This is a genomic window from Gluconacetobacter johannae, assembly GCF_014174305.1.
Lineage (GTDB): Bacteria > Pseudomonadota > Alphaproteobacteria > Acetobacterales > Acetobacteraceae > Gluconacetobacter > Gluconacetobacter johannae.
In genome coordinates, this window is sequence record NZ_JABEQH010000021.1 from 1 (window position 1) to 56,255 (window position 56,255).

Here is a 56,255-nt window from a genome sequence, read left to right on the forward strand (position 1 = left end):
GCCCGCCGGACGCCGCGCCGCGCCCGCCGGAGCGAGCGTCGGCGCCGCTCCCCCGTCGCCCACCCTTTTGGCGCCGGAGCGCCGCCGCGCCGGCGGGGGCGTCGGGCCGGCCCGGGAATCGCGCGCCCGGAAGGCCAGCGTGCCGGGAAAGGTCACCATGTCGAGGAATCCGCCACAATCCGCGACCGGGTCGGAATGGCCCAGCAGCAGCCATCCGCGCGGCGACAGCCGGTCGGCCAGTTGGTGGATCAGGTCCTGCGCCTGGGCCGTCTCGAAATAGATCAGCACGTTACGGCACAGGATCAGGTCGAACGGCCCCGCCGGTCCGCCGCCATGCGGCAGGTCCATGATGTTCCCGTATTCGAAACGCACCATCCGCCGGTATTCGGGGCGCAGGGTCCAGTGCCGGTCGGTCGCCGTGGGCTGGAACCACAGGCTTCGTTCCGCCTGCCCGATATCGCGCAGGGACCACGCCCCGTATTCCGCCCCCCGCGCGCGCTCCAGCGCCTGGGTGCTGATATCGGTGCCCAGGATCTCGATCGTCCAGTCCTGTTCCCCGCGTTCCGCCAGCAGGCGGCTCAGCAGGATCGCCAGCGAATAGGGCTCGGCCCCGTTGGCGCAGCCGACGCTCCAGATCCGCAGGGTCCGCAGCGGGCGCAGGCGGCGCAGCAGATCGGGCAGGATCGTCGTTTCCAGCGCATGGAACTGCTCGGCATAGCGGAAGAAGAACGTCTCGCCGATCGTCACCGCCGATTCCAGCGCCCGCCATTCCGCCACCCCTTCGCACGGGTCGGACAGCAGCGACAGATAATCCGACGGACGGACGCACGAGCAGGCCTCCATCCGCCGCGCCAGGATCATGTCCAGCAGATCCATCTTGTCGGCATAGTAATACAGCCCGGTCCGCGCGACGATTCGCGCCGCCAGCCGCTCGAGGGCGCGCCGCCGTTCAGGCATCCGTCCCCTCCCACAGCGCGTCGCGTTCCTGCAGGGCCGACAGCAGATGGTCGATCCGCTGGCGTTCGCGCGCCATCAGCAGGCGGTCCGGATCCATCAGTTGCGCCGTGCATCCCCCGCCCAGGTCGAGTTCCCCCACCAGCCAGTCGCCCGCCGTCGCGCTATCGCACGGCGCGGCGACCGGTCCGGAGACGTGGCGCACGTCCAGCACGCCGTCCACCATGTAGGCCACGCGCGCGCCCTCCCCTTCCGGGCCGAGCAGCAGCGGACGGTACAGGGTTTCGGCTCCCGCCTGGTCCACGGCCCGCCACGGGCGCAGGCCCAGCAGCACGGCCAGGTCGATCGCCACCACCCGTTCGGCCCCCAGCCGGAAATAGCCCAGCACCGGCGCGGGCGTTCCCGGCGGGCGGAACAGCGCGGGCATCGGCACGCATTCGCGCACCGCCGGCAGCGGCAGCGCGTAGCGGACGTCCGCAAGCTGGAAAATGACGACGGCCCCAGGCACGAAGAACAATTCTCCCGACAGTTTGCCGAACCGGCGGCCCGCCACGGGCGGCCGACGTTCCCGATACTGTGTCTGCCGAAGATTGCATTTAATACAAGTGACGGCTACCTCGGGCAGGGATGCGTTCCCGACAGGCCGGGCACGCCCAGCATCCGTTGCCGGAGACCATCGCCATGGACAGCTTCAACGGGGACCGGGCCGCAAACCGGTTCCTCCCGCCCGAGGGGGGCCCGTCGTCCCGCTTTTCCGTTGCCCGCCTGGTGCGCGTGGCCGCCTGCGCCGTGTTCTATTTCCTGTTCTATTTCGTCCAGCAGGTCACCGAACTGCTGGCCCCGCTGCTGCTGATCCTGGGGGTGGGATGGGGCGTCCTGCCGCATCTGATCGGCGCCATCAGCACGACGGCGGCATCGGCCGACCCCCAGACCCGCGATATCGTCAGCCACGTCGCCAGCACCATTCCGCAACAGGTCGCAATCGGGTCCCACGTCTTCACCGCCGGATCGCTGGTCATGGACGGCCTGCTGATGATGGCGGCGGCGGCGCTGTGCGCCACCCTGGCCGCCATCGCCGCGCGCGAGATGTAACCCGGCCCCATGATCCGCCTGCACGACGTCAGCTTCCGCCATGAAGGCGTCCGGGACGATGTGCGGGAGGACGGCGCCGCCCTGCGCCGGCTGTCGTTCGATGTGCCGCAGGGCGGCTTTCGCTGGTTGCTCGGCCCGTCAGGGGCCGGGAAATCCAGCCTGTTGCGGCTGCTGCACCTGGCCGCCCGGCCGACCTCGGGCCGGATGGAGATCCTGGGCATGGACATGGACCGGACCCGGCGCGCGGCCCTGGCCCGCCTGCGCCGGCGCATCGGCGTCGTCCATCAGGATTTCCGCCTGCTTCCCGACCTGCCGGTCTTCGACAACATCGCCCTGCCGCTGCGCCTGCAGCACCGGCCGGAGGACGAGGTCCGCGACGAAGTGCTGTCCATCCTCGACTGGGTGGGGCTGCGCGCCCGCGCGACGGCCCATCCGCCGCACCTGTCGGGCGGCGAGCAGCAACGCGTCGCCATCGCCCGCGCCGTCATCCACCGCCCCGCCCTGGTGCTGGCCGACGAACCCACCAACGCGCTGGACGACCAGCAGGCCAGCCGGCTGATGGAACTGTTCCAGGACCTAGCGGGGCTGGGCACCACCATCGTCGTCGCGACGCATAACGACGGGCTGGTCCGCCGCTATCCGGCGCATGAACTGGAACTGGCGCATGGACGGCTGGTGCGCGATGGCTGACCGGCCGGTCCCGGCGCGCCGGGGCGCAAGCTGGTCGCAGGCACGCCGCGCCGACGGCCTGGCCCTGCGCCGCGCCATCCCGGACCGGCTGCTGCCGGTGCTGGTGGCCGCCATGGCGGTGCTGGCGGCAATGGCCCTGGCCGGGGCCACCGGCGCGCGCGTCCTGTCGGCCCGCTGGACCACCGGAGCGGCGTCCATCGTCACGGTGCAGGTCCCCCGGCCCGACGACCCCGCCCGGCCGGGCAACGGGACACCGCCGCCCCTGTCGCGCGCCGACGCCGTGCTGGCGGCGCTGGCCGACGTGCCGGGCGCGTCGCGCGTCCACCGGCTGGACAAGGCGGAACTGGAAGCCCTGCTGTCGCCCTGGCTGGGCCACGACGGAGACTTCGCCCTGGCGCTGCCCGCCGTGATCGAACTGCACCTCGATCGCGCCGGCACGGTGGATGCCGACACCCTCGCCGCCCGGCTGAATGCCCGCGCGCCGGACACGCTGGTGGAACGCAACAGCCTGTGGAGCGACCGGCTGGGCGACCTGGCGCGCAGCCTGCAGACCTGCGCCATCCTGGCCGTGCTGATCGTCGTCGCGGTGGCCGCCGCCACCATCGCCGCGACGACGCACGCCGGCCTGGGCGCGCGGCGGCAGGCCATCGAGCTGATCCACTCCCTGGGCGCGACCGACGGCTACATCGCCGGGCGCTTCGCCCGGCGCACGGCCATGCTGGCCTTCACCGGCGGGCTGATCGGCAGCCTGCTGGCGCTGCCATTGCTGGTGCTGCTGTCGCGCCTGGCCGCCCCCTTCGCCGGCGCCACGCCCCCCGCCATGGCGACACTTCCCGACGCATCCCGCTGGGCCAGCCTGCTGGACGCGCTGCCGGTACCGCTGGCGGTGACGCTGCTGTCGCTTGCCCCGGCGGCGGCGCTGATCGGCTGGCTGACCACGCAGGTCACCGTCCGGACATGGCTGCGCCGCCTGCCATGAGGCGCGCCGCGCGGGGGGCGCCGTCGGCCCCGGCGATTTTCCTGCGCGGCCTGCTGTGCGGCCTGCTGGTCTGCGGCGCGGCCTGGGGCATCGGCTTCGCGTGGTTCTTCCATGACGCCCTGCGGCCGGCCGGCCCGCTCCCCACGGCCGACGGGATCGTCGCGCTGACCGGCGGCCAGGGACGGATCGAGGCCTCGCTGGAGCTGCTGATGCAGGGGCACGGGCGGCAATTGCTGATTTCGGGCGTCGACGCGCACGCCACGGTCGCCGCCGTGGCCGCCCGGATGCAGGCCCCCCTGCCCCAGGACATCCGGGCCCGCGTCACGCTGGGGCGGCGCGCGACCTCGACCATCGGCAACGCGGACGAAACCGCGGACTGGGCGCGCGCGCATGCCATCCGGTCGCTGATCGTCGTGACGGCGGGCTATCATATCCGGCGGGCGATGATGGAAATCGGCCGGACCCTGCCGGATGTCACCCTGTATCCCTGCCCCATCCTGCCCCCGGCGCTGCGCCACCCCTGGCGCGCGGCCTCCCTCCGGCTGATGGCGACGGAATATGACAAATGGCTCATGGCCAGCCTGGGCCTGGCCCGCGACATGGGCAGGCAGACACAGACAAAGGCGTGACCCGACGGCCTTTCTGGTGTAGGGCGGCGCGTCGCGCGCCACTGGCGCCTGTTCTGTCCGGGATGGTCCTGCCTGCCATGACGCTGATCCGCGCATGCCTGTTCAATGTCTACTTCGTGGTGCTGACGATCGTGCTCGGGGTCGCGGCCCTGCCGATCCGCCTGTTCGCCCGGCCGCTGGCGCTGCCCTACGCCAAGCTGTGGACACGGCTGTCCATCGCGGGCCTGCGCGCGATCTGCGGGATCGACATCATCGTCACGGGGCGCGAGCATCTGCCGGCGGGGCCCTGCCTGCTGGCGTCGCAGCACCAGTCGGCGTTCGACACGCTGGTGTGGATGAATCTGGTGGACCGGCCGTCCTATGTTATGAAGGAGGAACTGACCCGCCTCCCGCTGGTCGGGCCGATGCTGCTGCTGGCGGGAATGATCCCGGTCCGCCGCGCCGACGGGGCGAAGGCGCTGCGCGCCCTGCTGGCCGCAACGCAGCACGCCGCCGACGACGGGCGACAGATCATCATCTTCCCCGAGGGCACGCGCACCCGACCGGGCGAAACGGTCCGCCTGCAACCGGGGATTGCAGCGATGGCGGCCCATACCGGCCTGCCGGTTATTCCGGTGGCGACCGATTCCGGCCTGCGCTGGTCGCGCAACGCCTTCGTCAAGCATCCCGGCCCGATCCATATCGCCATCGGCCCCGCCCTGCCGCCGGGCCTGGGCCGGGCGAGGATTCTACCCGCGATTTCAGGAACATGGGAGAGCCTGACGCGTGATTTCGGAAGCGCGGCGCCGGGGGACGGATCTGTGGATAACTCTGTGGGCGTCCCTGTAGAAACGGGACACGCGCATTGAGGTCCCATTCCGCCACGGCGCACGCCGTACCCTCACATGGGCCGGCGGCGAAATAGGGCGAAACTGGGGCATACCTCAAAACGCCTGATAAAATCTTCATTTTTTCGGTTTTCTCTATCGAGCCGGCAGGCCACCCCGGTCGCCGCGCCCCCGCGCGCGCCTGGCCTCCGGGGCCTTGCCGCGCGCCGCGCATCCAGCCTGTGGACAAGTTGCGCTTTCCCGATTTTGTCCCCTGGAGACGGCCTGTGTGAAAGATTTATGAATCAGCGCCTTCGCCGCCATCCGCAAAGTGTTTTATCAAGGCCGCATGCCCCTCCTTCCGCTCCTGTCCGGCCCCTTGCGCCACGCGCGGCGAACGCGCGCCCTGGGGCTGGCGCTGCTGTGCCTGGCGGCGGCGGACGGGGTGGCGTGGCTGGCCGCGCAACGCCTGCTCGATGACGCGCTGCGGGGCTGGACGCAGGGCCTGGCAGCGCAGGGCTGGACCGTCCAGCCCGGCCCGCGGCGGCGCGGCGGCTCGATCCTGACGGCCCGGATCACACTGACCTCCCCCCGTCTGTTCGGCCGGATCGGGACGCCGGCGGGCGGGTCGAGGACCGTTTTGTGGGGCGGGGACAGGCTGACCCTGTCGCTGTCGGCGCTGCATCCCCTGTCCCTGCGCCTCGGCCTGGAAGGCCCGCAGGCCCTGCACCTGTCCGACCCGTCCCGTCCGGGGCAGGACATGGCCGTGCGCTGGCAGGGCCGGGATGTGCTGGGCTGGTTTCCGCTCGGCATGGTCCCGGCGGGGCAATCGGGCCGCGCCATCTGGTCCGCCGCCCTGCTGGATCTTCAGATCCTGGGCCCCGGCGGGCAGGACGCCGCCTTCCGCCTGCGGGACGTGGCCGGACATGGGCTGTGGAACGGCGCCGCCGGTCCGCAGGGCAGCCGCCTGGCCCTGGCGATGACCTGCGCGCGGATCGACCTGCCGCTGTCCTGGCCGATGCCGCCGGGGCTGCCGGACGCGCGATCCCTCCGCGATGCCGGCCTTGTCGTGGCGATCCCCGGCCGGGCGGACACACACACGGCGGCCGCGCCGACGACGGTGCTGGTGCAGGACGCCCGGACCAGATGGTCGACGCTGGCGCTGCATGCCGTGGGACGCGCCGACCTGCCCCCTGACGGCGCACCCGTCGGGGAGGCCACGCTGTCGGTCGAAGGGGTGGGCGACACGATCCGCACCCTGGCGCAGGCCGGATCGCTATCGCCGGATATCGGGCGGGTGGCGGCCGCCATCGACCACTGGGCCGCGATCGTGGCCGGCCCGCCGGGCCGCCCCGACGCCCCGGCCCTGACCGACCGGCGCATCACCCTGCCGCTGCGGCTGCGCGCCGGCGCGCTGTTCATCGGGGCGGTGCCCGTCGCCACCCTGTCGACGGGCGGGCCGTGACCCCGGCCTACCGCTGCTTCGACGCCTCCGGCGCCACCTGCGCGTCGCGCAGTTCCGCAAGTTCGCGCCGCAGGCGGGCCAGTTCCTGTTCCATCGTCTCGCCGTCCGTCGCGGCGCCCGGCGTCTCGGGGGCCGCAGCCTCCTCCGGCGCGATGTGACCGTTCCCACCTGCCGGGGCATCGCCCCGTGAAACGTCATCGGGCGGGGCATCCTCGGGCATCGGCTGGTACATCGACGAGAACATGGACATCGCCCTGTCCATCATCGCCATGTTCTGCCGCCCGACCTCCTCCATGCCGGGCGGAAGGAAGGTTTCCATGGTCCGCTGCATGGTGGCGCGGATCTGCTTCTGGCTGGCGGCGAACTGCTCCATCATCTGGTCCAGATAGTCGGGCACCAGCCCCTGCATGCTGTCGCCGTAGAAGCGGATCAACTGGCGCAGGAACGTCGCGGGCAGCATGGCGCGGCCCTTCGTCTCCTCCTCCATGATGATCTGGGTCAGGACGGACCGCGTGATGTCGTCGCCCGTACGCGCGTCGAAGATCACGAACTCCTTGCCACGACGCACCATATCGGCCAGCGTGTCGAGGGTGATGTAGATCGAGCTTTCGGTATCGTACAGACGCCGGTTCGCGTATTTCTTGATGACGATCGGGGTGACCGGGCTGTTGGCATCCGGCAAGATACCCTCCATCAGCGTGGCTAGGACCGACGAGGATAGCATGACCCGAAGGCCGATGCACAGATTGCCGTTTTCCAGCCCCCTGCCCCCGCCATGACCGCGACCGATCCCCCCGATCCGGCGACGCTGATGCGCGACTGGATGGCCATCTGGCAGAGCGAGGCCGCCGCCCTGCGCCTGGACCGTGAAATGGCCGACGCCGCGCGCCGCATGACCGACCTGTGGGCCGCCGGCTTCGCCGCCGCCGCGCGCGCCACTCCCAGCGCGACCCAGGGCGCGACCCAGGACGCCCCCCCGGCCGGAACAGACCATGGAACGCAGGATGGGGACCATATCGCAACCGCCGCCTCGCCCGACCTCCCGCCCGGACGCGCCGGGGCCGATGCTGCGCCGGGGGCCGCGCCCGCTGGCGATGCATCTGCTCTGCGCGCCGACATCGCCGCCCTCGGCCGGCAGCTCGACCGCATCGAACGACGCCTCGCCCGGCTGGAATCCCGGATCGGCGACGCCCCCCCTTCCGCCGGGGATTGATCCCGCCTTCATCGCCGGGGTGGCGGCCTACCGCCGGCACCCGTACCGGCGGGCCGACCCCGGCCCGACGCCGGTGCTGTGGTCGTGCGGCGAAATGCGGGTCCTCGATTACGGGCGGCCGGGGGACAGGCCCGTCCTGTTCGTGCCCAGCCTGATAAATCGCGGCTATATCCTGGACCTGATGCCGGGACGCTCGATGCTGCGCCACCTGGCGGCGCAGGGCCTGCGGCCGCTGCTGCTGGAATGGGGCTGGCCGGGCGAGGACGAACGCGCGCTGGATGTCGGCGGCTATGTCCAGGCACGGCTGGAACCGGCGCTGGCCGACATCGCAGGCCAGTGCGGGCAGGCCGTCACCCTGGCCGGATACTGCATGGGCGGCCTGCTGGCCCTGGCGGCGGCGCAGCGCCGTCCCGACCTGGTCCGGGCGCTGGCGCTGCTGGCGACACCGTGGGATTTCGGCGCCGCGTCGCCCGAGGCCCTCCGGGCCCTGTCGCGCCTGCTGGCGCCGCATGCCGCGATGATGGCGCTGACCGGCACCCTGCCGGTCGATGCGTTGCAGACCGCCTTCGCCGCCGTCGATCCGGCCTCGATCATCCGGAAATTCCGCGATTTCGGGGCCATGCCGCAGGATGACCCGCGCACGGCTCTGTATGTCGCCATGGAAGACTGGCTGAGCGACGGCGTGCCGCTGGCCGCCCCGGTCGCCGTGGAATGCGTCCGGGACTGGTACGGCGCCAACCTGCCGATGCAGGGCGCATGGCAGGTGGGTGGGACCCCGATCCACCCGCGGCGCCTCTCCCTGCCCACCCTGGTCGCGGTGCCGGCCCGCGACCGCATCGTGCCGCCCGGCAGCGCGCTGCCGCTGGCCGGCCTGATCCCCGGCGCGACCCTGCTGCAGGTCGCGGGCGGCCATGTCGGGATGGTCGCCGGCCCCCGGGCCGAGGGGCTGCTGTGGGCGCCGCTGACGGCGTGGCTGCAACGGCACGCCTGACGCGCCCCCCGACAAAGCGGGTGGAAGCGCCGGGCCGATCCTGTAAGATCGCGTCAAAACATACAGGAAACGTCATGATGTCTGCCCTGGCCCAAACATCGCGCGTCGCCCTGGTGACCGGTGGCACGCGAGGGATCGGGGCGGCCGTCAGCCGCGCGCTGCACGCGGCGGGGCACCGGGTCGTCGCCTCCTACGGATCGAACGTGGCCGAGGCGCGCGCCTTCGAAACCGCGACGGGCATCCGCACCATGGCCTTCGACGCCGCGGCGTTCGAGGCCTGCGCCGAGGCGATGGAGCGGATCGCCGGGGCCGAAGGCCCGGTGACCATCCTGGTCAACAATGCCGGCATCACCCGCGATTCGACCGTGGGCCGCATGACCCGCGCGGCGTGGGACGCCGTCATCGACACCAATCTGGGCGCGGCCTTCAACCTGTGCCGCCTGGCCATGCCGGTCATGCGGGCCGAGGGGTTCGGGCGGATCGTGAACATGGCCAGCATCAACGGCCAGACCGGCCAGTTCGGCCAGGCGAACTATGCCGCGTCGAAGGCCGGGTTGCAGGGCCTGACCCGCGCGCTGGCGCTGGAGGGCGCGCGGCACAACATCACCGTCAACACCATCGCCCCCGGCTACATCGACACCGCCATGCTGGAAACCGTGCCGCCCCAGATCATGGCCGACATCGTCGCGCGCATCCCGGTCGGCCGCCTGGGCACGCCCGACGAGGTGGCCCGCGCCGTCACCTTCCTGACGGCGGAGGACGCCGGCTTCATCACCGGCAGCACGCTGTCCATAAACGGCGGCCAGCACATGCCCTGAGCGGATTCGGGATCAGGCTCGGCATGGTCACGGCGCGGACACCGCCGTGCGGGCCAGGCAGTCGTGGCGGCTGGCCGCTTCATACCACGCCGCCAGGGCCGGGCGCTGGTCGCGCCACGGGTCGTCGGCGAAGCGGACGTCGAGATAGCCCAACGCGCAGGCCACCGACAGGATGCCCACATCGACCGGACCGGCCGGCGACACCGCCGCCGGCGGCGCGGCCTCCAGCCGGTCGAGGCTGCGCCGGATGGCGGCGGCCTGCCGCTGGGTCAGCGGATCGTCCCGGTCCAGCCCCGCCCCCGCCAGGCCGCGCCACAGCACGGCCGCGTCCGCAATCCCGTCGCCCAGCGCCTGAAGGCGCAACGCGCGCCAGCGTTCGGGCCCCGCCGCCGGAATCACCCCGCCGCCGGCCAGCGCGTCCAGATATTCGACGATCACCGGGCTGTCGTACATCCCCTCGCCCTCGGCGATCTCCAGCGTCGGAATCTTGCACAGCGGGTTCGCCGCCAGGACATCGGGCGGCGAGGCCGAGATATTCACCACCACCTCCTCGATCCGGTCCTCCAGGCCCAGGGCGATGACGGCGGCCCTGACCTTGCGGGCAAACGGGCTGAGGGGGGCGTGATACAGCTTCACCGAAAGGCATCCTTTTGTTGTCGCAATCTGGCGAACGTCCCGACATCGGGGGCCAGCAGGAACGGGTTGGTCCGCTTTTCCAGGCCCAGCGTCACCGGCACCGTCGGCCGCGCCTCGGCGCGCAGGGTCTCGATTTCGGCGACGCGGGCATGCAGGGCGAAATTGTCGGGCTCGACCTCCAAAGCGAAGCGGGTGTTCGCCAGCGTATATTCATGCCCGCAGCAGATCAGCGTCGAATCCGGCAGCGCCGCGATCCGGCGCAGCGAGTGGAACATCTCCTCCGCCGTGCCCTCGAACAATCGTCCGCATCCCAGGCTGAACAGGGTGTCGCCGCAGAACAGGGCGGGGGTGGCGGAAAAATAGAAGGCGATATGGCCGCGCGTGTGTCCGGGCGTCTCCATCACCGTGCCGATCGCGCCCCCCACGGCGATGGCGTCGCCGTCCACCACCGCGCGGTCCAGCATCGGCAGGCGATAGGCGTCCGCCGCCGCCCCGGTGACGATCGAGCCGTAGCGCTTGCGTAGGGCGTCGGTCGCCACCACGTGATCGGCATGATGATGTGTCAGGAAGATCTGGTCCAGGCGTCCTCCGGCCTCCTCCACCGCCTCGACCAGGGGGGCTTCCTCGGCGGGATCCACCAGCGCCGTCGCGCCGCTTTCGCCGTCGCGGAGGAACCAGGCGTAATTGTCGTTCAGGATGGGAACCGGTCGGATCGAAAGGGCCATGATCTGTCTCCGTCTGCTGCGACGCGCGCCATCGGACCGCGGTCCGCGTGCCTCCCCGATTCGTCCGGCGCCGGGGATACGCCGCTCTCCAACAGTTTGTGCTAATCGGGCATGATGCAAGACGACATCCGCGCCGCGTCCAGATTCTATGCCAGCCGGCCGGGGGAAAACACCGCCCATCTGCTGCGCCAGCGGCTGCATGCGTTCTGGCCCGACACCGGGGCCGACCGGGTGCTGGGGCTGGGCTACACGCTGCCGTACCTGTCGCTGTGGTCCCGCCCGGCGGGGGGCCTGTGCCTCTCGGGCCGCCTCGACACCCATGTGACGCGCGACGCGCCGCGCGATATCGGACCGGCGGCGCGGGACTGCGTGGTGGCGGAAGACCGGCTGCCCTTCCCCGAACTGCATTTCGACCGCGTGGTCCTGATCCACGCACTGGAAACCACCGACCGGCCGGACGACCTGCTGCGGTCGGTGTGGAAGGTCATGAAGGACGACGGGCGTCTGCTGCTGGTGGTGCCGAACCGGGCGGGCCTGTGGGCCCATTCCGACGGCACCCCCTTCGGGCAGGGCGCCCCCTTTTCTCCCCGGCAGATCGCCCGCCGGCTGTCGCACGCCTTCCTGCGCGCCGAACGCCACGACGGCGCGCTGTTCCTGCCGCCCATGGGGGCCGCGCACCGACGCATCGCCGCCACCATCGAGGCCGCCTGCCACATGGTCGTGCCCGGACTGGGCGGCGTCTTCGTCGTCGAGGCGGTCAAGGACGTCTATGCCGGCGTCCCCACCCCGACGCCGGCCCTGATCCGCGCCCCCCGGCGCATCTACGAACCCGGCTGACCAGGCGCGCGATCCGTGCCACACTGGCCCCACGCTTGACCGCCGGACCCGAACCCTCCATGAACCTCGGCCCATGTCTCTGATCCAGTCCCTGAAACTTGTGATGGCCCGGCCGCATCCGGCCGCCCGTCCCTTCCTTCTGGCCTCCGGCGCCGGCGCGCTCGCCGGGCGGGCCCTTCCCTGGCGTCCGGCGAAATGGCTGGGTACGGCCAGCGGCCTGTTCTTCGGGTTCTGCCTGTATTTCTTCCGCGACCCCGAACGCGTCACCCCCGCCGACGCCCATCTGGCGGTCGCCCCGGCCGACGGCCGGGTGGTGTCGGTCGAAAAGGTCGCGCCCCCGGCGGAACTGGACATGGGCGACACGCCGGTCTGGCGCATCGCCACCTTCCTGTCGGTGCTGGACGTCCATGTGAACCGCATGCCGGCCGCCGGCACGGTGACGCGCGTCGCCTACCATCCGGGCCAGTTCCTGAATGCCAGCCTGGACAAGGCGTCGGAGCTGAACGAACGCAACGCGCTGCGCCTGACGCTGCCGGACGGGCGCAACCTGGCGGTCGTGCAGATCGCCGGCCTGATCGCCCGCCGCATCCTGTGCGACGCCGAGGAAGGCATGACCTTCGAGGCCGGCGAACGCTTCGGCCTGATCCGCTTCGGCTCGCGGACCGACCTGTACCTGCCCCCCGGGGTCGAACCGCTGGTATCGGCCGGCCAGACGATGATCGGCGGCGAAACGGTCATGGCGCGCCTCTGACCGCCATGGACGCCACCGACCCGCTGCCTGCCGGCCCGCGCCCGACTGAAACGCCCATCGCCGCCGCACCGCCGCGCCGGCGGCGGCAGGCGCGGCGGCGTCCGCGGGTCCGGGGTCCGTCCTTCAACCGGCTGATCCCCAACATCATGACGATGCTGGGCCTGTGCGCCGGGCTGACGGGCATGCGCCTGGCGCTGGAAAACCGCTTCGGCGACGCGGCGGTGGCGCTGCTGATCGCGGCGTGCATCGACGGGCTGGACGGCCGGATCGCACGGCTGCTGCGCGGCACCAGCCGCTTCGGCGCGGAATTCGACAGCCTGTCCGACTTCCTGTGCTTCGGCGTGGCGCCCGGCTTCGTGCTGTACCTGTGGGCGCTGCGCGACGCCGGGCGCTACGGCTACCTGCCCTGCATCATGTTCACGGTCTGCATGGCCCTGCGGCTGGCGCGCTTCAACGCCAGCCTGGACGATACCGACAAGCCGAAATACGCCAGCAATTTCTTCACGGGCGTGCCCGCCCCGGCCGGCGCGGGCCTGGCGATGTTTCCGCTGTTCCTGGGGCTGGAGGCCCGCAAGCTGGGGTGGGAGGGCATCTATGCCCTGACCCGCCTGCCGCTGCTGCCCGCCCTGACGCTGAGCGGCACCGCCTTCCTGCTGGTGTCCACCCTGCCGGTCTGGTCGTTCAAGAACTTCAAGGTGCCGGCGGTCTATGTCCTGCCCCTGATGCTGGGAACCGGGGCCTATGCCGCCGTCCTGGTGGCCGACCCATGGGGCGCGCTGGCCGCCGCCGGGGTCATCTACATCGCCCTTCTGCCGCTGAGCCGCCGCAGCTTCCGCCGGCTGAAGGCCGAAGCCCAGAACCTCCAGGCCGAGGACGACACGCCCGAGGCCGCCCCCCGGACATAAGGGCCGATCACGGGTTCAACGCCACCGGCATGAGGGTGTGATCGAACCCGGCGAGGCGAACCGCGCTTCTCCCTGGCGCCCTGGCTGCCCTCGTCGTCCACGCGGCGCGCAAAGCCGTTGGCCCCACGATCGCCGGGAGCAGCGCCGATGGACATGAAGCCTCCTCCCGCCCCGGCGTCACCGTCGGCGCACTGGCTCAACCGGACGGTTGCCGGCGCCGGACTGACCAGCGCGCTGGGCGATTTCTGCTACGAAACGACGACGGTCATCCTGCCGGGCTTCCTCGCCGTCCTTGGCGTCCCGGCGGCCGCCCTTGGACTGATCGAGGGGACCGCCGACGCGGTCGCCAGCTTCACCAAAATGGCCGCGGGATATATCGCCGACAGGTTCGGCCACCGGAAAGGCCTGGTCGTCGTCGGATACGGCCTGACCCCCGTGGGGCAGGCCCTGATCGCACTCGCGGGCGGATGGCCGCTGGTGCTGCTCGGGCGTGTCGTGTCCTGGTTCGGCAAGGGCCTTCGCGGCCCGTTGCGCGACGTCATCGTCATCCAGTCCATCACGGCCGGGACACGGGGCCGGGCATTCGGCTTTCATCGGGCGATGGACACGCTGGGCGCGGTCATCGGGCCCCTGCTGGGCGTCATGCTGCTCGGGTGGGCACGGGGTCGTGGTTCCGGGATGCCGGCCGAACCGTTCCGTCTGGTGTTCTGGCTGACCCTGATCCCCGGCATGCTGGCGGTCCTGGCGTTCCTGACCCTCGTCGTCGATCCCGGACACGCGTCCAATCCCGCCCTTCGGTTCCTTTCGACGTTACGCGGCCTGCCCGCGTCGTTCCGGCGCTATCTCGCCGCCGTGGGTGTCTTCGGCCTGGGCGATTTCTCGCACAGCCTGCTGATCCTGGCGGCCACCCAGCTTCTGACGCCTTCGACCGGCGTCATCAGGGCCGCCCAGATCGCGGGGCTGCTCTATGTCGGGCGCAACGTGACCCAGCTTGTCGCCTCCTATCCCGCGGGCGCGCTGGCGGACCGTTTCGGTCACAGGGCCGTCCTGGTCTCGGGCTACGCCTCGGGGGTCATCGCAGCCGGGCTGACGTCGCTTGCATTCGCCGCCCGTGCAAACAGCATTGTCCTGCTGGCCGCCATATTCTTCATCGCCGGAGTATACGTCGCCGTTCAGGAGGCCCTGGAATCGACGGTCGCGGCGGAGATGGTCGGGCAGGATACGCTGGCGACCAGCTATGGCGCCCTGGGCACGACGAACGGCGTTGCGAAATTCATCTCGAGTTCCGCCGTCGGTCTCGTCTGGACGGCCATGTCGCCGGCCTTCGGGTTCGCCCTCGCGGCGCTGACGATGGCCGCTGGCACGCTGCTCCTCCTGCGGCTTCGGCCACAGTGACTCCCTAGCCGCCCAGCAGACCGACCAGCCCCGACAGGATCGCCGCCGGCGAGGGCGGACAGCCGGCAATGGCCAGGTCGATCGGCGCGCGGCCTTCCAGTCCGCCCAGCACCGCGTAATTTTCCGAAAACGGGCCCCCGTCGATCGCGCAGGCCCCGACGGCGACCAGCGCGCGCGGTTCGGGCATGGCGTGCCACGCGGCCTCCAGCACCGGGGCCATCACCCGCGTCAGCGGCCCCGTGACCAGCAGCACCTCGGCCAGGCGGGGGGTGGTGACGAACGCGATCCCGGTGGCCGCCAGGCCGTAGGCCGCCCCGTCCAGCGCCGCCAGTTCCATCGCGCACCCCTCGCACCCGCCGGTCTCGATATGAAAGACCGGCAGCGGCCGCACCGCCGCCACCGGCACGCGCGCGGGGGCATGCCCCCCGGTCGCGGCGGTCAGGATCGCCCGCAGGATCGCCATCGTTTCCCCTCGCTCTCATGACTGGCCGCCCTCTTCCCCAGCGGCCGAGGCGGCCTGTCCCGCTCCGATCCGCGCATACCCGTCACGGATACCCTCATCACTCTCGATTTGAGGAGCACATCGGCCCCTCACGACCCACTCCTATAAATCGGCGGCGGCGGCGGACAGGCCGAACGAGCGGACGATCAGGTCCGCGTCCTCGGGGTCCGCCCCGTCCAGCACATGTTCCAGCGCCGCCACATGCGCCAGGGCGGGATCGCGCGGGAATGCGGCCTGCACCGCGCCGTCGGCCACGCGCACCCAGTACCAGACCGCCCCGCGCGGCCCCTCGGCGCAGCCGATGCCCTCGCCCGCGCGCTCGCGCACGGCGCTACGCGGCGCGCCGTCGGGCACCCAGTCCCGGCGCGCCGCCGCCAGCATCCGGCAACTGCCGCCGATCTCGGCCAGGCGCTGGTCGATCCGGGCGGCGACGTCGCCGTCGCCCCGGACGCCGCTATCCAGCCATTCGCGCCGATAGCCGGGCTCCAGCCGGCGCACGTCGTCCTCGCGCGCCGAGGCCCGCCCCACCACGCCGCCCACGCCCAGCGCGCGGGCCATGGCCTCGGTCAGGGTGCCGCAGCCCCGCACCCGCCCGGCCAGGCCGGGCCAGGCCAGATGACGGCGGATCTCGCGCAGCATGTCGTCCCCCCTGCCGGCAACCTGCCCCGCCACCGCGCCGATCGTCGCGACATCGCCCTCCAGCATGCCGCCCGGCACGACCAGATCCATCAGCATCCGGTGTCCGAACATCCGGCCGCACAGATGCAAGGTCTCCTCGCGCAGGCGTTCGCAGCAGGCCGCCAGCGCCGATGCCCCCGCCGCCCGGCCGATGCGCGACAGATCATGCAGATGGGTGGCGATCCGCTCGATCTCCGCCAGGATCACCCGGCAGCGCACGGCGTCCGCGCCGATCGCGGTGTCGGTCGCGGCCTCGATCGCGCGGCACAGGGCCGCCTGATGCGCGACCGACGCCCCGGCGGCCGCCCGCCCGGCCAGCCGTGCCGCCGCCGCCGGTTCCATCCCGCACAGGCGGGCGACCAGGCCCCGATGGGCATAGCCCAGCCGCCACTCCGCCCCCGCGATCCCACCGCCGGCCAGCCCCAGTCGCAGATGACCGGGCGCCTGCGGCAGGCCGTCGGCGGGGCCGATGCCCTGGACCATCCCGCCCGCGCGGGCCACCGCCGGAACCGGGCGGAATTCGGGGGGATCGGGCGGCCAGGACACCGGCCCCGGCCGCGCGCCCAGCGGCCAGGTGCTGGTCCACACGCCATGATCCAGCCACGGGCGGACGTCGCGGGCGTCCATCGCCGCGATCCCCCACAGGTCATGCAGGCAGCGTTCCGGCAGGGACGCCGCCGGACGGACGGACGACAGGCCGAGATAGCGCCCGGTCTCCGGCGCGACGCTGGCGACCAGCGGATGCGCGCCGCCGTCCAGGAACAGGGCATGGACGTCCCGCCCGTCCGACCACAGGCCGACAAACGGCAGGGGATCGTCCCGCAACGCGTCCACCAGGCCGCGCCAGCCGTCCTCGTCCAGCCGGAAGCGCCACGTCCCGGCCTCGGCCTCGCCCCGGCGGATCAGGGCGGCCGCCGCCCCGTTCGCCCCATTCCTCATCTCCCGGCCCCGTCCGCCATCGCGACGACCGTCAGGACCACCATGCCCGCCAGCAGCAGCGCGACAGCCACCCACGCGGGCCGGTCGCGAACGGCGGAGGCCCCATCGCCCGGCCTGTCCGCCCCAGGTCCGGCCCGCATGCATCCGGGCGCCAGCCCCAGCAACAACGGACCGACCAGAAGCGGGGCCGCGTCACAGACCGCCAGCACCGCCAGCACCAGCCCCCCGAACGGCAGGAACGGCGGGCGAAGCGCCAGCGCGGCCCGCAGCCACCGTACGGCCACGCCACCGGACCCGGAGGCCCCCACCAGCGGCCCCAGCAGCGCCACCGACACCAGCAGCGCAACCGCCCCCGCCGGCCCGGCCCGGCCGCCCGCCCCGGCGGCCACCGCCGCCAGCCCGATGAGCATGCCCAGCGCCAGCCGATCCCGGCGGCGGGCCGGCGCGGCCCGCATCGGCAGGACCACCAGCCATATCGTCGCAATCCCCAGCATCATCGTGTCCCACTGGCTCGCCCCCACCACCGCGAGGTGACGCAGGACCGGGACGGCCGTCATGACCGGCGCCAGCGCGGCGGGCATGGCATACTCCTCGGCCGCCAGCACGACCGGGGCGGCCGGCCCCAGCCCGGCGACCGCCCCCAGCCCCACGGACAGCAACACACCGCCCAGCCCGTCCAGCCGGCCGGCGCCGGCCGGCGCCGCGCTCAGCAGCATCGCCCCCGGCACGGCCAGCAGAATGCCGGAGAGGCCCAGCCGGAACAGGTCCCACCCGGCACGCGCCGCGCCGCGCGCCGTCGCGACGGCCAACGCCGCCAGCACCGCGACACCCCCGATGGCCACCGCGCCGGACAGCGGGTCGGTGCAGGCGGTCGCCACCGTCGCCCCGCCGGCCAGACCATGCGTCAAGGCCCCACCCGCCCGCTGCCCCGGCGTGCCCCCGGCCGGCGACAGGACGCAGGACAGGCACAGCGTCAGCAGCGGCAACGGCAGCAGCGCGCGCAGCACGCCGGGCGGCGCCATCAGGGGCGTGCCGGCCCAGCCGCCGCCCGCGCAGGCCGCCAGCACCGCCAGGCCCAGACCAGTCGCGGACAGGCCGATCCCGGCCGACCGCGCCGAGGCCTGCGGACAGGCCGCCAGCACCGCCATCGACAGGAACGGCCAGCACAGCGCGGCCGGAAGCAGAAACGGCAGGGTCATTCCGCGACGCGCCCCCAGGCCAGGCGCCGCAGGCAGACGAACGCCACCAGCATCGTCGCCCCCAGCAGCATGACCGCCCCGGCCAGCATCGCGCCGCGCCCCGACAGGCCGGCCAGCAGCATCAACCCGTCCAGGGCGCAGGCCAGCCCGGCACACTGCCCCACCACCGACCGCCGCGCGGCGGCGGCCAGCACGCCGCACAGGATCACGGCCAGCGCGGCGATCAGGTCCAGCCGGGCCGCTTCCTCCACCATGCCCTGCGGCACCGCGATCACGGCCAGGACCGTCAGCACCAGCCCGCCGCCCATGCACACCGCCCGTTCCCGCGCGGACGGGGGCACGTCCTCCAGCCGGCCCAGCCCCCAGGCCAGGGGCACGATCGCGGCCACGACCGCCACCGCCGCCAGGCACGGCGGCAGCGGGTCCGCCGCGTCGCGGGCGGCGGCCAGCAAAGCCGCCGCGACCAGCCCGCCATGCCACAGAAGCGGCCAGCCGCGCATGCCCGACAGGATGACCGACAGGAAAATCAGCAGGCCCAGCAGCAGCGACAGCATCATCCGAACTCCCGCCCCGCGAACAGCACCACCACCGCCAGCACCCCGAACAGCATCGCCACCCCCAGGCGCGCCCGCAGCCCCCGGTCCAGCGACAGGACGACGACCCGCGCCGCCACCAGGCCGGCGCACAGCACCGCCGTACGCAGCAGCCACGCCCCCAGTCCGGCCAGCAACGCCGTCGGCGCGGGCGGCAGCGCCCCCTCCGCCATCGCCAGGCCGCCGGGCCAGATCATGTCGCCGGCCAGCGTCATCCAGACCAGCACCGCCAGGTCGCGCGCCAGTTCCAGCGCCGCACGATCGGGGCCGCCCACGTTTGCCAGCATGTCGGCCGCCTGGGCCTCGGCGCCGCCCCAGGCATCGTCCAGCCCGGCGATCAGCAGCGCCATGGCCGCCAGCACCAGCGGCGTCTGCAATCCGGCGACGTCCGCATCGTGCATCCGCGCCAGCAGCCCGTCGATGCCGGTGACGCCGGTCGCCAGCCCGGCCACCGCAATGACCACCGGCATCACCGCCTGCATCATCGCAAGGCCCGTCGCCCCGCTGACCGCCGCCCGCCCCGCCCGCGCCACACCCGGCCCCAGCGCCGTCACCACCAGCCCCAGCCGCACCAGCCCGAGCAACCCCGCGACCACCAGCAGGTCGGACAGGCCCGCCCCCGGCAGGCCGAGTGCCGCGGACGGCACCAGGCAACAGGCCGCAAGGGCCGCGGCCAGCGTCGCGCCGCAGGCCGCGCCGGTCGCCGCCGTCCCGGCCGCGCGCAGCCCGCGCCGGCGCGCCAGCGCCACGATCCACCGCCAGCGCATCAGGACGGAAGGGGCGCCGCGCCCGGCAAGACCCGCCACGCACCAGTCCACCACCCCGCGCACCACCGGGGCCATCGCGACCATCAGCGCCAGATGAAGGCCCAGCAGCGGCAGGCCGAGGACACAGGCCAGGACGTCCCGCATCATCCGGCCCATATCCGGACCAGGGACGCGATGACAATCCAGGCCAGGACCAGCACCATCGCATGCCGCGCCGTCAGCGCCGCCGCGCGATCATTGATCGCCGCCCCCCACCGCCCCGCCCGCCGAACGGCCCCGATCAGCCGGCGCACCGCCCCCCGGAGCAGCCGCGTCAGGCCCAGGACCGCATCCAGCCGGCCGACGAACAGGCCCGGCCCCACCTGGGTCGCCGGGTCGCCGAACGGCATCCAGGGCGGCGACGGGGGCGCGCCCTCGGTCCATGCCGCCGCCGGCCGGGCGGGCAGGCCCCCACCCAGGCGGGACAGGACCAGCACCACGCCCCCACACAGGCCGAACAGCAGCACGATGCCCGACGGAGAGAACGTCCCGGTCCCCCCCGCCGCCGACAGCCACAGCAGGGACGGCCGCGCGCCCTCCGGCGCCGCACCCAGGGCCGCAACCTGCCAGCCCGCCGCCCGCGTCAGCCACAGCCATAGGCCGGGCAGGACCGAGACCACGCCCGCGACGCCGAGGCAGGACAGCACCGCCATCAGGCGCGCCGGCGGCAGGTCGGTCGCGGCGGCGCAGCGCGGCGTGCGCGGCCGCCCCAGCAACAGGATCGCCCCCATCCGGACCCCGGCCAGCAGCAGCAGGCCCGACACCACCCCGCCGCCGCACAGGGCCAGCAGCGACGGGATCTCGCCAGCCAGGCCGTCGGCGCGCGGCAGGGCCAGCAGCGACTGCACCAGAAGCCACAGCACCGCGAAGCCGGCCAGCGGCGGCAGGCCGCAGGCGACGGCCAGCGCCAGCGCCAGGGTCGCGCCCGCGCGCGGCATCAGCGCCGCCAGCCCGCCTGCCCGCGCCAGCACCAGCGGCCCGGCCTCGCGCGCGATGTGGCTGGCCGTCAGGATCGCCGCCAGGACCGCCATCCCGACCCCGGCCGGCAGCAGAAACAGCGTCCGGGCCGCGCCCAGCGCCAGCAGCGGCAGATCGTCGGCCCGGCCGACCACGGCCAGCCCCGCCAGCAGCATGGCCACCCCGCCCCAGGCCGCCAGCATCCCCGCCAGCACGCGCGGCGCGTCGCCCGCCGTCAGCGCCCGCGCCCCCCCCGCCATGGCCAGCAGCAGACCGATGCCCCCGACACCCATGCCCCACGGCGCGCCGATCCGCCCCGCCGGCCAGTCGACCAGCATCCGGACCAGCAGGCAGCAGCCGAGCACGAAGCCGGCCAGATCCCCGGCCCCGGCAGGCCGGACATGCCGCGCGCCCGACAGCGGCCGCGGCGACAGGCCCATCAGGACGGTGGCGAACAGCAGGACAGGCGCCGGCAGGATCGCCAGCCGCCATCCCCCCATGGCGGCCCCGCCACCGTCCGCCAGCAGGGCCGTGGCCACGGCACCGGCCAGCACGCCCAACGCCACGCCCCGGCCGGCGCGGATCATCGGCAGCACCGTCGCGGCCCCCACCCCGAACAGGACCGGATTGCCCGTCGTCGCGGCCAAGGCGGCACAGGCCAGGGCGGCACAGGCCAGGGTCGAGGGGCTTTCCGCCGTGCCCGACGCCAGCCCGACCGCCGCGATCACCACGACGAACGGCACGGACAGCGCATCGACCCGCACGACGGCTGGCAGCGCGTGAAGCGGAACGGACGCCAGCGCCGGCACGCACGCCATCGCCAGCCCCAGGACCAGCACCATGGCCCACCCGGCCCGGATCGCCGGTTCCGGAACCGGTATCAGGGACGCGACAAGAATCCCGGACAGGACAAGCAGAAGAAGAATCGGAAGGATGCGGAGATTCCCTGGATATCTGACCGGACCTGGCCGCGCGACATCAAACCATGCCGGTCAGATCATGGCGAGGGGAACCTTGCGCCGGGGCGGCGGCATCGACCGGTCGATCGCGGCCAGATCCGCCTCGGTCAGCACGATGTCCGCCGCCGCCACGTTCTGGCGCTGATGCGGCAGGCTGGCGGCCTTGGGAATCGCCAGCAGGTTGGGCTGGCGCAGCACCCAGGCCAGCGCGACCTGCGCCGGCGTGGCCGGTCCCAGCGCCGTTTCGTGCCGCGCCGCGATCCGCGCCAGCACCGGCGCGCGCAGCAGTTCCCCGCCCTGGCCCAGCGGCGAATAGGCCATGGTCACCACCGATTGCCTGCGGTCGTCCTCCAGCAGGTCGTATTCCACCCCGCGATAATCGAGGCTGTAGAGAATCTGGTTGGCCAGGCAGCCGTCCGGCGCAATGCGGTACAGATCCGCCATGTCGTCCACATCGAAATTGGACACGCCCCAGGCTCCGATCAGCCCTTCGGCCTTCAGCCGCTCGAACGCCTCGATCGTTTCCTCCAGCGGCACCGCGCCGGGCCAGTGCAGCAGGTACAGGTCGATCCGCTCGGTGCCCAGCCGGCGCAGCGACGCCCGGCAGCTTTCCGCCACCCCCCGGCGGGACGCGTTCGAGGGCAGGATCTTGCTCACCAGGAACACCTCGTCGCGCCGGCCGGCGATCGCCTGCCCGACCAGCGTCTCGGACCGGCCGCCCCCGTACATCTCGGCGGTGTCGATCACCCGCAGCCCCAGGTCCAGCCCGGCGCGCAGGCTTTCGACCTCCTGCGCGCGACGGTCGGCACGGTCGCCGATAGTCCACGTCCCCATGCCCAATGCCGGAACCTGCGTGCCATCGGAAAACGTGACGCTGCCCACCATGCGGATCTGCCCTCCCAGTACGTGTACGTGCTCCGGCCCCGGCCTTTAGGCTTTGCGGGTCCATCCTTTCGCCTGCTGTTGCCAGTAGACAAGGCTATGCCCCGCGTCGCGGCAGGCCGCCCAGCGGCGGCGCGCCCCGGCCACCGCCTCCGGGTCGCCGCCATCGAACAGGTCGAAGATGCGCTCGAACGGTTGCGGATCGGCGCAGGCGGCTCCGTCGACCAGGAACAGGTAGGTCGCGCCATTGGGGGCATCCTCCCCCTCGGTCAGCCAGATGGGCTGGAGCGCCGCATGCCCCAGCGCCGCCGTGCCGTGCGGCAGCCAGACCGGCTCGGCCGCCCGCCACAGCGCGTCGTCCAGCTCTTTCACCCGGCCCGCGTCGGCGCAGCGCACCACCGCGCGCCGTCCGGCGTCCAGCGTGCGCCCCAGCAGGGGCGGCAACGCCTGTTCCAGCGACGATCGCGTCAGATGATAGAACCCGATTTCCGCCATGGTGCCCCAACCGTGTTCCCTGGTTCAGCCTTCGTAATGTTCGCGGACGAACTGGTCCAGCAGGCGCACGCCGAAGCCCGACGCGCCCTTGGGCGTGCAGGGCGCCGCCTTCTTGGCCCAGGCGGTGCCGGCGATGTCCAGATGCGCCCAGGGCACCTGGTTGACGAAATATTCCAGGAATTTCGCCGCCGTGATCGCCCCCGCCGGACGACCGCCGACATTCTTCAGGTCCGCGATGTCCGAGCGCAGCGCCTCGCGATAAGCATCGGCCAGCGGCATGCGCCACAGGCGCTCGCCCGTTTCCTCGCCCGCCGCCGACAGGCGCTGCGCCAGCGCGTCGTCGTTCGCGAACAGGCCCGCGTACTCATGCCCCAGGCCCACGACGATGGCGCCGGTCAGGGTCGCCAGATCGACCATCAGGCGCGGCCGGAAGCGGTCCTGCACGTACCAGAGCACATCCGCCAGGACCAGCCGCCCTTCGGCATCGGTGTTGATGACCTCGATCGTCTGCCCCGAACAGGTCCGCACCACGTCGCCGGGGCGCTGGGCGTTGCCCGCCAGCATGTTTTCGACCAGCCCGACCGCGCCGACGACATTGACGCGCGCCTTGCGGCCCGCCAGGGCCGCCATCAGCCCCACCACGGCGGCGGCGCCGGCCATGTCGGTCTTCATCTCCTCCATCCCGCCGGCCGGCTTGATCGAGATCCCGCCCGAATCGAAGGTCACCCCCTTGCCGATGAAGGCCAGCGGGGCCTCGTCGGTCCCGGCGCCATTCCAGCGCATCAGCACCGTCCGGGGCGGGGCGTCGCTGCCCTGCGCCACGCCCAGCAGCGCGCCGAACCCCAGTTCGGCCATCGCCGCGCCATCCAGCACCTCGACCTCGACCCCCAGTTCGCGCAGGGCCTCGATCCGCTGGGCGAATTCGGGGGGGCGCAGGGCGTTCGCGGGTTCGCTGACCAGGTCGCGGGTCAGGCAGACGCCGCGCGTCACCGCCGACAGCCCCGTCCACGCCGCCGCCGCATGCGCCGCCGCCGGCGTCAGGATGTCCAGCCTGTCCAGCCGCCAGCGGGCATCTTCGGGCGTGCGGGTCTGGTAATGGTCGAACCTGTACGCGGCCAGCGTCCCCCCGTGGGCGACATGGGCCACCAGGGCGCCGGGCACCCCGTCGGCGGCGATGGTCGCGGCCTCGGCCAGCTTGCCCAGCGCCGTCACGGCCGCGCCGGCGGCGGCCTCGACCGTGCGGACGCCGATCTCGGCGCTCTTGCCCAGCCCGACCAGCAGGATGCGGTCGAAACCCCCACCGGGGGCAAGGATCATGCAGGTCCGTCCGCTGCCGAACCCGAACGCCGCCGCCGCGACGGCGCGCGACAGCGCCCCGCCGGTCGCCGCGTCGGCGGCCGCGAACAGGGGCGGGCGCGGCCCGTCCTCGGGCGTCAGAAGGGCCAACACCCCGCCGGCAGGCAGGTCGGCGGCGGAAAACTGTATCTGCAGCATGGGGCGATCGCTCCGCTATCAAGTCTCGGGAGGGAACGGCACGGTCCCCTGAAATATCTGCCCAGAATGGCGCATGCGCGCCCGTCTGTCCAAAATCCAATGCAGAAACACGCATGACGCCGAACGACGAGTGGGTTAAGTCGGATGGCATGAACACACCCTCCCTCCTCCACCCCGGCGACCGGGACCTGCTGGACCTCGCCACCCGCCTGGCCGATGAAGCCGCGGAACTGATCCGCACGATCCGCGCCCGGGGGTTCCAGACCGTCACGAAATCCGACTCCTCCCCGGTGACCGAGGCCGACCACGCGGCGGAGGCCCATATCCTGGCCGGCCTGCGCGCCGCGGCCCCGCACATTCCCGTCATTGCCGAGGAGGAGGCCGCCGCCGGCATCCAGATCGCGCACGAGGGTGTCTTCTGGCTGGTCGACCCGCTGGACGGCACGCGGGAATTCGCCGCCGGCCGTGACGACTTCACGGTGAACATCGGCCTGGTCCGCGACGGCCGCGCCGTGCTGGGCGCGGTGGCGCTGCCGGCCTATCACGAGTTGTATGCGGCCCATGTCGCCGACGGCGCGCGCCGATTCGACCGGGACGGCGAACACGCCATCCAGGCCCGCCCCGCACCGGCCGAGGGCCTGACCGTCCTGGCGTCGCGCCATTACGCCGACGATCCGCGGCTGGCGACGTTCCTGGGCGGGCATCCCATCGCGTCGCTGGGCAACATCGGGTCGGCGGCCAAGTTCATCCGCGTGGCCGAAGGCCGCGCCGACCTGTATCCCCGGCTGGGTCCGACCATGGAATGGGACACCGCCGCCCCCCAGGCGGTCGTCGAAGCCGCCGGCGGAACCGTCACCCTGCTGGATGGTTCTCCCCTGCGCTACGGCAAGCCGCAGTGGCGCAATCCGCAGTTCATCTGCGCGGGAAAGCGGGAGCATTCCTGACGAGGTCAGGCTATGATCCCGCCTGACGTCCGGCATGACCGGGCAGGCCCGGACGCGGGCCGGAGCAGTGACTACAGGGCAAGTGACGGGTAACGGAGACAGGATGACAGAGCGTCTGGACGCAAGCGCCGCCGGGATCGCCCGGGCGGCCGACCTGCTGCGGGCGGGCCGGCTGGTCGCCTTCGGGACCGAGACCGTCTACGGGCTGGGCGCGGACGCGACCGACGACGCCGCCGTCGCGCGCATCTTCGCGGCCAAGGAACGCCCGCGCTTCAACCCGCTCATCAGCCATTTCCCCGACGCCGAGGCCGCGTTCCGCGAAGGCGTGCCCAACGGCCTGGCCCGCCGCCTGGCCGAACGGTTCTGGCCCGGCCCGCTGACGCTGGTGCTGCCGCGCCAGCCCGGCGGCACCGTCTCGGACCTTGCGGCGGCGGGCCTGCCGTCGGTCGCGGTGCGTGTGCCGCGCGGCGCCGTCACCACCGAACTGCTGCGCGCCGTCGGCCGCCCGGTCGCGGCGCCATCGGCCAACCTGTCGGGCAAGGTCAGCCCGTCCGACGCCTATCACGTGCTGCGCGGCCTTGAGGGACGCATCGACGCGGTGCTGGATTCCGGCCCCTGCCCGGTCGGGGTGGAAAGCACGGTCCTGGACCTGACCGGCACGTCGCCGGTGCTGCTGCGGCCCGGCGGCATCACGGTGGAAGCGCTGGAGGAGGTCTGCGGCCCGATCTCCCACCCCGACGATTACGCCCACACCCTGCCCACCTCGCCGGGGCAACTGGCGTCGCATTACGCGCCGGGCCTGCCCGTGCGCCTGGACGCGCAGGATGTCACCCCCGACGAGGCCCTGCTGGCCTTCGGGCCGGAAATCCCAGGGGCGGGCCTGGTCTGGAACCTCAGCCCCGAAGGACGGCTGGACGAGGCCGCGGCCCGCCTGTTCGCCGGCCTGCGCTTCCTGGACAGCGAAGGCGCGCGGCGCGGACTGTCGCGCATCGCGGCGATGCCCATCCCCCGCGTGGGCCTGGGCCGGGCCATCCGCGACCGCCTGCGCCGCGCCGCCTCCCCCCGGCCGATATGACGCCCCCTGTTCCCCTCCCCGCTGACGCATGGCCATGAGCAACGCCTTCGACCCCAAGGAACTGAAGATCCTGTCGGACATCCTGGCCCTGGTCCTGGAGGACCAGCCGGGACAGTCCGCCAACGCGCTGGAGGCCATCCGCAACCGCGCGCGCCGCAACGCCGTAACCGGCGGCGCGCTGAAGAACCTGTTCACGGCGATCGCGCCCAATCCGCCCCCCCGGGCCCAGCCCCGCCCCCGCGCCTCGCGCGCCGGCGCCGGCGCCGGCGCGGCCGAGATGCAGGTCGCCCGCGCCCGTATCGCGCAGTTGACCGAAAGCCTGAACAAGCTCGACCTCGACCTGCGTAGCGCCCGCGCCCGGACCGAGGAGCTACGCTCGCAGCTCTATCTGACGCAGCAGGCCCGCGCGGAAACCCAGGCCGCCCTGTCGGTCATGCAGGCCCGCCCGGCGAAGCGACGACCGGTCATCGTCCTGGCCGTCACCGTCGGCGCCCTTGCCGGGATCGCCGGAACCAGCCTGTATCATGCCTTCGACACGCCCGCGCCGGGCATCGCGGCCCCCCTGCGCTGATCCCGCGTCCACGGGGCGCCGCGCACCGGGCCGCCGCCTTGAAACTGCCACGGAACCGACTGCCATGCCTGCCTTCCCCGCACTGAACGCCCCCTCCGCCGCGCTGCTGTCCCGCCTCGCCGCCCTGCTGGGGCCGGCCGGCCTGCTGACCGAGCGCTCGGACGTCGAGCCGTTCTGCACCGACTGGCGCGCGCTGTATCACGGACACGCGGCGGCGGTGCTGCGCCCGGCGAACACGGCGGAACTGGCCGAGGCGGTGGCGCTGTGCGCCCGCGAGGGCGTCGCCATGGTGCCGCAGGGCGGCAATACCAGCATGGTGGGCGGCGCCACGCCCGATGCCTCGGGCCGGGCGATCGTCATCTGCCTGTCGCGCATGAACCGGGTGCGGCGGATCGACCCGGTCGATCAGACGATGGAGGTCGAGGCCGGGGTGACGCTGAAGGCCGCGCAGGACGCGGCGCGGGACGCCGGGCTGATGCTGCCGCTGTCGATCTCGTCCGAGGGTTCGGCGCAGATCGGCGGCGTGCTGGCGACGAATGCCGGCGGCAACAACACCGTCCGCTACGGCAACGCGCGCGAACTGGTCCTGGGGCTCGAGGCCGTCCTGCCGGACGGTCAGGTGTTCCATGGCCTGCGTCGGCTACGCAAGGACAATACCGGCTACGCCCTGCGGCAGCTTTTCGTGGGGTCGGAAGGCACGCTGGGCATCATCAGCACCGCCATCCTGCAATTGCAGCCGCAGCCCCGCGCCGTCGAGGCCGCGTTGTGCGCGGTGGCCGACGCGGCGGCGGCGCTGGCCCTGTTCGCGGCCTTCCGCGCGCAGGACCCGGCCCTGATCCAGGCGTTCGAATACATGTCGGGCGCGGGCATGGAGCTGGTCACCACCCTGGTGCCGGGCGCCAGCCTGCCCCTGTCCGAACCCGCCCCGGCCTACGTGCTGGTCGAACTCGCCACCCCCCGGCCGAACGCCGACCTGCGCGCGGCGCTGGAGGAGGTCCTGGGGGCCGCGCTGGAAGACGGCACGGTCAGCGACGCCGTCATCGCCGAAAGCGAGGGCCAGCGCCTGGCGCTGTGGAAACTGCGCGAGGAACATGCCGAGGCGCAGCGCCGCGCCGGGGCCAGCGTGAAGAACGACGTGTCGGTCCCCGTCTCGCACGTGCCGGAACTGATCGCACGGGCCTCGGCCGCCTGCGCGGCCCTGGTGCCGGGCATCCGCCCCGCGCCGTTCGGCCACATCGGCGACGGCAACATCCATTTCAACCTCGTGCAGCCCGAAGGCATGGACCCGGCCGCCTTCCTGGCGATGGACCACCGAATCATGGACACGGTGGCCGACATCGTCCGCGACCTCGACGGCTCGTTCTCCGCCGAACACGGGGTGGGCCGGCTGAAGCCCTACATGATGCCGGACTGGCGCGGCGGCGCCGAACTGGCGACCATGCGGCGGATCAAGGCGGCCATCGACCCGCGCGGCGTGATGAATCCGGGCGCCATCTTCCCGCCCGACGATCTGCCGGACAGCCCGGCCCACCCATCTTGAGCAGGCCGGAGGGAAGACGATCCGCCTCCATAACAGTCGCATAGCACCTATGCCGCGGGGCTTTCACCCCGCCCCGTGGAAAGCTACACAGGCATATGTCGTTCGCCCGGTCCGTCACCAGCCTGTCGCCGAGATCGCGCCTGCCGATGCTGGACCGCTATGTCCTGCGGCAATTGCTCCTGGCCCTGGTGGCGACCACGGGCGGCCTGTCGGCGCTGATCTGGCTGACGCAATCGCTTCGCTTCGTCTCGCTGGTGGTCGAGCGGGGCCTGTCGCTGCGGGTCTTCATCGGGCTGACCGGCCTGCTGGTCCCGTCCTTCGTCGCCGTCATCCTGCCGATCACCACCTTCGTGGTGGTGCAGTTCGTCTACCAGCGCCTGGCCGGCGACCGCGAACTGACGGTCATGCGGGCGGCCGGCCTGTCGCCCTTCTTCATCGCCCGGCCGGGGCTGGCCTGTACCGGCCTGTCGGTCGCGGCGTGCTTCCTGCTGAACCTGTGGATCGTCCCGATGTCGTACCACGCCTTCCGGCAGTACGAATTCCAGATCCGCAACCGCATGGCCGCCTTCATGCTGCAGGAAGGCGTCTTCACCCCGGTGTCCGACACCATGACGGTCTATATCCGCTCGCGCGACCGGGACGGCACCCTGCACGGCATCATGGTCGAGGATGACCGCCAGCCCGCCAGCCAGGCCACGATCCTGGCCGAACACGGCACGATGCTGGTGATCGACAACCAGCCGCGCGTCGTCCTGTTCAACGGCTCGCGCGAGGAAATCGACCGCAAGACCGGCCGGCTGAACGTCCTGACGTTCCAGCGCAACACCATCGACCTGACCTCGTCGCGCGGCGACCAGGCCCGCTTTCGCGACGCCACCGAACTGTCCCTGCACGAATTGCTGCACCCCAACCCGCAGGAGGTCCCGGAACGCGATCGCGGAAAGTTCGCCGTCGAGGCCTGGCGGCGGCTGACCTCGCCGTTCACCGCCTTCTCGTTCGCGATGATCGGCCTTCTCAGCGTGCTGCGCGGCGCATTCTCGCGCCATGGCAGCATCCTTCGCCCGGCGGTGGCGATCATGAGCGTCGTGGGCCTGCTGGCCCTCAGCCTGCTGGTGCAGAACCTCGCGAGCCGGACCCCCGGCCTGATCCCGCTGATGTGGGTCGAGGCCATCCTGCCCGGCGTCGTCTGCGCCGCGGTCCTGTTCCTGCCCGAATGGCGCTGTGCCCGGCAGCGGCATGCCGGCCTGCCCGGCGCGATGGGGCCGTCGCGCCCATGACCGTCTCGGTCACGCTGTCGTTCTACATCGCCCGCCAGTTCATGCTGGCGGTCATGGCGATGATCCTGTCGCTGACCGGGCTGGTGTCGCTGTTCGACTTCATCGACCTGCTGCGGCGGGCCGCGACCCGCCCCAACGTGCCGGCCTCGCTGGTCAGCGAAATCGCGGTCCTGCACGTCCCTTATTTCATGATCGAGATCCTGCCGTTCGGGGTCCTCCTGGGGGGCATCGTCTGCTTCTGGCGGCTGACCCGCTCGTCCGAACTGATCGTGGCGCGCGCCGCCGGCATTTCCGCCTGGCAGTTCCTGACCGGCCCCCTGTCCTGCGCCCTGCTGATCGGCGCCCTGGCCACCGGGGCGCTGTCGCCGCTGTCGTCGATGATGTTCCGCCGCGCCGAAACGCTGGACCATGTCTACCTGCGTAACGGCGGCGGGCCGCTCGACCTCGCCGCCGGGGCGCTGTGGATCCGTCAGGCCGACAGCGCCCTCACCCCGCACGGGGTGGCCATCCTGCATGCCCGCTCGGTGCATCTGCAAGGCAAGGTCCTGCAGATCGGCGGCATCAGCCTGTTCCGGCTGGACGAGACCGATCATCTGATCGTCCGCATCGAGGCCCCGCGCGGCCATCTGGCCAAGGGCAGATGGGTCTTCGAGGACGCGCGCAGCGTCCATCCCGACCGCCTGCCGGTCGCGGTGGGCGATTTCGACCTGCCGACCGACCTGACGGTGCCGCGCGTGCAGGACAGCTTCGCCTCGCCCGATACGCTGTCGGTCTGGGCGCTGCCGGGTTTCATCGCGCTGCTGGAGCGTTCGGGATTTTCATCCATCCGCCACCGGCTGCATTTCCAGACCCTGCTGACCCTGCCGATCCTGTCGGGCACCATGGCGCTGGTGGCGGCGGGATTCTCGATGCGCCCGACGCGGCGCGGCGGCGTCGCACGCATGATCGGCAGCGGAATCGCCGCCGGTTTCGCCCTGTTCACCATTTCCAAGGTCGCCGCCCAGTTCGGCGATTCCGGCGCCATGCCACCCGTCCTGGCGGCCTGGGCCCCGACGGGGGCGGGACTCTGCCTTGCAGTTTCTCTGCTGCTTCATCTAGAAGACGGATGATGCCGAATCCACAACCCTGCCGCCTGCTTCGCCCTGTCCGCGGCCTTGTCCGGGGCCGGCACCCACCGGCGCGCGGCACGCTGCTGGCCGCCACGATGCTGGCCGGCACGCTGGTCGGCGCGGCCGTGCAGACCCACCGCGCCCGCGCGCAGGTCCGGCCCCTCCATGTCGATCTGGGCGGCCCGATGTCCGACAAGGACCCGGTGACCTTCCAGTCCGACAGCGTCAACTACGACAATCCCAACGGCATCGTGACCTGGTCGGGCAACGTCCAGATCTGGCAGAACGACCACGTCCTGCGCGCCGACACCGTGACCTACGACCGCAATACCGGCGTCGCCGCCGCGTCGGGCCATGTCGCGATCGTCGAATCCGACGGCACGGTGCTGTTCACCGACTATGCCGAACTGAGCCACGGCATGCGCGACGGCATCAGCACGCGCCTGCATATCCTGATGACCGACAACGCGAAGCTGGCGGCCAACGGCATGCGCCGGGTGGGCGGGCGGGTGAACGACCTGGCCCGCGCGGTCTATACGGCGTGCGAGATCTGCGCGAAACATCCGCAACGCCCGCCCTTCTGGCAGTTGCGCGCCTATGACGCGACCCACGACACCGAACACAAGCGCATAGATTTCCGCGACGCCTATGTGGACATGCTGGGCATCCCCATCATGTATCTGCCTGCGTTCTCGATGTCCGATCCGACCGTCAAGCGGCAGAGCGGGTTCCTCACCCCCGGAATCACGCCGCACGACCGCTATCTGGGCGCCTACTTCACCATTCCCTACTACTGGGTGATCGACCGGCAGTCCGACCTGACGGTCCAGGGCCTGGTGTCGACCCGCACCGGGCCGCAGATCAGCACCCAGTACCGCAACATCATGAATTTCGGCACCCTGAACATCGTGGGCGGCGTCGCCTACGACACCCACCGCCAGGGATCCTACGTCAACACATTCGGCAACACGGCCGAATCGACCAACGACCACGGCATCCAGGGCTATGTCTTCGCGCAGGGCCAGGCCTCGATCTCGCGGAACTGGCGCGTGGGCGCCAACATCAACCTGGCCAGTTCGGCGAACTACATGCGGGACTACCGCATTTCCGGCTACGGCCAGGAAACGCTGTCGTCCAACGTCTATCTCGAAGGGTTCGGCACCGGCGCCTATTCGCGGATCGACGCACAGGCCTACCAGGGCCTGAACCAGGGCGTCATCCGCAACAGCGACCTGCCCTGGGTGCTGCCCCGCTATACCTACAGCTATTTCGGGCAGCCCGACGCGCTGGGCGGGCGCTTCGGCCTCGACACCACCGATTTCTACGTCTACCGCGCCAACGGCGTATCGGACCAGCGCGGACAGCTCGCGCTGAACTGGGACCGCCCCTTCCACAACCGGCTGGGGCAGCTCTGGATGCTGACCCTGCATCTCGACTCTGCAATCCACCGGGCAACGGCCCTGAACGAACAGCCGCTCTATGCCCCCACCATGCGCCAGCAGGTCACCGGGCAGGTCCTGCCGACCGTCGCGCTGAAGATGAACTGGCCCTTCCTGCGTACCTTCAACCGGGGCGCCGGCACGCAGATCCTCGAGCCGATCGCCCAGATCATCGCGGCGCCCAACACCGGAAACGGGCGGAGCAGCTACCTGCCGAACGAAGACAGCCTCAGCTATGAATTCACCGATTCCACGCTGTTCTCGCTGAACCGCTATCCGGGAACGGACCGGCTGGACGGCGGCTTGCGCGGCAATTTCGGCGTCCATGGCAACTGGACCTGGAACGGGCATGAAATCGACACCCTGGTCGGCGAAAGCATCCAGGAACATATCGAGCACGACCGCATTCCCTATTCGGGACTGAACCACCATCTGTCGGACGTCGTCGCCCGCGCGCGCATCGCGCCCAGCCGCTTCATCGACGTCACGGGCCGCATGCGCGTCGATCCCTACGCCGGGCGGATCGACTTCGGCGACGGGCTCATCAGCACCGGGGTCCAGCATTTCCGCGTCACCGGCGGCTATGTCTACGAACCCGTGACGCCCTATTATTACTACGCCACCAACATCCAGACCGGCGCGCCGCCGGCGGCCTACGACGCGCAGATGAACGAACTGACGCTCGGCGCCTCGACCAACTGGCAGAATTACCACCTGTCGGGCTTCGTCCGTCGCAGCCTGGCGCGGCAGCAATTCGTCGCGATGGGCGGTGACGCGGGCTACCAGAATGACTGCTTCGCCTTCGATATCATGTATATCAAGCAGTACACGTCGATCGGCGGCCAGCAGCGCAATTCGACCATCATGTTCACGCTGACCTTCAAGACCATCGGGTCCTTTGGTATCCATGGCTGACCACATGCATAAGAGACCGAACCGCATGCGAGCCCGCTTTTCCAAGACCGCGTTCCCCCCGCACGTCAGCAGGCGCGGCCATCGTGCCCTGTCGTTCGCCCTGACGGCCGGACTTGCGGCCTGCGTCGGCGGCGCGGCGCTGGCCGCCCCGCCGGCGCCGGTTGCGGACGATGCGCCGGTCCATCAGGATTCGATCGTCGCAGTCATCAACGGCACGGTGCTGACCCGCCGCGACGTCGACAATCGCGGCCGCCTGTTCGCCCTGTCATCCGGCCTGAATGTCAGCGACGAGGTCATGGCCCGCCTGCGCCCGCAGATCGTCCGGCAGCTGATCGACGAGCGCCTGCGCCAGCAGGAAATGCTCTCGCGGCACATCAACGTCCCGCCCGAGCAGATCGCAGCCTCGATCGCCGATATCGAGCACCGCAACGGCATGCCCCAGAACGCGTTGCGCGACCGGCTGGCGCAGGACGGCATCTCGCTGACCACGCTGATCGACCAGATCCGCGTGCAACTGGGCTGGACGCAGGTCCTGCGCGAGGAAATGGGGTCGCGCGGGCGCACCACCGCCGCCGAAATCGCCCAGCGCGAAGAAGCGCTGCGGCACGAGGACGGCAAGCCGCAGTACATGATTAGCGAAATCTTCGTCCCGGTCGACGATCCCCGCCATACCGAAAACGAGCTGAAATTCACCGAGACGGTCATCCAGGAACTGCGTAACGGCGCGCCCTTCCCCATCGTCGCCGCCCAGTTCTCGCAAAACCAGTCGGCGCTGGACGGCGGCATGATGGGCTGGGTGCAGGAAGACAGCCTCGATCCGCAGGTCGTGGCGGTGGTCCGGCAGATGCCGATCGGCGCCATCTCCAACCCCATCCGGGTGGCGGGCGGTTTCGTCATCGCAACCCTGGAGGGCCGCCGCACCGTCGGCCATCAGATGGGCACGGTGCTGTCGCTGCGTCAGGCCTTCCTGCCGTTCACGACGCAGTTGAACCCCCAGAACCCGACCGAGCAGCAGCGGGCGACCCTGCAGCAGGCGACGCAGCTCTCGAGCAGCGCGCATTCGTGCGACGACCTGGAGGCCGCCAATCGCAAATACGGCGAAAAGCGCCCGTCCAACCCCGGCGAGCTGGTGCTGGAGCGGATCAATCCGCAGATGCAGCAGGTCCTGGCCGGCCTGTCCGCCGGCAAGGCCAGCCGCCCCCTGGTCTCGACGGAAGGAATCGAGGTCCTGATGGTCTGCGGCCGCCAGCAGAAGAATTTCGCCCAGCAGACCCCCAGCGAGATCGCGGACCAGTTGCTGAACGAACGCGTCGAACAGACGTCGCGGCAGTTGAACCGCGACCTGCATCGCCGCGCCGTCATCGAAATGCGCTCGAAGGCATGAGGACGGGCTCCTGACCGCTCTCGAACCGCTGCGCGAGGTCATCGCCCGGCACGGGCTGGATGCGCGCAAGTCGCTGGGGCAGCATTTCCTGCTGGACCCGGGCATCACCACACGCATCGCCGCCCTGGCCGGCGACCTGGCGGGCCGTCATGTCGTCGAGGTCGGGCCCGGCCCCGGCGGTCTGACCCGCGCCCTGCTGGACAGCCCCGCCGAAACCGTCACGGCAGTGGAGATCGACCCGCGCGCCGTCGCCGTGATCGGCGAACTCGCCGCCCTGTTCCCCCAGCGCCTGCGCCTGGTCGAAGCCGACGCCACCCGCCAGGACCTGGCCATGCTGTGCCCGGCGCCGCGCCAGGTCGTGGCCAACCTGCCCTACAATGTCGGAACGCCGCTGCTGGTCGGCTGGCTGCGGCAGGCGGCCCAGTGGGAACGGCTGACCCTGATGTTCCAGATGGAGGTGGCCGAACGGATCTGCGCCGCCCCGGACACGCCGCATTATGGTCGCCTGGCGGTCCTGGCGCAGTGGACCAGCGTGTGCGCGCTGGTGATGCGGATCCCGCCCGGCGCGTTCTCGCCGCCCCCCAAGGTCTATTCCGCCGTCGTCAGCCTGACCCCCCACGCGACCCAGCCCGACCCCGCCCTGTTTCGCGCCATGGAGCAGGTCACGGCCGCCGCTTTCGGCCAGCGGCGCAAGATGCTGCGCGGGGCCCTGCGCCCGCTGGGCGGCGAAGCCCTGCTGGCGGCCGCCGGCATCGGTGGCGAACGCCGGGCCGAAACGCTGGACATCACCGAATTCGACCGTCTGGCGCGCTGCCACCTTGCGCGGATCGGCGGACGCGCGGACGGCTGATCCCGTTCAGCCCGCCTTCGCCGCCTTCCGGCGTCGGGCGGGCGCCTTGCCGCCGGTCGCCAGGGCCTCCTCGCCGGGCGGGGACGCCGCGCGTTCGGCCTCGAACATGTAGTCGCGCGTCAGCGGCACGGCGTCGATCGACCGGGTGATCTGAAGCTGGAAATTCATGTGCCCCTGCACCCGGAACGACAGTTCCGCGCCGACCAGATAGAATTCGAACATCCGGCAGAACCGTTCGTCATACATGGCGGCGACCCGCGCGCGGTTGGCGGCGAAGCGTTCGCGCCACAGGGCGATGGTCTTCGCATAATGCAGGCGCAGCACCTCGCAGTCCGTGACCCACAGGCCCGATTTCTCGATCGCCGCGAAGGTCTCGCTCAGCGAGGGTGAGTACCCGCCGGGGAAGATGTAGCGGTCGATCCAGGGGTTGGTCGATCCGGGGCCGTCATTGCGCCCGATGGAATGCAGCAGCATCACGCCGTCCTCGGCCAGCACGTCGCGCACGATACCGAAGAACTGCCGGTAATGGCCGATTCCCACATGTTCGAACATGCCCACCGACACGATGCGGTCGTATCGCCGGGTCACCGCGCGATAATCCAGCAGTTCGAAACGAACGCGATCGGCCAGGCCTTCCTCGGCCGCGCGCCGGCGCGCGACGCCCAGCTGTTCCTCCGACAGGGTGATCCCGGTGACCCGCGCGCCATAATCCCGCGCCAGGGTCAGCGCCATGCCACCCCAGCCACAGCCGATATCCAGGACCTCCAGGTCCGGCCGGTCCAGGCGCAGCTTGGCGGCGATGTGTCGCTTCTTGGCCTCCTGGGCCTCCTCCAGCGTCTCGTCCCCGCGCGGGAAATAGGCGCAGGAATATTGGCGGTCCCGGTCGAGGAACAGGTCGTACAGCGCGCCGTTCAGATCGTAATGGTGGGCGACGTTGCGCCGCGACCGCGACGCCGGGTTGAACTGCGTCCAGGTTCGCTTGCCGTAGCGCACCACGGCCGCGACCATCTCGCCGACATGACCTGTCCCCATGCTGTTGGTCATCAGCAGGTCCAGCAGGTCGTACAGCGTGCAGCCGTCGGGTACGACGGCGCCGTCCATGTAGGCTTCGCCGAACGCCAGGCCGGGATTGAAGATCAGCCGGCGCTCGACCGACGGGTGCAGAATCCGCATCGCCGCCACCGGTCCCGGCGCGCCGACATAGGTACGGCGCGTTCCGTCGGCAAAGACGACGTCCAGCCGCCCTCGGGAGATGAAACTGCGAAAGACCCTGTCGATTACGGGCGTCATTGGCGGCTCTCCATGCAGGTCGCGTGGCAAACATGACCGCTGGATGACGATCCGTAAAGAACCGGAATCGGGACTTTCCCCTGCCTTTCCAAAGACAAAGGCCCGGGGGAGCATCCTCCCCCGGGCCTTTGCAACCGTCTGCCGCGCGAAGCGCGCGGCAGAATGTCCGATGGATCAGGCTTCCGCCGCGTCCTCGGCCACCGTCTCCTCGACGAGGGCTTCCTCGACGAAGCCCGACGGCTCGTCGTCCTCGACGCCGATGGCCTCGCCGCGCGCCTGGCGCTCGGCCTCTTCTTCCGAACGGGCCACGTTCACGGTGACGGGGATCGACACTTCCGGATGCAGGGCAACGCGGACCTCATACAGGCCAAGCTGCTTGATCGGATCGGCCAGCACCACCTGCGAACGCGCGACGGTCAGGCCGGCGGCGGTCGTCGCCTCGGCGATGTCGCGGGTCGTGACCGACCCGTACAGGCTGCCGCTGTCGCCGGCCTGGCGGATCAGCACGACGACCAGGCCGTGCATCCGCTCGGACAGGCGCTCGGCCTCCTCGCGACGCTTGATGTTCAGCGCCTCAAGCTGCACGCGCTCGCGCTCGAAGCGCTCGCGGTTCAGGGCGTTGGCGCGAATGGCCTTGCCCTGCGGCAGCAGGTAGTTGCGCGCGTAACCCGGCTTGACCTTCACGATCTCGCCCATCTGGCCCAGCTTCTCGACGCGCTGGAGCAGGATCAGTTCTACTGCGGACATGACCTGTCTCCTCAGCCGACGATATAGGGCAGAAGGGACAGGAAGCGGGCCCGCTTGATCGCCTGGGCCAGCTCACGCTGCTTCTTCGCGGACACCGCGGTGATGCGGCTGGGGACGATCTTGCCACGCTCGGACAGGAAGCGGCTCAGCAGGCGCACGTCCTTGTAGTCGATCTTCGGCGCGTTCGGGCCGGAGAACGGGCAGGACTTGCGACGGCGATAGAACGGCCGGCGGGCGCCCACGGCCACGCGGCGGGCGGCGGGATTGATCTCGGTGGTGTCGGACATGGATTCTTACTCCGCTTCGCCGTCGGTGTCGCGCGCGTCTTCACGCTCGCCGCGCGCCCGGAACTCCTCGCGATCGTCGTAGCTGCGACGGCCACCGCCGCCACCGCTGCCGCCGCGTCCGCTCTCGAACCGGCCAGCGGGCTTCGGACCACGGAAGCCGCGCTCGCGCTCGTCGCCCTTGCGGGACAGGATCACGGACGGCGCCTCGTCGATCTCGTCGACGCGCAGGGTCAGGACGCGCATCACGTCCTCGTTCAGGCTCAGCTGACGCTCGATTTCCTTGATCGTCTCGGACTTCGCATCGAGACCCAGAAGCATGTAATGCCCCTTGCGGTTCTTCTTGATGCGATAGGCCAGGCTGCGCAGGCCCCAATATTCGCGCTTCTTGACGGCGCCGCCTTCGGCTTCCAGCAGGCTGGCGATCCCGTCGGCGACGGCCTCGACCTGCTGCTGCGACACGTCATTACGCGCGATGAACACAGTTTCATATAACGGCATGGGAACTCCCTTCGGATAAAATCAACCCGACCGCGCCGGACACGGTCCGCACGGCGCCCCTCCCGTGGGGCATGGGTATAGCCGGGGCGATGCCGCGCCCCGGCAGGGAAGGAGGGGTGTGAAGCACGAACCCCGCCCCGCCACAAGGAAAAACTATGCCACGGGCCGAAAAATCGGCCTCAGAGGCGCAACGCGGCGGGAACGACCAGCCCCAGCGCGTCGGGAATGTCCCAGATTTCGCGCATGGTGCGGACCTGCCGGAAGCCCGCGCGCACATAGGCGTCCAGCGCACGCGGATGGTCGGCCGAGCAGGTATTCACCCGCACGCTGGCCGGCTGGAACGCCCAGGCGGCGTCGATCGCGGCGCGCAGGAAGGCCCGCCCCACCCCGCGCCCGATCTGGTCGGGCATCAGGCCGAAATAGGCCAGGTTCACCTCCCCGGCCACGCGGCAGTCCAGTTCGAAGAACCCGGCGATCCGCTCGCCCTGCCACAGCACGTTCACCCCGATGGCGGGGTCGCGCAGCAGCGCCCCCAGTTCGGCGTCCGGCATCGTCCGGCGCAGCCACCAGCAGTAATCCTGCCCGACCCCGTCATACAGGCGGCGATAGAACGCGATGTCGGGGGCCGGATGGCGGACGATGCGATACCCGTCCGGCAGCGCCGGCGCCGGGCCGGCGGGCGGACGGTCCATGCACAGGAACGTCACGACCACCGCCGCGCGGGTGGTCGGCCCGGTGGTCCGGTTCAGGGCGCCCATGAGACCGGATCAGTTGTCGTCAAGGAACGAGCGCAGCTTGCGGCTGCGGCTGGGGTGCTTGAGCTTCCGCAGCGCCTTGGCCTCGATCTGGCGGATGCGCTCGCGCGTCACGTTGAACTGCTGGCCGACCTCCTCCAGCGTGTGGTCGGTGTTCATGCCGATGCCGAAGCGCATCCGCAGCACACGTTCCTCACGCGGGGTCAGCGACGACAGCACGCGCGTCGTCGCCTCGCGCAGATTGGTCTGGATCGCGGCGTCCAGCGGGATGACCGCGGTCTTGTCCTCGATGAAATCGCCCAGATGGCTGTCTTCCTCGTCACCGATCGGGGTTTCGAGCGAAATCGGCTCCTTGGCGATCTTCAGGACCTTGCGGACCTTCTCCAGCGGCATGCCCAGCTTCTCGGCCAGCTCCTCGGGCGCCGGCTCGCGCCCGATCTCGTGCAGCATCTGGCGCGAGGTCCGGACCAGCTTGTTGATCGTCTCGATCATATGGACCGGAATGCGGATGGTGCGCGCCTGGTCGGCGATCGAGCGCGTGATCGCCTGGCGGATCCACCATGTGGCGTAGGTCGAGAATTTATAGCCGCGACGATATTCGAATTTATCGACGGCCTTCATCAGGCCGATATTGCCCTCCTGGATCAGGTCCAGGAACTGCAGGCCGCGATTGGTGTATTTCTTGGCGATCGAGATCACGAGGCGCAGGTTGGCCTCGATCATTTCCTTCTTCGCACGCGCCGAATCCCGCTCGCCGCGCGACACGGTGGCGTAGACGCGGCGGAATTCGCCGACCGGCAGGCCGGTTTCCTGCGACAGGGCCGCAACCTGGCCGCGCAGGGTCATGACCGTCGCCGCATGCTTGGCGACGAAATTCTTCCACGCCTTGCCCGGCAGGGCGGACACCATGTCCATCCAGCCCGGATCCAGTTCGCGGCCGCGATATTTAATCAGGAAGTCGTCGCGCGAGACCTTGGTGCTCTCGGCCAGGCGCAGCATCCGCCCCTCCAGGCCGTTCAGCCGCTGGAAGATCTCCTTCAGATGCAGCACCAGCACCTCGATGCGGGTGTTGTGCAGGTGCACCTGCTGGACCTTGCCGACCAGTTCCTCGCGCAGCTTCTCGTACGATTTCTCGGACTTGTCCGACATCTCGGCGCCCGAGGTCAGGGTCTCCAGACGCTTGGACTGCAGCTTCTGCAGCCGCGAATACAGCTCCTCGATCTCCTCGAACTGCGCGAGGATCTCGGGCTTCAGCTTTTCCTCCAGCGCCGACAGCGACAGGCCGGCGCCCTCGCCCTCCTCGCCGTCCTCGTTCTCGGGCGCGGTGTCGAAGCTCGCCTCGTCCTGCGGCTCGGCGCCCTCCTCGGCCCCCTCGACGTCGGGGCCGGCGCCGCCGGACTGCATGGCCTCCAGGTCCACGATGTCGCGCAGCAGCATCTCGCCCGCCTTCAGGCGGTCGTGCCACGAGATGATGGCGCTGAAGGTCAGCGGGCTTTCGCACAGCCCGCCGATCATCTCGTCGCGGCCGGCCTCGATCCGCTTGGCAATGGCGATTTCGCCCTCGCGCGACAGCAGTTCGACCGACCCCATCTCGCGCAGGTACATACGCACCGGGTCGTCGGTGCGGCCCAGGCTTTCGGTATCGACATTGCCCGCCGCGCCGCCGGTTTCCTCGCTTTCGGCATCGGCCTCCTCGGCCTTTTCCTCGCGATTGGCCTCGGTGTCGTCGTTATCCTCGTTCTCGACGACCTGAATGCCCATTTCGGACAGGACCGCCATGACATCCTCGATCTGCTCGGACGACATCTGGTCCTGCGGCAGGACGGCGTTCAGTTCATCGAACGTGATGTAGCCGCGTTCCTTGCCTCGGGCGATCAGCCTCTTGACGGCTCCGGATTGCGTGTCCAGCAGAGTGGTGTCGTTGTCCTGTTCGCCAGAAGTCGCTTCCGAACCCGCGGCTGTCTTTGTCGCCATCGCCTGCCTAATCCCTACCTGCTACGCTGCCGCGGCGTCCGCCCCGCGACGACATGAAGGCCCGTTCCGGCATGCCGGCGCCGCGCCCATGGGACATGGCGCGCGAACGGACACGAAACGGCCATTCTATCGCATCTGACAATTTACAGTGTCGTGCAGGTGGTCGATTCGAGCGGTGAAGTCAAGGGCCGGCGCCCCGCGGCACGAAAAACCTCAGCCTGCGTCCGGGTCGATTTCGCCGCGCCGCAGGGCCTCCCACGCCAGCAGGCGCGTACGCAGGCTGCTCCAGGCCCGTTCGTCCAGCGTGCCGGTGCACAGGCGCTCGGTATCGGCGCGGATGTCCTCGCCGAACTGCCGGACATTCAGCAGCGCGTAGAAATGCCACCATTCCTGGCCGACCTCAACGTCCATCAGGCTGTCCGGCGCGCTCACCGACAGCGGCATCGGCTGGGTGGCCAGCGCGGCCTCGCGTTCGTCGCGCAGGCCGGCCGCGTCCAGGCCGGCGGCCAGCGCGCCCGCATCCGGCAGGTCGCCGGCGGCCGCCAGGTCCATCAGCCCGGCGCGCACCCGCGCCAGCCCCGCCGGCAGGTCCAGCCGGCAATAGGCGTCCTCGACCTCCGGCAGCAGGTTCGGATGGCGCAGCAGGATGGCGGTCAGGATACGCATGCGCTCATGCATCGTCGCCTGCGCGTCCAGCGGCGGGCGTTCCGCGATCCGGACCGGGCGCGGCGCGGCGCCCGCGCCCTTGCCCCCTCGCCCCCCCTGGCCGGGACGACGGCGGAAGGTCTCGAAGAACCGGTCCAGCAGGGTGCTGCGATATTCCGCCGCCAGCCCCTTGTCGCCGATCAGGGCGGCGGCCTCGGTCAGGCGGCGACGCAGCGCCGCGCGCTGTTCCGGCCCCGGATCGCGCACGCCTTCGGTCAGCAGGTCGAACAGCACCTCGCCCACCGGCCGGGCGCCCTCCAGCAGGGTCGCGACCGCCCGCCCGCCCTGGCGGCGCAGCAGGCTGTCCGGGTCCTCGCCCTCCGGCAGGGCGCAGAAGCGCAGCGTCCGGTTCAGGTCCAGCAGCGGCAGCCCGGTTTCCGCCGCCTTCACCGCCGCGCGCCGCCCGGCCGCGTCGCCGTCGAAGCACAGGACCGGCGCGGCCGACACCTGCCACAGGGCCTCCATCTGCTCGGGGGTCAGGGCGGTGCCCAGCGGCGCCACGGCGCCGGGAAAGCCGCCCTGGTGCAGGGCGATGACGTCCATGTACCCCTCGACCACCACCAGCTCGACCGGCGGCGCTCCCCGTGGGCGGGCCGCCCGCACCGCCGTCCGGGCACGATCGAGTCCGAACAGGGTCCGCCGCTTGGAAAACAGCGCGGTCTCGGGGCCGTTCAGATATTTCGGCTGCCCGTCGCCCAGGATCCGCCCGCCGAACGACACCAGCGCGCCGCGCCGGTCGCGAATCGGAAAGGTCACGCGGTTGAAGAACAATTCGCCCTTCGGCCGCCCGTCCTCGTCCAGCCGCATCAGCCCGGCCTCGGCCATCAGGCCGGGCGCGATGCCCTGCGCCTGCAATTCGGCCAGCACCCCGCCCCGCCCGTCGCCCGACCAGCCCAGGCCGAAACCCGCGATCGTCTCGTCGGTCAGCCCCCGGTCGCGCAGATAGGCCAGGCCCGCGCGCCCCTCCGGCGCGTGCAGGCGCCGGGCCCACGCGGCCTGCACGGCCTCCAGCACATCGGACAGGGTCCTGGAGCGTTGCTCGGCCTGGCGCTGGGCGGGGCCGGGGCGCGGCACCTCCAGCCCGGCCTCGCCCGCCAGTTCGGCGACCGCCTCGGGGAACGAACGGCCTTCGCTCTGCATGACGAAGGAAATGACGTCGCCATGCGCGCCGCAGCCGAAGCAGTGGAAATGATCGTCATAGACATAGAAAGAGGGCGTCTTTTCCCCGTGGAAAGGGCAGCACGCCTTCCAGTTCCGTCCCGAACGGGCCAGCTTCGTCCGCCGCCCGATCACCGAGGCGATGGGCGTGCGGGCGCGAAGCTCCTCCAGGAAGGCGGGATCGAGGGCCAAGGCCGCGTCAGGCGGCCAGCAGGGACTTGACCACCGCGCTGGCGCGGCCGGCATCCAGCACCGCGCCGAAACGGGTCTTCAGCTCGGCCATGACGCGGCCCATGTCCTTCATGCCCGTGGCGCCCACGCCGGCGATCGCCTCGCGCGCCGCCGCCTCCAGCGTCGCCGCATCCAGTTCGGCCGGCAGGTAGGCGCGGATCGTCGCGATCTCGGCCTCCTCCTTCTCGGCCAGTTCGGCCCGGCCGCCCTGGCGGTACAGCGTGGCCGATTCGACGCGCGACTTAATCATGCCGCGCAGGGCGGCCACCACCTCGTCATCGTCGATTTTGTCCACACCACGGGGCCGGGCGGCGATGTCGGCATCCTTTATTTTCGCCGAAATCATCCGCAGCGTGCCGACGCGCCCGGCGTCACCCGCCTTCATCGCCGCCTTGAGGTCATCCATGAAACGCGCGCGCAGCGACATGATCCCGTATCTCCTGCAAATCCGGCGGCCGGTGGGACCGCCCGCGCGGAATATTCTTCCCACATCTTCCGTCCGAAACCGGGTGGGAATTTTCTTCCCAGCCCCTCCGGACGCTGGTAGGAGATAATCCCGGAAGGAAAAATTCTCCATGCCGATGACGGTTGAAAACATCATTGAACGCCTGGGCGGCGCGGACAACGCGGCCCGCCTGGCCGGCGTCAGCACCGAAGCCATCCGCAAATGGCGACAGGCCCGTGCGATTCCACCCAAGCACTGGACGGTCATCCTGCGCCAGACCGGCCTGGCCCTTTCCGACCTGCAACCCGACAGCGCGTCCGACCGAGCGGAGACCCAGATGACTGCCTCCCCCCCTTCCGCCCCCAGCGCCGCGCCGCCGGCCGGCGCCACCGCCGCCCTGGTCCTGGCGGACGGCACCGTCCTGTGGGGGCGCGGATTCGGCGCGCACACACCCGCCCAGGGCGCCGCGATCGGCGAGCTGTGCTTTTCCACCGGCATGACGGGGTATCAGGAAACACTGACCGACCCGTCGTTCGCCGGCCAGATCATCACCTTCACCTTCCCCCATATCGGCAATGTCGGCACCAATGACGAGGACGACGAGGCCGCGCGCATCGCCGCCCGGGGCCTGGTGGTCAAGCAGGACCTGACCGAACCCGCAAGTTGGCGCGCCGCCCGGCCGCTCGGCGCCTGGCTGGCCACGCAGGGGGTGCCGGGCATCTGCGGCGTCGATACCCGCGCCCTCACCCTGCGCCTGCGCGCCGGCGGACCGCAGACCGCCATCCTGGCCTATCCCGCCGACGGTCTGTTCGACCTGGACGACCTGCGCGCGCGGGCCGTCGCCTGGCCGGGGCTGGAGGGCATGGACCTGGCGAAGGACGTCACCTGCGCCGCCGCCTATTCCTGGGACCAGGGCACCTGGACCTGGCCGCACGGCACGCAGGCGCCGCCCGCGCGTCGCCGCCGCGTCGTCGCGGTCGATTACGGGGCCAAGCGCAACATCCTGCGCTGCCTGGTCAGCGCCGGATGCGACGTGACCATCGTCCCGGCCACCGCGACGGCAGCGGAAATCCTGTCCCACGACCCCGAGGGCGTGTTCCTGTCGAACGGCCCCGGCGACCCGGCGGCGACCGCCGCATACGCCGTGCCGGCCATCCGGGGCGTGCTGGACGCCGGCAAGCCGGTCTTCGGCATCTGCCTGGGCCACCAGCTTCTGGCCCTGGCGCTGGGCGCACGGACCTACAAGCTGGCGCGCGGCCATCGCGGCGCCAACCAGCCGGTCAAGGACCTGTCCACCGGCCGGGTGGAGATCACCAGCCAGAACCACGGCTTCGCAGTGGACGAGGCCAGCCTGCCCGAAGGCGTGCGCGTGACGCACACCAGCCTGTTCGACGGATCGAACGAAGGCCTCGCCTCGGACCGGCTGCCGGCTTTCTCGGTCCAGTACCACCCCGAGGCCAGCCCCGGCCCGTCGGACAGTTTCTACCTGTTCGAACGCTTCGTCGCCCTGATCGACCGCACCACCCCGACCGCCTGAAAGCCGAGCCCATGCCCAAACGGACAGACATCAGATCCATCCTGATTATCGGCGCCGGCCCGATCGTCATCGGCCAGGCGTGCGAATTCGACTATTCCGGCGCGCAGGCCTGCAAGGCGCTGCGCGAGGAAGGGTACCGGGTCATCCTGGTCAACTCCAACCCGGCGACGATCATGACCGATCCGGGGCTGGCGGACGCCACCTACGTGGAACCGATCACCCCCGAATTCGTCGAGCGGATCATCCTGCGCGAAAAGCCCGACGCCATCCTGCCCACCATGGGCGGCCAGACGGCGCTGAACACCGCCATGGCGCTGGACAAGTCGGGCTTCCTGGCGGCGCAGGGCGTCGAACTGATCGGCGCGAACGCCGAGGTCATCGACCGTGCCGAGGACCGGCAGAAATTCCGCGAGGCGATGGACGCGATCGGCATCGAAAGCCCGCGCAGCCTGATCGCCCATACGCTGGACGAAGCCCGCGCGGCGCTGGAGCAGATCGGCCTGCCGTCGGTCATCCGCCCGTCCTTCACCATGGGCGGCTCGGGCGGCGGCATCGCCTATAACCGCGAGGAATTCGACCAGATCGTCGCCTCGGGCCTCGACGCCTCGCCCACCACCGAAGTCCTGATCGAGGAATCGGTCCTGGGCTGGAAGGAGTATGAGATGGAGGTCGTCCGCGACAGCGCGGACAACTGCATCATCGTCTGCTCGATCGAGAACATCGACCCGATGGGCGTGCATACCGGTGACTCCATCACCGTCGCCCCGGCGCTGACGCTGACCGACAAGGAATACCAGCGGATGCGCGACGCCTCGCTGGCGTGCCTGCGCGCCATCGGCGTCGATACCGGCGGGTCGAACGTCCAGTTCGGCGTCAACCCCGCCGACGGCCGCATGGTCGTCATCGAGATGAATCCCCGCGTCTCGCGCTCGTCCGCGCTGGCGTCCAAGGCGACAGGCTTTCCCATCGCCAAGATCGCGGCGAAGCTGGCGGTGGGCTATACGCTGGACGAACTGGCCAACGACATCACCGGCTCCACCCCGGCCTCGTTCGAACCCACGATCGACTATGTCGTCGTGAAGATCCCCCGCTTCACGTTCGAAAAATTCCCCGGCACCCCGGCCCTGCTGTCCACCAGCATGAAATCGGTGGGCGAGGCGATGGCCATCGGCCGCTCGTTCCCCGAGGCCCTGCAGAAGGGGCTGCGGTCGATGGAAACCGGCCTGACCGGCCTGGACCCGGTCGAGGCCCCCGGCGATGGCGGCCCGGACGCCTTCCGCGCCGCCCTGTCGCAGCCCCGACCGGAACGGATCCTGATGGCGGCCCAGGCCCTGCGCGCCGGCCTCGGCATCGAGGAAATCCAGGCCGCCTGCCGGTTCGAGCCCTGGTTCCTGCGCGAACTGCAGAAGATCGTGGCGGCCGAGCACGCCATCGTCCGCGACGGCCTGCCCGAGGACGCGCATTCCCTGCGCCGGCTGAAGGCGCTGGGCTTCTCGGACGTGCAACTGGCGCGCCTGTCGGGCACCGACGCCGCCGAGATCGCGTCCCTGCGCGACCGCCTGGCCGTGACCCCGGTCTACAAGCGGATCGACACCTGCGCCGGCGAATTCGCCTCGGCCACGCCCTATATGTACTCGACCTACGAAGGCGGGTTCGGCGTGCCGGAATGCGAAAGCCGGCCGACCGACCGGCAGAAGATCGTCATCCTGGGCGGCGGGCCCAACCGCATCGGCCAGGGCATCGAATTCGACTATTGCTGCGTCCATGCGGCCTATGCCCTGCGCGAGGCCGGGTTCGAGACCATCATGGTCAACTGCAACCCGGAAACCGTGTCCACCGACTATGACACGTCCGACCGGCTGTATTTCGAGCCGCTGACCGCCGAGGACGTGATCGCCCTGATCCGGCGCGAGCAGGCGGCGGGCACCGTCCTGGGCTGCATCGTGCAATATGGCGGCCAGACGCCGCTGAAGCTGTCCCGCGCGCTGGAGGCGGCGGGCATTCCGCTGCTGGGCACGCCCGCCGACGCCATCGACCGCGCCGAGGACCGCGAACGCTTCCAGCAGATGCTGCACCGGCTGGGCCTGCGCCAGCCCGACAACGGCATCGCCCGCAGCCCGGCCGAGGCCGAGGATGTGGCCGAGCGCATCGGCTACCCGGTGGTGGTCCGTCCCTCCTACGTGCTGGGCGGCCGGGCGATGGAAATCGTCCATGACCGCGCCAGCCTGCAACGCTACATGCGCGTGGCGCTGCAACTGGCGGGCCACGACATCGCCTCCGGCCCCGTCCTGATCGACCGCTACCTGAACGACGCCATCGAGGCCGACGTGGACTGCATCGCCGACGGCCACGGCGTCTATGTCGCCGGGGTGATGGAGCATATCGAGGAAGCCGGCATCCATTCCGGCGACAGCGCCTGCTCGCTGCCGCCCTATACGCTGTCGCCCGCCATCGTGACCGAGCTGAAGGCGCAGACCGAGGCGATGGCCCGCGAACTGGGCATCGTCGGGCTGATGAACGTCCAGTACGCCATCAAGGACCAGGAGATCTTCGTCCTGGAGGTCAATCCCCGGGCCTCGCGCACCGTGCCGTTCGTCGCCAAGGCCACCGGGGTTCCGGTCGCCAAGATCGGCGCGCGGGTCATGGCGGGTGCGAAGCTGGCGGAATTCCGCCTGGACGACCGCGCCGTCGCCCCGCATGTCGCGGTGAAGGAGGCGGTGTTCCCCTTCAACCGCTTCCCCAACGTCGATACGATCCTCGGCCCGGAAATGCGCTCGACCGGCGAGGTCATGGGCCTGGACGCCTCGTTCGAGCGCGCGTTCGCCAAGTCGCAGCTCGCCGCCGGCGTGCGCCTGCCGCTGTCGGGCGTGGTGTTCCTGTCGGTGCGCGGCAGCGACAAGACGGCCGCGACTCCGCTGGCCCGCCGCCTGGTGGACATGGGCTTCACCATCCTGGCCACCCGCGGCACCGCCCAGCGCCTGCGCGACGCAGGCGTCGAGGTCAAGGTGGTGAACAAGGTGCTGGAAGGCCGGCCGAACTGCGTGGACGCCATCCGCTCGGGCGACGTGCAGATGGTCATCAACACCGCCCAGGGCGCGCAGTCGGTCACCGACAGCTTCGACATCCGCCGTTCGGCCCTGACTTTGGGCATTCCGCATTTCACGACCATCGCCGGGGCGCGGGCCGCGACCCACGCGATTTCGGCGATGCGGGAAGGACCGCTTGAAGTCGCGCCCCTTCAATCCTACTTTAGCGGATCGTTCTGAGCGTACCGCACCGACGCCGGGGCGGGGACCGGTCCTCCGGCCCCTGCCCCGGCGTGCTCGGTCTATGCGGGATGCTCTTGTGGCAATTTTTCAAGTCAGTCGCATGACTGACCTTCACCCGGGGATGCGCCTTGCAGAAATTTCCGATGACAGGCAAAGGCCTGCAGCGGCTGGAAGAAGAACTTCGCAGGCTCAAGAGTGAGGAACGCCCGGCCATCATCCGTGCGATCGCGGAAGCACGCAGCCATGGCGACCTGTCCGAAAACGCCGAATACCACGCCGCGCGCGAACGCCAGTCCTTCACCGAGGGCCGCATCCTCGAACTGGAGGACATCGTCTCGGCCGCCGAGGTGATCGACCCGGCGACCCTGTCGGGCGACCAGGTGAAATTCGGCGCCCAGGTCAGCCTGGTCGATGAGGAAACCGACAAGGAAGCGACCTACCAGATCGTCGGCGTGCACGAGGCCGACATCAAGCAGGGCCTGCTGTCCATTTCCTCGCCGCTGGCCAAGTCCCTGATCGGCAAGCGGATCGGTGATTCGGTGTCCGTCCCGGCCCCCGGCGGGGATCGAACCTACGAGATCCTGGCCGTCACCTACGGCTGAGGACACGGACAAGGCAATGCTGGGGACATGGGCATGATTACCCTGGACGACGTTCGCGCGGCCGCGTCCCGCATCGAGGGGCGCATCCTGCGGACGCCCACCGTGCCGTCGCACGCCCTGTCGAAGGCGACGGGCGCGGATGTCGTGCTCAAGCTCGACAACCTGCAGGCGGTGGGGTCGTTCAAGGAACGCGGCGCCGCCAACAAGCTGGCGCTGCTGACCCCGGCCGAGCGCGAACGCGGCGTCATCACCGTCTCCGCCGGCAACCACGCCCAGGGCGTGGCCCGCCACGCCGCCCTGCTGGGGATCGACGCGGTGATCGTGATGCCGCGCTTCACCCCGGCCGCCAAGGTGACGCGCACCGCCGCCTGGGGCGCGCGCGTGGTGCTGGAAGGCAGCAGCTTCGCCGAGGCCACGGCCCACGCCAACGCCCTGTGCCAGCGCGAGGGACGCGTGTTCGTCCACCCGTATGACGATCCGGCGGTCATGGCCGGCCAGGGCACCTTCGCGCTGGAGCTGTTCGAGGATGCCGGGCCGCTGGACATGTTCGTCGGCCCGATCGGCGGCGGCGGCCTGCTGTCGGGCTGCGCGGTCGCGGCGGCCGCCCTTCGGCCGGGCATGGACATCGTGGGCGTGCAGGTCGAAAGCCATTCGTCCCTGTCCGCCTTTCCCGGCGACGAGGTCATGCCGCCCGGCGGCGCCACCATCGCCGAGGGCATCGCCGTCCTGCAGATCGGCCGCCAGCCGCTAGAGGTCATCCGCCAGCATGTCTCGCGCGTGCTGGTGGTGCCCGAACGCGCGGTCGAGGACGCGATCACGCTGATGGCCGAGGGCGCCAAGCAGGTCAGCGAGGGCGCGGGCGCCACCGCGCTGGCGGCCGTGCTGACCTATCCGGAACTGTTCCAGGGCAAACGGGTCGCCCTGCCGGTGACCGGCGGCAATATCGACAGCCGCATCCTGGCCAACACCCTGCTGCGCTCGCTGCTGCGCGACGGGCGGCTGCTGTGCCTGAAGATGGAAATCCCCGACCGGCCGGGCATCCTGGCCGATATCTCGCGCACCATCGGCGAGGCCGGGGGCAACATCATCGAGGTCTCGCACCAGCGCCTGTTCACCGCCCCCAGCGTCCAGGCGGCGGAACTGGAAGTGATGATCGAAGCCCGCGACCCGTCGCACGCCCTCGATATCATGGGCGAGCTGTCGAAGACCTACATCGTCCGACGGGTCTGAAACGCGGGGCGCCGCCCGCCTGCCTGGCCGCCCGCTCAGGTTTCGTCGAGGGTAAAGCCCACCTTCAGCGTGACCTGATAATGGCTGACCTTGCCATCGACGACATGGCCGCGCGTTCCCACCACCTCGAACCAGCGCAGGGAATGCAGCGTCTCGGACGCGCGGGCCAGGGCGTTGGAAATCGCGCCCTCGATCGTGTCGGGCGACGACCCGACCAGTTCGAGAACCTTATAGACATGGCCGGACATCGTTTTTCTCCCCCGATCCTGTGGAACGGGAAACGATGCCCGGCGGCGCCGGTTCCGGCGCGGCTGCCTATTTGGTGCCGAACAGGCGGTCGCCGGCATCGCCCAGGCCGGGGCGGATATAGCCGTGATCGTCCAGTTCGCGATCGATCGAACAGGTGACGATCTTCACGTCCGGATGCGCCTTCGACAGGAACGCCACCCCTTCGGGGGCCGCCAGCAGGCAGACGAACACCAGTTGCCGGGCGCCCGCGTGCTTCAGCCGGTCGATCGCGGCGGCGGCGCTGTGCCCGGTCGCCAGCATCGGATCGACGACGATGCAGACGCGCTCGCCGATATCCTCGGGCAGCTTCATGTAGTATTCGACCGGCTCCAGCGTCGCCGGATCGCGGAACAGGCCGATATGCCCCACGCGGGCGGCGGGCACCAGGTCGAGCATCCCGTCCAGGATCCCGTTGCCGGCCCGCAGGATCGACACCAGGCAAAGCTTCTTGCCCGACAGCAGATGCCCGTGGGTCCATTCCAGCGGCGTTTCGATTTCCACCGTTTCCAGCGGCAGGTCGCGCGTGGCCTCATAGGCCATCAGCAGGCTGAGTTCCCGCGTCAGGCGCCGGAACCCCGCCGTGGAGGTCTCCTTCTGGCGCAGGCGCGTCAGCTTGTGCTGGACGAGCGGATGGTCGAGCACGACCACGGAGGAAGGGTGGGATGTCTTTCGTTCGGTCATGGCACCCCTTCTAGATCAGGCCGGGCGGCACGGCTATTGCGTATCCGGGCTATTGCGTATCGGGTACGAAATCAAGCGCCACGCCGTTCATGCAGTAACGCTGCCCGGTCGGACGCGGCCCGTCGGGAAAGACATGGCCCAGATGCCCCTTGCAGGACGCGCAATGCACCTCGACGCGGACCATGCCGTGGCTGGTGTCCACCGTGGTCTCGACCGCCCCCGGCAGCGCGTCGAAATAGGATGGCCAGCCGCTGCCGCTTTCATACTTGGTTTCGGACCGGAACAGCGGCGTCCCGCAGGCCGCGCACCGGTACAGGCCGGCACGCTTCTCATCGTTCAGGGGGCTGGAGCCCGGACGTTCGGTCCCGTGCTCGCGCATCACGCGAACCTGCTCGGGCGTCAGGACGGCGCATCCCGCGCCGCAGCCCGGCTTATCCTGTTCCATCTGCCTGTCTCCCGCATGGTCGGTGGAAAAATGGCGGGCATCCACCACCCATCGCACGTTTGTATCGACAAGACATTTCGCAAGTCCGTCGTTTGGTGCCATCATGGACGACAAAATCACGGGAGAGAATACCCATGTCCGACCAGATTTCCTCCACCCAGGGCGCTCCGCAGGCCCGGCGCCCCGTCATGCTGGCCATCCTCGATGGTTTCGGATGGCGGGAAGACGTGTCGGACAACGCCGTGCACGCCGCCTACACCCCGGGCTTCGACCGGCTGTGGCAGGAGGGGCCGCGCGCCTTCCTCAAGACCAGCGGCGAGGATGTCGGGCTGCCGGACGGGCAGATGGGCAATTCCGAGGTCGGGCACCTCAATATCGGCGCGGGCCGGGTGGTGATGCAGGAACTGCCGCGCATCTTCCGCGCCATCCGCGACGGCAGCCTGGCGGCCAATCCGGTGCTGACCGGCCTCATCGCCACGCTGAAAGCCAGCGGCGGCACCTGCCACCTGATGGGCCTGGTCTCGCCCGGCGGCGTGCATGCCCACCAGGACCACGCGGTGGCGCTGGCCAAAATCCTGGTCGAGGCCGGGGTGCCGGTGGCCTTCCACGTCTTCACCGACGGCCGCGACACCCCGCCGCATTCGGGCCGGGACTATCTCGCGCGCCTGCGCGCGGACCTGCCGGATACGGTTGCCATCGCCACCGTCTCGGGCCGTTATTTCGCCATGGACCGCGACCGGCGCTGGGACCGCGTGACGAAGGCGTATGACGCCATCGTCTCGGCCAGGGGGCCGCACGGCGACGATCCGCTGGCGGTGCTGGACGCCGCCTATAAGGAGGGCGTCACCGACGAATTCCTGCCGCCCACCGTCATCGGGCCGTATGCCGGCATGAAGGACGGCGATGGCATCCTGTCCTTCAATTTCCGCGCCGACCGCATCCGCCAGTTGCTGGACGCGCTGCTGGAGCCGAATTTCGAGGGATTCGCCCGCGAGCAGGTGATTCATTTCGCCGCCGCGGTGGGCATGACGCGCTACAGCGACCGGCTGGCGGCGCTGATCGGCGTGCTCTTTCCCCCGCAGTCGCTGGACGATCTGCTGGGCGAGGTCGTCTCGCGCGCCGGGCGGCGGCAGCTCCGCATGGCCGAGACCGAGAAATACCCCCACGTCACCTACTTCCTGAACGGCGGCAAGGAAGACCAGTTGCCCGGCGAGGACCGGATCATGGTCCCCTCGCCCAAGGTGGCGACCTATGACCTGCAACCCGAAATGTCGGCCCCGGAACTGACGGCGAAGGCCGTGGCGGCGATCGAGAGCGGCAAGTACGACCTGATCGTCCTGAACTACGCCAACCCCGACATGGTCGGCCATACCGGCGTGTTCAGCGCCGCCGTCAAGGCCGTCGAGGCCGTGGACCGGGGGCTGCGGCAGTTGGTCGAGGCCATCCATCGCCAGCGCGGCGCCCTGCTGGTCACCGCCGATCACGGCAATGCCGAGACGATGTTCGACCCCGCGACCGGCGGCCCACATACCGCCCACACGCTCAACGTCGTGCCGGTGGTGCTGACCGGGGTGCCCGAGGCACGGTTGCATAACGGGCGACTGGCCGACCTGGCGCCGACGCTGCTGGCCCTGATGGGCCTGCCGCAGCCGGCCGCGATGACCGGGACCTCGCTGCTGGGCGAGAAGCGGGCATCCTGAACCGCCGCCGTCGTCCGGCCGGGCCGGCGGGTCCCGCCTTGCCGGCCTGCCTGCTGGCCGCCTGCCTGCCCGCCCTCGGCGCCCCGGCGTGGGGCGAGTCCCACGGGACGGCCCGCCGCGCCCCCGCACACGCGGCCGCCAACCACCATCCGTCCGGCCATGCGGCGACACCCCGCGCGGACGCCGCCGCCAGTGCCGCACGGCGCGAAGTCGAACGCGCCCGCGCGCAGCAACAGGCCCTGATCGCCCGGCAACAGCAGCAGGCCCGCGACCTGCAGGCCCGCACCGAGGCGCGCAACTCCGCCCAGGCGCGCGCGCGGCAGGACATCGCCCGCGCCGCCGCCCTGTCGGCCGAAACCGTGGACGCCACCGCCCGGTTGCAGGACACCGAACAGCGGACGGCCGACCTGGCCGACCGGGTCGCCGCCCTGCAGGCCGAACAGGCCCGTCTGCGCGCCGCGCTGGACCGGGATTCGGCGGACATCGCACCCACCCTGCCGCTGGCGGCGCGGCTGGCGCGCTATCCCGCCGATACGCTGCTGGCCGCCCCCCTGCCGCCCGACCGCGCGATCACCGGCCTGCTGGTGGTGCGGGGCCTCTCGGCGCGGCTGGAGCAGCAGGCCGGGGCGATTCGCCTCCGGCGCGCCGAACTGGCCCGGCTGGACGACGACCTGACGCGGCAGGGCGCGCGCCTGGCGGATTTGCGGCAGCAACAGGCCGCCCAGCGCGACATCGTGGCCGGCGCGGCCCAGCGCGCGCGCGCCGCCCAGCGCCAGTCCAGTTCCGCCGCCACCCTGGCCGACCGGCAGGTCGAGGACGCCGCGCGCCAGGCCTCCAGCCTCCAGGACGCCGTCGCCCGGATCGAGGCGCTGGAGCAGGCCGCCGAAGACCGGCTGGAACGCGCGGCGCAGCAGGCCGCCCGCGCCCACCGCGCCGACGAGGCCGCCACCGCCCACGCCCGCGCGCAGGCCATCGCCCAGGGGCCCGGCCCCGGCCTGACGGCCCCCCCGGCCGGCACGCCCGCCGGACGCGGCGCGCCGGTGCCGGGCGCCATCGTCACCGCCTGGGGCAGCGGCACCGAGGCCGGACCCGCCACCGGCATCACCTACGCCCCGCCATCGGACGCCACCGTGCGGGCCCCCTGCGCCGGACAGGTCGATTTCGCCGGGCCGTTCCGGTCGTACGGGCAGATGGCCATCGTGGATTGCGGGCGGCATTACCGCTTCGTGCTGGCGGGGCTGGGCGCGCTCGCCATCTCCACCGGGCAGACGCTGGCCAGGGGCGCACCCGTCGGCCGCATGCCCGGCTGGACGGGCCAGGGCGGCCGGCCGACCCTGTTCGTGCAGTTGCGCCACGGCGGCACGGCGATCGACCCGGCCCCGTTTCTCTAGACGGCTTCTCTGGACAGTTTTCGCTTGAACCAAGTTCGGTATAAGATCATCGGATGATGACGGATAAGCGGCTCCCCTCGGGTCCGGTTTTCCTTGCGCCACCTATGCCGCACGGCATGCAGGCCGACAGCGATATCCGGCACGGCCGGCACTCAGGAGACGACACGGCATGAAGTTCCGCACCGGCCTGCTGCTTGGAACCGCCTTTCTGGCAGGCATCGCGGCGGGGCCGCAGATCGCGCATTTCTCCGGCCCCTGGAACGGCGAAATCACCTCGCACGCCCTGGCCGAGAGCCTGGCGAAAGACAGCGACTCGCCCGCCGAGAACTATCGCCTGCTGTCGCTGTTCGGCCATGTCCTGGAACAGGTGAAGGCGAACTACGTCGATCCGGTCTCCAACCGCGACCTGATCGTCAATGCGCTGAACGGCATGCTGAGCGGCCTGGACCCGCACAGCTCCTACATGACCGAAAAACAGTACGCCGACCTCCAGACCCGGACCAAGGGCGAATTCGGCGGTCTGGGGCTGGAGATTCATGGCGAGGACAATCACATCCGCGTCGTCTCGCCGATCGACGACACGCCGGCGGCCCGCGCGGGCATCAAGCCCGGCGACTATATCGTCGCCATCGACGGTAAGAACATCGACGGCCTGCCGCAGGACGAGGCGGTGGAGCGGATGCGCGGCAAGCCGGACACCAAGATCACCCTGACCATCATCCGTGAAAAGACGCCCAAGCCCATCACCGTGACCATGACCCGGGCGATCATCCATATCCAGGTCATCCGCTCGGCGCTGTACGACACCATCGGCTATATCCGCGTCTCGGAGTTCAACGAGGAAACCGGTCCGGGGCTGGAGGCCGCGTTCCGCAAGCTGAAGGACCAGTCGCACGGCAAGCTGGCCGGCCTGGTGCTGGATCTGCGGTCCGACCCCGGCGGCCTGCTGAACCAGGCGATCGAGGTCAGTTCCGACTTCATCCGCAACGGCCAGATCGTGTCCACCCGCGCCCGCCATTCCCAGGAAAGCCAGCGCTGGGACGCCCATGGCGCCGACATCACCGGCGGCCTGCCCATGGTGGTGCTGATAAATGGCGGATCGGCCTCGGCCAGCGAAATCGTGGCCGGCGCCTTGCAGGACCATCAGCGCGCCATCCTGGTGGGCGAGAAATCGTTCGGCAAGGGATCGGTCCAGACCATCCTGCCCATTCCGGGCAACGGCGCGCTGCGCCTGACCACCGCGCGGTACTACACGCCCTCGGGCCGGTCGATCCAGGGCCTGGGCATCGTGCCCGACGTCGCGGTGCGCGAAACGCGCGAGGATCCGGGCTACAGCATCCGCGAAGCCGACCTGGCCCACATCATCAAGAACCAGGGCGGCAACACCGCCAAGCCCCCCGCGCGGACCGACATGCCGGTGATGGCCACGTCCATTCCCGACCAGCCGCCCGCCAACTGGCCTTCCTTCGACCCCACCAAGCCCGCGACCGACTTCCAGCTCCAGCAGGGGCTGAAGATCGTCCGCGCC

The 56,255-nt window shown here is 70.8% G+C and carries 53 protein-coding genes and 1 pseudogene (1 of these 54 running past the window's edge); 29 read left to right on the forward strand and 25 right to left on the reverse strand.

What is annotated here, in order from left to right; translation table 11 throughout:
* On the reverse strand, positions 1-957 hold a 957-nt coding region (locus HLH21_RS14180), incomplete at its 3' end, for a CheR family methyltransferase (protein ID WP_182944406.1).
* A complete protein-coding gene (locus HLH21_RS14185) occupies positions 950-1,462 on the reverse strand; it encodes a chemotaxis protein CheW (protein WP_264811966.1) in 513 nt (170 codons plus the stop codon). The genes HLH21_RS14180 and HLH21_RS14185, both read right to left, overlap by 8 nt.
* A gap of 119 nt (positions 1,463-1,581) precedes the next feature.
* On the opposite strand from HLH21_RS14185, the gene HLH21_RS14190 reads away from it, so the two are divergent.
* From HLH21_RS14190 to HLH21_RS14215, 6 genes are all read left to right on the forward strand, one after another.
* Positions 1,582-2,046, forward strand: coding sequence for a hypothetical protein (locus tag HLH21_RS14190; RefSeq protein WP_246379791.1), 465 nt, complete (start codon positions 1,582-1,584; stop codon positions 2,044-2,046).
* Positions 2,047-2,055: 9 nt separating this feature from the next.
* A complete protein-coding gene (locus HLH21_RS14195; protein ID WP_182944407.1) occupies positions 2,056-2,736 on the forward strand; it encodes a cell division ATP-binding protein FtsE in 681 nt (226 codons plus the stop codon).
* Complete coding sequence (locus HLH21_RS14200; RefSeq protein ID WP_182944457.1) at positions 2,729-3,715, forward strand: cell division protein FtsX; 987 nt, start codon at positions 2,729-2,731, stop codon at positions 3,713-3,715. Before HLH21_RS14195 ends, HLH21_RS14200 begins: the two co-directional genes overlap by 8 nt.
* Positions 3,694-4,344, forward strand: coding sequence for a YdcF family protein (locus HLH21_RS14205; RefSeq protein WP_182944408.1), 651 nt, complete (start codon positions 3,694-3,696; stop codon positions 4,342-4,344). The genes HLH21_RS14200 and HLH21_RS14205 overlap by 22 nt, the downstream gene beginning before the upstream one ends.
* A gap of 77 nt (positions 4,345-4,421) precedes the next feature.
* Positions 4,422-5,192, forward strand: a complete 771-nt coding sequence (locus HLH21_RS14210; protein WP_182944409.1) for a lysophospholipid acyltransferase family protein — start codon at positions 4,422-4,424, stop codon at positions 5,190-5,192.
* A gap of 307 nt (positions 5,193-5,499) precedes the next feature.
* Positions 5,500-6,615, forward strand: a complete 1,116-nt coding sequence (locus HLH21_RS14215) for a DUF2125 domain-containing protein (protein WP_182944410.1) — start codon at positions 5,500-5,502, stop codon at positions 6,613-6,615.
* 7 nt (positions 6,616-6,622) lie between these two features.
* Here the strand turns inward: HLH21_RS14215 and phaR are convergent, their stop codons facing one another.
* Entirely contained in the window at positions 6,623-7,297 is a 675-nt protein-coding gene (gene phaR, locus HLH21_RS14220; protein WP_373319711.1) for a polyhydroxyalkanoate synthesis repressor PhaR, read from the reverse strand.
* A 93-nt stretch (positions 7,298-7,390) separates the two neighbouring features.
* Between phaR and HLH21_RS17070 the strand changes: the two genes are divergently transcribed.
* The 3 genes from HLH21_RS17070 (at position 7,391) to phbB (ending at position 9,637) form a co-directional block, all read left to right on the forward strand.
* Positions 7,391-7,828, forward strand: coding sequence for a hypothetical protein (locus tag HLH21_RS17070; RefSeq protein ID WP_246379793.1), 438 nt, complete (start codon positions 7,391-7,393; stop codon positions 7,826-7,828).
* Positions 7,710-8,819 (forward strand): alpha/beta fold hydrolase, encoded by a 1,110-nt coding sequence (locus tag HLH21_RS14225; RefSeq protein WP_246379805.1) that lies wholly within the window; start codon positions 7,710-7,712, stop codon positions 8,817-8,819. Before HLH21_RS17070 ends, HLH21_RS14225 begins: the two co-directional genes overlap by 119 nt.
* A gap of 74 nt (positions 8,820-8,893) precedes the next feature.
* Positions 8,894-9,637, forward strand: a complete 744-nt coding sequence (phbB, locus tag HLH21_RS14230) for an acetoacetyl-CoA reductase (RefSeq protein WP_182944413.1) — start codon at positions 8,894-8,896, stop codon at positions 9,635-9,637.
* A 27-nt stretch (positions 9,638-9,664) separates the two neighbouring features.
* Here the strand turns inward: phbB and HLH21_RS14235 are convergent, their stop codons facing one another.
* Positions 9,665-10,273 (reverse strand): glutathione S-transferase N-terminal domain-containing protein, encoded by a 609-nt coding sequence (locus HLH21_RS14235; protein ID WP_182944414.1) that lies wholly within the window; start codon positions 10,271-10,273, stop codon positions 9,665-9,667.
* Positions 10,270-10,998 (reverse strand): hydroxyacylglutathione hydrolase, encoded by a 729-nt coding sequence (gene gloB, locus HLH21_RS14240; RefSeq protein WP_182944415.1) that lies wholly within the window; start codon positions 10,996-10,998, stop codon positions 10,270-10,272. The genes HLH21_RS14235 and gloB overlap by 4 nt, the downstream gene beginning before the upstream one ends.
* A 111-nt stretch (positions 10,999-11,109) precedes the next feature.
* On the opposite strand from gloB, the gene HLH21_RS14245 reads away from it, so the two are divergent.
* The 4 genes and pseudogenes from HLH21_RS14245 (at position 11,110) to HLH21_RS14260 (ending at position 14,886) form a co-directional block, all read left to right on the forward strand.
* Complete coding sequence (locus tag HLH21_RS14245) at positions 11,110-11,835, forward strand: methyltransferase domain-containing protein (protein WP_246379794.1); 726 nt, start codon at positions 11,110-11,112, stop codon at positions 11,833-11,835.
* A gap of 46 nt (positions 11,836-11,881) precedes the next feature.
* Positions 11,882-12,586, forward strand: a pseudogene (locus tag HLH21_RS14250) (phosphatidylserine decarboxylase); the annotation flags it as partial.
* A 5-nt stretch (positions 12,587-12,591) separates the two neighbouring features.
* Positions 12,592-13,491 carry a CDP-alcohol phosphatidyltransferase family protein gene (locus HLH21_RS14255; RefSeq protein ID WP_246379796.1) on the forward strand — a complete coding sequence of 300 codons (900 nt, stop codon included), beginning with the start codon at positions 12,592-12,594 and terminating at the stop codon, positions 13,489-13,491.
* Positions 13,492-13,644: 153 nt separating this feature from the next.
* Positions 13,645-14,886, forward strand: a complete 1,242-nt coding sequence (locus HLH21_RS14260) for an MFS transporter (protein ID WP_220789834.1) — start codon at positions 13,645-13,647, stop codon at positions 14,884-14,886.
* 4 nt (positions 14,887-14,890) lie between these two features.
* Here HLH21_RS14260 and HLH21_RS14265 read toward each other — a convergent pair whose 3' ends face one another.
* The 9 genes from HLH21_RS14265 to HLH21_RS14305 all read right to left on the reverse strand — a co-directional run bounded on the left by HLH21_RS14265 (position 14,891) and on the right by HLH21_RS14305 (position 24,390).
* Positions 14,891-15,349 (reverse strand): NADH-quinone oxidoreductase subunit B family protein, encoded by a 459-nt coding sequence (locus tag HLH21_RS14265; RefSeq protein WP_182944418.1) that lies wholly within the window; start codon positions 15,347-15,349, stop codon positions 14,891-14,893.
* A 141-nt stretch (positions 15,350-15,490) separates the two neighbouring features.
* Positions 15,491-17,005, reverse strand: a complete 1,515-nt coding sequence (locus HLH21_RS14270; RefSeq protein WP_182944419.1) for an NADH-quinone oxidoreductase subunit D-related protein — start codon at positions 17,003-17,005, stop codon at positions 15,491-15,493.
* Positions 17,002-18,204 (reverse strand): hypothetical protein, encoded by a 1,203-nt coding sequence (locus tag HLH21_RS14275; protein ID WP_182944420.1) that lies wholly within the window; start codon positions 18,202-18,204, stop codon positions 17,002-17,004. The genes HLH21_RS14270 and HLH21_RS14275 overlap by 4 nt, the downstream gene beginning before the upstream one ends.
* Positions 18,201-18,761 carry a hypothetical protein gene (locus HLH21_RS14280; protein ID WP_182944421.1) on the reverse strand — a complete coding sequence of 187 codons (561 nt, stop codon included), beginning with the start codon at positions 18,759-18,761 and terminating at the stop codon, positions 18,201-18,203. The genes HLH21_RS14275 and HLH21_RS14280 overlap by 4 nt, the downstream gene beginning before the upstream one ends.
* A complete protein-coding gene (locus HLH21_RS14285; RefSeq protein WP_182944422.1) occupies positions 18,758-19,711 on the reverse strand; it encodes a hypothetical protein in 954 nt (317 codons plus the stop codon). Before HLH21_RS14285 ends, HLH21_RS14280 begins: the two co-directional genes overlap by 4 nt.
* Positions 19,708-21,402, reverse strand: coding sequence for a hypothetical protein (locus tag HLH21_RS14290; protein ID WP_246379798.1), 1,695 nt, complete (start codon positions 21,400-21,402; stop codon positions 19,708-19,710). The genes HLH21_RS14285 and HLH21_RS14290 overlap by 4 nt, the downstream gene beginning before the upstream one ends.
* A 150-nt stretch (positions 21,403-21,552) precedes the next feature.
* The gene (locus tag HLH21_RS14295) at positions 21,553-22,404 is read right to left on the reverse strand and encodes an aldo/keto reductase (RefSeq protein ID WP_182944423.1); all 852 of its coding nucleotides are present in this window, start codon (positions 22,402-22,404) and stop codon (positions 21,553-21,555) included.
* A gap of 45 nt (positions 22,405-22,449) precedes the next feature.
* The gene (locus tag HLH21_RS14300) at positions 22,450-22,896 is read right to left on the reverse strand and encodes a DNA polymerase III subunit chi (protein WP_182944424.1); all 447 of its coding nucleotides are present in this window, start codon (positions 22,894-22,896) and stop codon (positions 22,450-22,452) included.
* Between the two features lie 24 nt (positions 22,897-22,920).
* Positions 22,921-24,390 carry a leucyl aminopeptidase gene (locus tag HLH21_RS14305; RefSeq protein ID WP_182944425.1) on the reverse strand — a complete coding sequence of 490 codons (1,470 nt, stop codon included), beginning with the start codon at positions 24,388-24,390 and terminating at the stop codon, positions 22,921-22,923.
* A 149-nt stretch (positions 24,391-24,539) separates the two neighbouring features.
* Here HLH21_RS14305 and cysQ point away from each other — a divergent pair, with 149 nt between their 5' ends.
* From cysQ to rsmA, 9 genes are all read left to right on the forward strand, one after another.
* Positions 24,540-25,334 (forward strand): 3'(2'),5'-bisphosphate nucleotidase CysQ, encoded by a 795-nt coding sequence (gene cysQ / locus HLH21_RS14310; RefSeq protein ID WP_182944426.1) that lies wholly within the window; start codon positions 24,540-24,542, stop codon positions 25,332-25,334.
* Between the two features lie 103 nt (positions 25,335-25,437).
* Complete coding sequence (locus HLH21_RS14315; RefSeq protein ID WP_182944427.1) at positions 25,438-26,409, forward strand: L-threonylcarbamoyladenylate synthase; 972 nt, start codon at positions 25,438-25,440, stop codon at positions 26,407-26,409.
* A 34-nt stretch (positions 26,410-26,443) separates the two neighbouring features.
* Positions 26,444-26,980, forward strand: coding sequence for a hypothetical protein (locus HLH21_RS14320; protein ID WP_182944428.1), 537 nt, complete (start codon positions 26,444-26,446; stop codon positions 26,978-26,980).
* Between the two features lie 64 nt (positions 26,981-27,044).
* Positions 27,045-28,520 (forward strand): FAD-binding oxidoreductase, encoded by a 1,476-nt coding sequence (locus HLH21_RS14325; RefSeq protein ID WP_182944429.1) that lies wholly within the window; start codon positions 27,045-27,047, stop codon positions 28,518-28,520.
* Positions 28,521-28,615: 95 nt separating this feature from the next.
* Entirely contained in the window at positions 28,616-29,797 is a 1,182-nt protein-coding gene (lptF, locus tag HLH21_RS14330) for an LPS export ABC transporter permease LptF (RefSeq protein WP_182944430.1), read from the forward strand.
* Entirely contained in the window at positions 29,794-30,906 is a 1,113-nt protein-coding gene (lptG, locus tag HLH21_RS14335; RefSeq protein WP_182944431.1) for an LPS export ABC transporter permease LptG, read from the forward strand. The genes lptF and lptG overlap by 4 nt, the downstream gene beginning before the upstream one ends.
* A 95-nt stretch (positions 30,907-31,001) precedes the next feature.
* Positions 31,002-33,260: an LPS-assembly protein LptD gene (locus HLH21_RS14340; protein WP_246379810.1), complete on the forward strand. Its 2,259-nt coding sequence runs from the start codon at positions 31,002-31,004 to the stop codon at positions 33,258-33,260.
* 25 nt (positions 33,261-33,285) lie between these two features.
* Complete coding sequence (locus tag HLH21_RS14345) at positions 33,286-34,644, forward strand: peptidylprolyl isomerase (protein WP_246379800.1); 1,359 nt, start codon at positions 33,286-33,288, stop codon at positions 34,642-34,644.
* Positions 34,645-34,654: 10 nt separating this feature from the next.
* Entirely contained in the window at positions 34,655-35,494 is an 840-nt protein-coding gene (gene rsmA, locus HLH21_RS14350; protein ID WP_246379812.1) for a 16S rRNA (adenine(1518)-N(6)/adenine(1519)-N(6))-dimethyltransferase RsmA, read from the forward strand.
* A gap of 6 nt (positions 35,495-35,500) precedes the next feature.
* Here the strand turns inward: rsmA and HLH21_RS14355 are convergent, their stop codons facing one another.
* The 8 genes from HLH21_RS14355 to HLH21_RS14390 form a co-directional block, all read right to left on the reverse strand.
* Positions 35,501-36,784, reverse strand: a complete 1,284-nt coding sequence (locus HLH21_RS14355; RefSeq protein ID WP_182944434.1) for an SAM-dependent methyltransferase — start codon at positions 36,782-36,784, stop codon at positions 35,501-35,503.
* 174 nt (positions 36,785-36,958) lie between these two features.
* Positions 36,959-37,531 carry a 50S ribosomal protein L9 gene (gene rplI, locus HLH21_RS14360; protein WP_182944435.1) on the reverse strand — a complete coding sequence of 191 codons (573 nt, stop codon included), beginning with the start codon at positions 37,529-37,531 and terminating at the stop codon, positions 36,959-36,961.
* Positions 37,532-37,542: 11 nt separating this feature from the next.
* Positions 37,543-37,818: a 30S ribosomal protein S18 gene (rpsR, locus tag HLH21_RS14365; protein WP_182944436.1), complete on the reverse strand. Its 276-nt coding sequence runs from the start codon at positions 37,816-37,818 to the stop codon at positions 37,543-37,545.
* Between the two features lie 6 nt (positions 37,819-37,824).
* Positions 37,825-38,316, reverse strand: a complete 492-nt coding sequence (gene rpsF, locus HLH21_RS14370; RefSeq protein WP_182944437.1) for a 30S ribosomal protein S6 — start codon at positions 38,314-38,316, stop codon at positions 37,825-37,827.
* 179 nt (positions 38,317-38,495) lie between these two features.
* Positions 38,496-39,074 carry a GNAT family N-acetyltransferase gene (locus HLH21_RS14375; RefSeq protein WP_182944438.1) on the reverse strand — a complete coding sequence of 193 codons (579 nt, stop codon included), beginning with the start codon at positions 39,072-39,074 and terminating at the stop codon, positions 38,496-38,498.
* Between the two features lie 9 nt (positions 39,075-39,083).
* Entirely contained in the window at positions 39,084-41,045 is a 1,962-nt protein-coding gene (gene rpoD / locus HLH21_RS14380) for an RNA polymerase sigma factor RpoD (RefSeq protein WP_182944439.1), read from the reverse strand.
* A gap of 213 nt (positions 41,046-41,258) precedes the next feature.
* Complete coding sequence (gene dnaG, locus HLH21_RS14385; RefSeq protein ID WP_182944440.1) at positions 41,259-43,100, reverse strand: DNA primase; 1,842 nt, start codon at positions 43,098-43,100, stop codon at positions 41,259-41,261.
* A gap of 7 nt (positions 43,101-43,107) precedes the next feature.
* The gene (locus tag HLH21_RS14390; RefSeq protein WP_182944441.1) at positions 43,108-43,566 is read right to left on the reverse strand and encodes a GatB/YqeY domain-containing protein; all 459 of its coding nucleotides are present in this window, start codon (positions 43,564-43,566) and stop codon (positions 43,108-43,110) included.
* 148 nt (positions 43,567-43,714) lie between these two features.
* Here HLH21_RS14390 and carA point away from each other — a divergent pair, with 148 nt between their 5' ends.
* From carA to HLH21_RS14410, 4 genes are all read left to right on the forward strand, one after another.
* Positions 43,715-45,121 (forward strand): glutamine-hydrolyzing carbamoyl-phosphate synthase small subunit, encoded by a 1,407-nt coding sequence (carA, locus tag HLH21_RS14395; RefSeq protein ID WP_182944442.1) that lies wholly within the window; start codon positions 43,715-43,717, stop codon positions 45,119-45,121.
* 11 nt (positions 45,122-45,132) lie between these two features.
* Positions 45,133-48,387, forward strand: coding sequence for a carbamoyl-phosphate synthase large subunit (carB, locus tag HLH21_RS14400; protein ID WP_182944443.1), 3,255 nt, complete (start codon positions 45,133-45,135; stop codon positions 48,385-48,387).
* A gap of 131 nt (positions 48,388-48,518) precedes the next feature.
* On the forward strand, positions 48,519-48,992 hold the full coding sequence (gene greA / locus HLH21_RS14405) for a transcription elongation factor GreA (protein WP_182944444.1): 474 nt from the start codon (positions 48,519-48,521) through the stop codon (positions 48,990-48,992).
* 33 nt (positions 48,993-49,025) lie between these two features.
* Positions 49,026-50,222, forward strand: a complete 1,197-nt coding sequence (locus HLH21_RS14410) for a threonine ammonia-lyase (RefSeq protein WP_182944462.1) — start codon at positions 49,026-49,028, stop codon at positions 50,220-50,222.
* Between the two features lie 35 nt (positions 50,223-50,257).
* On the opposite strand, the gene HLH21_RS14415 is transcribed toward HLH21_RS14410, so the two are convergent.
* The 3 genes from HLH21_RS14415 to msrB all read right to left on the reverse strand — a co-directional run bounded on the left by HLH21_RS14415 (position 50,258) and on the right by msrB (position 51,636).
* Positions 50,258-50,470 (reverse strand): dodecin, encoded by a 213-nt coding sequence (locus HLH21_RS14415; protein ID WP_182944445.1) that lies wholly within the window; start codon positions 50,468-50,470, stop codon positions 50,258-50,260.
* A gap of 67 nt (positions 50,471-50,537) precedes the next feature.
* Complete coding sequence (gene upp, locus HLH21_RS14420) at positions 50,538-51,191, reverse strand: uracil phosphoribosyltransferase (protein ID WP_182944446.1); 654 nt, start codon at positions 51,189-51,191, stop codon at positions 50,538-50,540.
* 49 nt (positions 51,192-51,240) lie between these two features.
* Complete coding sequence (msrB, locus tag HLH21_RS14425; protein ID WP_182944447.1) at positions 51,241-51,636, reverse strand: peptide-methionine (R)-S-oxide reductase MsrB; 396 nt, start codon at positions 51,634-51,636, stop codon at positions 51,241-51,243.
* 134 nt (positions 51,637-51,770) lie between these two features.
* On the opposite strand from msrB, the gene gpmI reads away from it, so the two are divergent.
* The 3 genes from gpmI to HLH21_RS14440 form a co-directional block, all read left to right on the forward strand.
* A complete protein-coding gene (gene gpmI, locus HLH21_RS14430) occupies positions 51,771-53,336 on the forward strand; it encodes a 2,3-bisphosphoglycerate-independent phosphoglycerate mutase (RefSeq protein WP_182944448.1) in 1,566 nt (521 codons plus the stop codon).
* A gap of 38 nt (positions 53,337-53,374) precedes the next feature.
* Entirely contained in the window at positions 53,375-54,727 is a 1,353-nt protein-coding gene (locus HLH21_RS14435) for a murein hydrolase activator EnvC family protein (RefSeq protein ID WP_182944449.1), read from the forward strand.
* A 169-nt stretch (positions 54,728-54,896) separates the two neighbouring features.
* Positions 54,897-56,255 carry the 5' portion of a S41 family peptidase gene (locus tag HLH21_RS14440; RefSeq protein WP_182944450.1) on the forward strand. It continues 60 nt past the right edge of the window, so 1,359 of the gene's 1,419 nt are visible here — the first part of the coding sequence; its start codon is at positions 54,897-54,899; its stop codon lies off the right edge, out of view.

Bases quoted from the DNA above. Each gene is read 5' to 3' on its own strand.
- HLH21_RS14190 (WP_246379791.1), top strand. From the start codon at position 1,582: ATGCGTTCCCGACAGGCCGGGCACGCCCAGCATCCGTTGCCGGAGACC.
- HLH21_RS14195 (WP_182944407.1), top strand. From the start codon at position 2,056: ATGATCCGCCTGCACGACGTCAGCTTCCGCCATGAAGGCGTCCGGGAC.
- HLH21_RS14200 (WP_182944457.1), top strand. From the start codon at position 2,729: ATGGCTGACCGGCCGGTCCCGGCGCGCCGGGGCGCAAGCTGGTCGCAG.
- HLH21_RS14205 (WP_182944408.1), top strand. From the start codon at position 3,694: ATGGCTGCGCCGCCTGCCATGAGGCGCGCCGCGCGGGGGGCGCCGTCG.
- HLH21_RS14210 (WP_182944409.1), top strand. From the start codon at position 4,422: ATGACGCTGATCCGCGCATGCCTGTTCAATGTCTACTTCGTGGTGCTG.
- HLH21_RS14215 (WP_182944410.1), top strand. From the start codon at position 5,500: ATGCCCCTCCTTCCGCTCCTGTCCGGCCCCTTGCGCCACGCGCGGCGA.
- HLH21_RS17070 (WP_246379793.1), top strand. From the start codon at position 7,391: ATGACCGCGACCGATCCCCCCGATCCGGCGACGCTGATGCGCGACTGG.
- HLH21_RS14225 (WP_246379805.1), top strand. From the start codon at position 7,710: ATGCATCTGCTCTGCGCGCCGACATCGCCGCCCTCGGCCGGCAGCTCG.
- phbB (WP_182944413.1), top strand. From the start codon at position 8,894: ATGATGTCTGCCCTGGCCCAAACATCGCGCGTCGCCCTGGTGACCGGT.
- gloB (WP_182944415.1), bottom strand. From the start codon at position 10,998: ATGGCCCTTTCGATCCGACCGGTTCCCATCCTGAACGACAATTACGCC.
- HLH21_RS14245 (WP_246379794.1), top strand. From the start codon at position 11,110: ATGATGCAAGACGACATCCGCGCCGCGTCCAGATTCTATGCCAGCCGG.
- HLH21_RS14255 (WP_246379796.1), top strand. From the start codon at position 12,592: ATGGACGCCACCGACCCGCTGCCTGCCGGCCCGCGCCCGACTGAAACG.
- HLH21_RS14260 (WP_220789834.1), top strand. From the start codon at position 13,645: ATGAAGCCTCCTCCCGCCCCGGCGTCACCGTCGGCGCACTGGCTCAAC.
- HLH21_RS14265 (WP_182944418.1), bottom strand. From the start codon at position 15,349: ATGGCGATCCTGCGGGCGATCCTGACCGCCGCGACCGGGGGGCATGCC.
- HLH21_RS14270 (WP_182944419.1), bottom strand. From the start codon at position 17,005: ATGAGGAATGGGGCGAACGGGGCGGCGGCCGCCCTGATCCGCCGGGGC.
- HLH21_RS14275 (WP_182944420.1), bottom strand. From the start codon at position 18,204: ATGACCCTGCCGTTTCTGCTTCCGGCCGCGCTGTGCTGGCCGTTCCTG.
- HLH21_RS14280 (WP_182944421.1), bottom strand. From the start codon at position 18,761: ATGATGCTGTCGCTGCTGCTGGGCCTGCTGATTTTCCTGTCGGTCATC.
- HLH21_RS14285 (WP_182944422.1), bottom strand. From the start codon at position 19,711: ATGATGCGGGACGTCCTGGCCTGTGTCCTCGGCCTGCCGCTGCTGGGC.
- HLH21_RS14290 (WP_246379798.1), bottom strand. From the start codon at position 21,402: ATGGTGCTGGTCCTGGGGCTGGCGATGGCGTGCGTGCCGGCGCTGGCG.
- HLH21_RS14295 (WP_182944423.1), bottom strand. From the start codon at position 22,404: ATGGTGGGCAGCGTCACGTTTTCCGATGGCACGCAGGTTCCGGCATTG.
- HLH21_RS14300 (WP_182944424.1), bottom strand. From the start codon at position 22,896: ATGGCGGAAATCGGGTTCTATCATCTGACGCGATCGTCGCTGGAACAG.
- HLH21_RS14305 (WP_182944425.1), bottom strand. From the start codon at position 24,390: ATGCTGCAGATACAGTTTTCCGCCGCCGACCTGCCTGCCGGCGGGGTG.
- cysQ (WP_182944426.1), top strand. From the start codon at position 24,540: ATGAACACACCCTCCCTCCTCCACCCCGGCGACCGGGACCTGCTGGAC.
- HLH21_RS14315 (WP_182944427.1), top strand. From the start codon at position 25,438: ATGACAGAGCGTCTGGACGCAAGCGCCGCCGGGATCGCCCGGGCGGCC.
- HLH21_RS14320 (WP_182944428.1), top strand. From the start codon at position 26,444: ATGAGCAACGCCTTCGACCCCAAGGAACTGAAGATCCTGTCGGACATC.
- HLH21_RS14325 (WP_182944429.1), top strand. From the start codon at position 27,045: ATGCCTGCCTTCCCCGCACTGAACGCCCCCTCCGCCGCGCTGCTGTCC.
- lptF (WP_182944430.1), top strand. From the start codon at position 28,616: ATGTCGTTCGCCCGGTCCGTCACCAGCCTGTCGCCGAGATCGCGCCTG.
- lptG (WP_182944431.1), top strand. From the start codon at position 29,794: ATGACCGTCTCGGTCACGCTGTCGTTCTACATCGCCCGCCAGTTCATG.
- HLH21_RS14340 (WP_246379810.1), top strand. From the start codon at position 31,002: ATGCTGGCCGGCACGCTGGTCGGCGCGGCCGTGCAGACCCACCGCGCC.
- HLH21_RS14345 (WP_246379800.1), top strand. From the start codon at position 33,286: ATGCGAGCCCGCTTTTCCAAGACCGCGTTCCCCCCGCACGTCAGCAGG.
- HLH21_RS14355 (WP_182944434.1), bottom strand. From the start codon at position 36,784: ATGACGCCCGTAATCGACAGGGTCTTTCGCAGTTTCATCTCCCGAGGG.
- rplI (WP_182944435.1), bottom strand. From the start codon at position 37,531: ATGTCCGCAGTAGAACTGATCCTGCTCCAGCGCGTCGAGAAGCTGGGC.
- rpsR (WP_182944436.1), bottom strand. From the start codon at position 37,818: ATGTCCGACACCACCGAGATCAATCCCGCCGCCCGCCGCGTGGCCGTG.
- rpsF (WP_182944437.1), bottom strand. From the start codon at position 38,316: ATGCCGTTATATGAAACTGTGTTCATCGCGCGTAATGACGTGTCGCAG.
- HLH21_RS14375 (WP_182944438.1), bottom strand. From the start codon at position 39,074: ATGGGCGCCCTGAACCGGACCACCGGGCCGACCACCCGCGCGGCGGTG.
- rpoD (WP_182944439.1), bottom strand. From the start codon at position 41,045: ATGGCGACAAAGACAGCCGCGGGTTCGGAAGCGACTTCTGGCGAACAG.
- HLH21_RS14390 (WP_182944441.1), bottom strand. From the start codon at position 43,566: ATGTCGCTGCGCGCGCGTTTCATGGATGACCTCAAGGCGGCGATGAAG.
- carA (WP_182944442.1), top strand. From the start codon at position 43,715: ATGCCGATGACGGTTGAAAACATCATTGAACGCCTGGGCGGCGCGGAC.
- carB (WP_182944443.1), top strand. From the start codon at position 45,133: ATGCCCAAACGGACAGACATCAGATCCATCCTGATTATCGGCGCCGGC.
- HLH21_RS14410 (WP_182944462.1), top strand. From the start codon at position 49,026: ATGATTACCCTGGACGACGTTCGCGCGGCCGCGTCCCGCATCGAGGGG.
- HLH21_RS14415 (WP_182944445.1), bottom strand. From the start codon at position 50,470: ATGTCCGGCCATGTCTATAAGGTTCTCGAACTGGTCGGGTCGTCGCCC.
- upp (WP_182944446.1), bottom strand. From the start codon at position 51,191: ATGACCGAACGAAAGACATCCCACCCTTCCTCCGTGGTCGTGCTCGAC.
- msrB (WP_182944447.1), bottom strand. From the start codon at position 51,636: ATGGAACAGGATAAGCCGGGCTGCGGCGCGGGATGCGCCGTCCTGACG.
- gpmI (WP_182944448.1), top strand. From the start codon at position 51,771: ATGTCCGACCAGATTTCCTCCACCCAGGGCGCTCCGCAGGCCCGGCGC.